General features: G+C 61.9%; 55 protein-coding genes, 3 tRNA genes and 1 pseudogene (1 of these 59 running past the window's edge). 30 read left to right on the forward strand and 29 right to left on the reverse strand.

Annotated features, from left to right (window positions below):
* Window positions 1-109 precede the first annotated feature (109 nt).
* Complete coding sequence (locus G8767_RS28205) at window positions 110-709, reverse strand: LysE family translocator (RefSeq protein WP_166813099.1); 600 nt, start codon at window positions 707-709, stop codon at window positions 110-112.
* A 399-nt stretch (window positions 710-1108) separates the two neighbouring features.
* On the opposite strand from G8767_RS28205, the gene G8767_RS28210 reads away from it, so the two are divergent.
* The gene (locus G8767_RS28210) at window positions 1109-2119 is read left to right on the forward strand and encodes an alpha/beta hydrolase family protein (RefSeq protein WP_206029860.1); all 1011 of its coding nucleotides are present in this window, start codon (window positions 1109-1111) and stop codon (window positions 2117-2119) included.
* A 20-nt stretch (window positions 2120-2139) separates the two neighbouring features.
* On the opposite strand, the gene G8767_RS28215 is transcribed toward G8767_RS28210, so the two are convergent.
* The 3 genes from G8767_RS28215 to hisC all read right to left on the reverse strand — a co-directional run bounded on the left by G8767_RS28215 (window position 2140) and on the right by hisC (window position 5918).
* Window positions 2140-3009: an MYG1 family protein gene (locus tag G8767_RS28215; RefSeq protein ID WP_124566654.1), complete on the reverse strand. Its 870-nt coding sequence runs from the start codon at window positions 3007-3009 to the stop codon at window positions 2140-2142.
* Between the two features lie 37 nt (window positions 3010-3046).
* A complete protein-coding gene (locus G8767_RS28220; protein ID WP_124566655.1) occupies window positions 3047-4741 on the reverse strand; it encodes a bifunctional UDP-sugar hydrolase/5'-nucleotidase in 1695 nt (564 codons plus the stop codon).
* A gap of 100 nt (window positions 4742-4841) precedes the next feature.
* Complete coding sequence (gene hisC / locus G8767_RS28225; RefSeq protein ID WP_124566656.1) at window positions 4842-5918, reverse strand: histidinol-phosphate transaminase; 1077 nt, start codon at window positions 5916-5918, stop codon at window positions 4842-4844.
* Between the two features lie 61 nt (window positions 5919-5979).
* On the opposite strand from hisC, the gene G8767_RS28230 reads away from it, so the two are divergent.
* The 10 genes from G8767_RS28230 (at window position 5980) to G8767_RS28275 (ending at window position 13936) form a co-directional block, all read left to right on the forward strand.
* On the forward strand, window positions 5980-6699 hold the full coding sequence (locus G8767_RS28230) for a dienelactone hydrolase family protein (RefSeq protein WP_073512862.1): 720 nt from the start codon (window positions 5980-5982) through the stop codon (window positions 6697-6699).
* Between the two features lie 96 nt (window positions 6700-6795).
* A tRNA-Ser gene (locus G8767_RS28235) sits at window positions 6796-6887 on the forward strand.
* 82 nt (window positions 6888-6969) lie between these two features.
* Window positions 6970-7042 (forward strand) — tRNA-Arg (locus tag G8767_RS28240).
* Window positions 7043-7229: 187 nt separating this feature from the next.
* Complete coding sequence (locus G8767_RS28245; protein ID WP_166813101.1) at window positions 7230-8006, forward strand: AraC family transcriptional regulator; 777 nt, start codon at window positions 7230-7232, stop codon at window positions 8004-8006.
* A gap of 155 nt (window positions 8007-8161) precedes the next feature.
* Complete coding sequence (locus tag G8767_RS28250; RefSeq protein ID WP_166813103.1) at window positions 8162-9196, forward strand: iron-siderophore ABC transporter substrate-binding protein; 1035 nt, start codon at window positions 8162-8164, stop codon at window positions 9194-9196.
* Window positions 9193-10236 (forward strand): iron ABC transporter permease, encoded by a 1044-nt coding sequence (locus G8767_RS28255; protein WP_166813107.1) that lies wholly within the window; start codon window positions 9193-9195, stop codon window positions 10234-10236. The genes G8767_RS28250 and G8767_RS28255 overlap by 4 nt, the downstream gene beginning before the upstream one ends.
* A complete protein-coding gene (locus G8767_RS28260) occupies window positions 10233-11285 on the forward strand; it encodes an iron chelate uptake ABC transporter family permease subunit (RefSeq protein WP_166813110.1) in 1053 nt (350 codons plus the stop codon). Before G8767_RS28255 ends, G8767_RS28260 begins: the two co-directional genes overlap by 4 nt.
* On the forward strand, window positions 11282-12097 hold the full coding sequence (locus G8767_RS28265) for an ABC transporter ATP-binding protein (RefSeq protein WP_166813114.1): 816 nt from the start codon (window positions 11282-11284) through the stop codon (window positions 12095-12097). Before G8767_RS28260 ends, G8767_RS28265 begins: the two co-directional genes overlap by 4 nt.
* Window positions 12094-12723, forward strand: a complete 630-nt coding sequence (locus G8767_RS28270) for a pyridoxamine 5'-phosphate oxidase family protein (RefSeq protein WP_166813117.1) — start codon at window positions 12094-12096, stop codon at window positions 12721-12723. The genes G8767_RS28265 and G8767_RS28270 overlap by 4 nt, the downstream gene beginning before the upstream one ends.
* Before the next feature lie 34 nt (window positions 12724-12757).
* Entirely contained in the window at window positions 12758-13936 is a 1179-nt protein-coding gene (locus G8767_RS28275; protein WP_166813119.1) for a cation:proton antiporter, read from the forward strand.
* Between the two features lie 66 nt (window positions 13937-14002).
* Here G8767_RS28275 and G8767_RS28280 read toward each other — a convergent pair whose 3' ends face one another.
* The 6 genes from G8767_RS28280 to dcm form a co-directional block, all read right to left on the reverse strand.
* Entirely contained in the window at window positions 14003-15205 is a 1203-nt protein-coding gene (locus G8767_RS28280; RefSeq protein WP_166813121.1) for a DUF6461 domain-containing protein, read from the reverse strand.
* Window positions 15206-15303: 98 nt separating this feature from the next.
* A complete protein-coding gene (locus G8767_RS28285; RefSeq protein ID WP_166813123.1) occupies window positions 15304-16548 on the reverse strand; it encodes a prolyl oligopeptidase family serine peptidase in 1245 nt (414 codons plus the stop codon).
* Between the two features lie 80 nt (window positions 16549-16628).
* Window positions 16629-17318 (reverse strand): DUF998 domain-containing protein, encoded by a 690-nt coding sequence (locus tag G8767_RS28290; protein ID WP_095969538.1) that lies wholly within the window; start codon window positions 17316-17318, stop codon window positions 16629-16631.
* Window positions 17319-17328: 10 nt separating this feature from the next.
* On the reverse strand, window positions 17329-17733 hold the full coding sequence (locus tag G8767_RS28295) for a very short patch repair endonuclease (RefSeq protein ID WP_019746481.1): 405 nt from the start codon (window positions 17731-17733) through the stop codon (window positions 17329-17331).
* A 10-nt stretch (window positions 17734-17743) separates the two neighbouring features.
* Window positions 17744-18604 carry a hypothetical protein gene (locus G8767_RS28300; RefSeq protein WP_095969539.1) on the reverse strand — a complete coding sequence of 287 codons (861 nt, stop codon included), beginning with the start codon at window positions 18602-18604 and terminating at the stop codon, window positions 17744-17746.
* On the reverse strand, window positions 18601-19746 hold the full coding sequence (gene dcm, locus G8767_RS28305) for a DNA (cytosine-5-)-methyltransferase (RefSeq protein WP_206029868.1): 1146 nt from the start codon (window positions 19744-19746) through the stop codon (window positions 18601-18603). Before dcm ends, G8767_RS28300 begins: the two co-directional genes overlap by 4 nt.
* A gap of 238 nt (window positions 19747-19984) precedes the next feature.
* Between dcm and G8767_RS28310 the strand changes: the two genes are divergently transcribed.
* A complete protein-coding gene (locus tag G8767_RS28310) occupies window positions 19985-20572 on the forward strand; it encodes a putative glycolipid-binding domain-containing protein (protein WP_095969540.1) in 588 nt (195 codons plus the stop codon).
* Here G8767_RS28310 and G8767_RS28315 read toward each other — a convergent pair.
* The gene (locus G8767_RS28315) at window positions 20569-21543 is read right to left on the reverse strand and encodes a prephenate dehydrogenase (protein WP_166813169.1); all 975 of its coding nucleotides are present in this window, start codon (window positions 21541-21543) and stop codon (window positions 20569-20571) included. The two genes, G8767_RS28310 and G8767_RS28315, sit on opposite strands and share 4 nt — an antisense overlap.
* 48 nt (window positions 21544-21591) lie before the next feature.
* Here G8767_RS28315 and G8767_RS28320 point away from each other — a divergent pair, with 48 nt between their 5' ends.
* From G8767_RS28320 to G8767_RS28335, 4 genes are all read left to right on the forward strand, one after another.
* Complete coding sequence (locus G8767_RS28320; protein WP_003943823.1) at window positions 21592-22131, forward strand: tRNA adenosine deaminase-associated protein; 540 nt, start codon at window positions 21592-21594, stop codon at window positions 22129-22131.
* Entirely contained in the window at window positions 22132-22593 is a 462-nt protein-coding gene (locus G8767_RS28325) for a nucleoside deaminase (protein ID WP_095969542.1), read from the forward strand.
* Window positions 22594-22731: 138 nt separating this feature from the next.
* The gene (locus tag G8767_RS28330) at window positions 22732-22923 is read left to right on the forward strand and encodes a CsbD family protein (RefSeq protein WP_003943869.1); all 192 of its coding nucleotides are present in this window, start codon (window positions 22732-22734) and stop codon (window positions 22921-22923) included.
* A 56-nt stretch (window positions 22924-22979) separates the two neighbouring features.
* Window positions 22980-23070, forward strand: a tRNA-Ser gene (locus tag G8767_RS28335).
* Between the two features lie 301 nt (window positions 23071-23371).
* Here G8767_RS28335 and G8767_RS28340 read toward each other — a convergent pair.
* From G8767_RS28340 to G8767_RS36620, 9 genes and pseudogenes are all read right to left on the reverse strand, one after another.
* The gene (locus tag G8767_RS28340; protein WP_166813127.1) at window positions 23372-24937 is read right to left on the reverse strand and encodes an AMP-binding protein; all 1566 of its coding nucleotides are present in this window, start codon (window positions 24935-24937) and stop codon (window positions 23372-23374) included.
* 102 nt (window positions 24938-25039) lie between these two features.
* On the reverse strand, window positions 25040-26473 hold the full coding sequence (locus tag G8767_RS28345) for an aldehyde dehydrogenase family protein (RefSeq protein WP_166813129.1): 1434 nt from the start codon (window positions 26471-26473) through the stop codon (window positions 25040-25042).
* A 19-nt stretch (window positions 26474-26492) separates the two neighbouring features.
* The gene (locus tag G8767_RS28350) at window positions 26493-27596 is read right to left on the reverse strand and encodes an NAD(P)-dependent alcohol dehydrogenase (protein ID WP_166813131.1); all 1104 of its coding nucleotides are present in this window, start codon (window positions 27594-27596) and stop codon (window positions 26493-26495) included.
* Window positions 27593-28831, reverse strand: coding sequence for an FAD-dependent oxidoreductase (locus tag G8767_RS28355; RefSeq protein WP_166813133.1), 1239 nt, complete (start codon window positions 28829-28831; stop codon window positions 27593-27595). The genes G8767_RS28350 and G8767_RS28355 overlap by 4 nt, the downstream gene beginning before the upstream one ends.
* A 2-nt stretch (window positions 28832-28833) precedes the next feature.
* Window positions 28834-29028: a ferredoxin gene (locus G8767_RS28360; protein WP_095969547.1), complete on the reverse strand. Its 195-nt coding sequence runs from the start codon at window positions 29026-29028 to the stop codon at window positions 28834-28836.
* A 39-nt stretch (window positions 29029-29067) separates the two neighbouring features.
* Window positions 29068-30351, reverse strand: a complete 1284-nt coding sequence (locus G8767_RS28365; RefSeq protein ID WP_166813135.1) for a cytochrome P450 — start codon at window positions 30349-30351, stop codon at window positions 29068-29070.
* 96 nt (window positions 30352-30447) lie between these two features.
* Complete coding sequence (locus G8767_RS28370) at window positions 30448-31605, reverse strand: thiolase (RefSeq protein WP_166813137.1); 1158 nt, start codon at window positions 31603-31605, stop codon at window positions 30448-30450.
* Window positions 31602-31865 (reverse strand): OB-fold domain-containing protein, encoded by a 264-nt coding sequence (locus G8767_RS36615; RefSeq protein ID WP_235171097.1) that lies wholly within the window; start codon window positions 31863-31865, stop codon window positions 31602-31604. The genes G8767_RS28370 and G8767_RS36615 overlap by 4 nt, the downstream gene beginning before the upstream one ends.
* A gap of 6 nt (window positions 31866-31871) precedes the next feature.
* A pseudogene (locus G8767_RS36620) lies at window positions 31872-32132 on the reverse strand (zinc ribbon domain-containing protein); the annotation flags it as partial.
* A gap of 270 nt (window positions 32133-32402) precedes the next feature.
* Here G8767_RS36620 and G8767_RS28380 point away from each other — a divergent pair.
* The 3 genes from G8767_RS28380 to G8767_RS28390 all read left to right on the forward strand — a co-directional run bounded on the left by G8767_RS28380 (window position 32403) and on the right by G8767_RS28390 (window position 35073).
* Window positions 32403-33293, forward strand: coding sequence for a MaoC family dehydratase (locus G8767_RS28380; RefSeq protein WP_240952884.1), 891 nt, complete (start codon window positions 32403-32405; stop codon window positions 33291-33293).
* Between the two features lie 82 nt (window positions 33294-33375).
* Window positions 33376-34287 (forward strand): SDR family NAD(P)-dependent oxidoreductase, encoded by a 912-nt coding sequence (locus G8767_RS28385; RefSeq protein ID WP_124566671.1) that lies wholly within the window; start codon window positions 33376-33378, stop codon window positions 34285-34287.
* A gap of 126 nt (window positions 34288-34413) precedes the next feature.
* Entirely contained in the window at window positions 34414-35073 is a 660-nt protein-coding gene (locus tag G8767_RS28390; protein WP_124566672.1) for a TetR/AcrR family transcriptional regulator, read from the forward strand.
* 27 nt (window positions 35074-35100) lie between these two features.
* On the opposite strand, the gene G8767_RS28395 is transcribed toward G8767_RS28390, so the two are convergent.
* Window positions 35101-35274, reverse strand: a complete 174-nt coding sequence (locus G8767_RS28395; protein WP_166813139.1) for a hypothetical protein — start codon at window positions 35272-35274, stop codon at window positions 35101-35103.
* Window positions 35275-35519: 245 nt separating this feature from the next.
* Between G8767_RS28395 and G8767_RS28400 the strand changes: the two genes are divergently transcribed.
* The 3 genes from G8767_RS28400 to G8767_RS28410 all read left to right on the forward strand — a co-directional run bounded on the left by G8767_RS28400 (window position 35520) and on the right by G8767_RS28410 (window position 37016).
* Complete coding sequence (locus tag G8767_RS28400; RefSeq protein ID WP_124566673.1) at window positions 35520-36203, forward strand: YceI family protein; 684 nt, start codon at window positions 35520-35522, stop codon at window positions 36201-36203.
* Window positions 36204-36326: 123 nt separating this feature from the next.
* Window positions 36327-36677 carry a DUF202 domain-containing protein gene (locus G8767_RS28405; RefSeq protein WP_095969554.1) on the forward strand — a complete coding sequence of 117 codons (351 nt, stop codon included), beginning with the start codon at window positions 36327-36329 and terminating at the stop codon, window positions 36675-36677.
* Window positions 36678-37016, forward strand: coding sequence for a DUF202 domain-containing protein (locus tag G8767_RS28410; protein WP_095969555.1), 339 nt, complete (start codon window positions 36678-36680; stop codon window positions 37014-37016).
* On the opposite strand, the gene G8767_RS28415 is transcribed toward G8767_RS28410, so the two are convergent.
* Window positions 36982-37923 (reverse strand): sterol desaturase family protein, encoded by a 942-nt coding sequence (locus G8767_RS28415; RefSeq protein ID WP_095969556.1) that lies wholly within the window; start codon window positions 37921-37923, stop codon window positions 36982-36984. The two genes, G8767_RS28410 and G8767_RS28415, sit on opposite strands and share 35 nt — an antisense overlap.
* Window positions 37924-38052: 129 nt before the next feature.
* Here G8767_RS28415 and G8767_RS28420 point away from each other — a divergent pair, with 129 nt between their 5' ends.
* Window positions 38053-38508 carry an Rrf2 family transcriptional regulator gene (locus G8767_RS28420; RefSeq protein WP_095969557.1) on the forward strand — a complete coding sequence of 152 codons (456 nt, stop codon included), beginning with the start codon at window positions 38053-38055 and terminating at the stop codon, window positions 38506-38508.
* Window positions 38509-38541: 33 nt separating this feature from the next.
* Here the strand turns inward: G8767_RS28420 and G8767_RS28425 are convergent, their stop codons facing one another.
* A complete protein-coding gene (locus tag G8767_RS28425; RefSeq protein ID WP_166813141.1) occupies window positions 38542-39654 on the reverse strand; it encodes a GGDEF domain-containing protein in 1113 nt (370 codons plus the stop codon).
* A gap of 249 nt (window positions 39655-39903) precedes the next feature.
* On the opposite strand from G8767_RS28425, the gene G8767_RS28430 reads away from it, so the two are divergent.
* The 4 genes from G8767_RS28430 to G8767_RS28445 all read left to right on the forward strand — a co-directional run bounded on the left by G8767_RS28430 (window position 39904) and on the right by G8767_RS28445 (window position 46704).
* A complete protein-coding gene (locus G8767_RS28430) occupies window positions 39904-40518 on the forward strand; it encodes a TetR/AcrR family transcriptional regulator (protein WP_095969559.1) in 615 nt (204 codons plus the stop codon).
* A 55-nt stretch (window positions 40519-40573) separates the two neighbouring features.
* Window positions 40574-42928, forward strand: a complete 2355-nt coding sequence (locus G8767_RS28435; RefSeq protein ID WP_124566676.1) for an MMPL family transporter — start codon at window positions 40574-40576, stop codon at window positions 42926-42928.
* 114 nt (window positions 42929-43042) lie between these two features.
* The gene (locus G8767_RS28440; protein ID WP_095969561.1) at window positions 43043-44776 is read left to right on the forward strand and encodes an ABC transporter ATP-binding protein; all 1734 of its coding nucleotides are present in this window, start codon (window positions 43043-43045) and stop codon (window positions 44774-44776) included.
* Complete coding sequence (locus G8767_RS28445) at window positions 44773-46704, forward strand: ABC transporter ATP-binding protein (RefSeq protein WP_166813143.1); 1932 nt, start codon at window positions 44773-44775, stop codon at window positions 46702-46704. Before G8767_RS28440 ends, G8767_RS28445 begins: the two co-directional genes overlap by 4 nt.
* 45 nt (window positions 46705-46749) lie before the next feature.
* Here the strand turns inward: G8767_RS28445 and G8767_RS28450 are convergent, their stop codons facing one another.
* From G8767_RS28450 to G8767_RS28460, 3 genes are all read right to left on the reverse strand, one after another.
* Window positions 46750-47922: a DUF1972 domain-containing protein gene (locus G8767_RS28450; protein ID WP_166813145.1), complete on the reverse strand. Its 1173-nt coding sequence runs from the start codon at window positions 47920-47922 to the stop codon at window positions 46750-46752.
* A 230-nt stretch (window positions 47923-48152) separates the two neighbouring features.
* Window positions 48153-48911, reverse strand: a complete 759-nt coding sequence (locus tag G8767_RS28455) for a CDP-alcohol phosphatidyltransferase family protein (RefSeq protein ID WP_166813147.1) — start codon at window positions 48909-48911, stop codon at window positions 48153-48155.
* On the reverse strand, window positions 48908-50074 hold the full coding sequence (locus G8767_RS28460) for a glycosyltransferase family 4 protein (RefSeq protein ID WP_206029862.1): 1167 nt from the start codon (window positions 50072-50074) through the stop codon (window positions 48908-48910). Before G8767_RS28460 ends, G8767_RS28455 begins: the two co-directional genes overlap by 4 nt.
* A gap of 160 nt (window positions 50075-50234) precedes the next feature.
* Between G8767_RS28460 and G8767_RS28465 the strand changes: the two genes are divergently transcribed.
* Window positions 50235-51578, forward strand: coding sequence for a hypothetical protein (locus G8767_RS28465; protein WP_166813151.1), 1344 nt, complete (start codon window positions 50235-50237; stop codon window positions 51576-51578).
* Here the strand turns inward: G8767_RS28465 and G8767_RS28470 are convergent.
* The gene (locus G8767_RS28470; protein WP_095969567.1) at window positions 51560-52618 is read right to left on the reverse strand and encodes a glycosyltransferase; all 1059 of its coding nucleotides are present in this window, start codon (window positions 52616-52618) and stop codon (window positions 51560-51562) included. The two genes, G8767_RS28465 and G8767_RS28470, sit on opposite strands and share 19 nt — an antisense overlap.
* 72 nt (window positions 52619-52690) lie before the next feature.
* Between G8767_RS28470 and G8767_RS36625 the strand changes: the two genes are divergently transcribed.
* A complete protein-coding gene (locus G8767_RS36625) occupies window positions 52691-53950 on the forward strand; it encodes an O-antigen ligase family protein (RefSeq protein ID WP_166813153.1) in 1260 nt (419 codons plus the stop codon).
* Here G8767_RS36625 and G8767_RS28480 read toward each other — a convergent pair.
* Complete coding sequence (locus G8767_RS28480) at window positions 53939-56119, reverse strand: oligosaccharide flippase family protein (RefSeq protein ID WP_166813155.1); 2181 nt, start codon at window positions 56117-56119, stop codon at window positions 53939-53941. The two genes, G8767_RS36625 and G8767_RS28480, sit on opposite strands and share 12 nt — an antisense overlap.
* A 6-nt stretch (window positions 56120-56125) precedes the next feature.
* Window positions 56126-57049, reverse strand: coding sequence for a glycosyltransferase family A protein (locus tag G8767_RS28485; protein WP_206029863.1), 924 nt, complete (start codon window positions 57047-57049; stop codon window positions 56126-56128).
* Between the two features lie 21 nt (window positions 57050-57070).
* Here G8767_RS28485 and G8767_RS28490 point away from each other — a divergent pair, with 21 nt between their 5' ends.
* Window positions 57071-57671 carry the 5' portion of a hypothetical protein gene (locus tag G8767_RS28490; RefSeq protein ID WP_124566681.1) on the forward strand. The gene runs 416 nt beyond the window's last position, so the window shows 601 of its 1017 coding nt (coding positions 1-601); it begins with the start codon at window positions 57071-57073; its stop codon lies off the right edge, out of view.

Genomic DNA, 57671 nt, shown 5'->3' on the forward strand with positions numbered 1-57671 from the left:
CACCGCCAAGATTCGGGACTTCATCAACGGGTGGAACCCACGAGCGCAGCCATTCATCTGGACGAAAACCGCCGAGCAGATACTCGCGAAAGCCGACCGTCGAAAAACTTCAAGAACACCGCACTAGAAGAACTGTTCCGGTTATGCGCTCGAGTGCCTGTCGTACTCGGGGCTTCTCGAAGGTGCTACGCGCCCGCGAGAGAAGGACCACGTAGCCACTGAGCCACACGATGGTGATGGCTGCATGGATGAGCACCAGCAGCGCAAGCGATGGTCCCGTCGGCCATCCGGCCGGAACCAACTGAGGCAGCAGTCCGGTGTAGAAGACGGCGATCTTGGGGTTGAGCAGGTTGGTGGTAAAGCCCGTCTTCCATGTCCCGGCCTTCGGCGCGCGCGGGGCGTCGGCATTGTGTTGCATCCGTGAGGTCCGGCTCTCCCACAGTGCTCGCACACCGAGATAGATCAAGTAGGCAGCACCGGCGAGCTTGACCACGGTGTACGCCTCGGCCGACGCGGCCAGGATCGCCGAAAGCCCGAGGACAGTCAGCAGACCCCACACCAGAAGGCCCGAGACGATGCCGGCCGCTACCCGGAAACCGGCGGATCTGCCCGCGCCGAGAGCTGCCTGCGTCACGACGGCCATGTCCGGCCCCGGGACCAGAGTCAGTAGGGCGAGCACGGCTGTGGCGGCGAGCAGAGCGGTCAGCATGCAACAAGTATGAAGTCGGGGTGGGGAGCGAAGTCGGGCGGTGGTGTCGTGCCTGTGAACAAAGAGTGGCGCCGCGGTGTGAACTGCATGGACACGCCCGGAAACCGGCGTCTCGTGAGCACAGTTCGACAAAGTTATGCACACTGTGGGGAAACGGAACGATGCAGGTAGAAGGAATACCTCTGTTGTAATTCATCCTTTTGTCCACAGGTTATGCACAACTGGGAAGTGGATGTGAATGAAGTTATCCACACCTGTGTGTGCATCGGTGGAGAACTGTCCAACTCCATTGGATACCCGCGAGTAATAAATCCCAACCAGTGGGTTGACCCCGGGACGTTCGTCCTGTCCAATCGAGGGTTAGCGGTAGTCGTGCGATGCTCAGGGGGCGCTTGACGGATGCGGAGATTTGGGTTTGTCGGGATTGTGTTGGTCGTGCTCGCGCTTGTCGTGGGCGCAGTTGCGTATGCCGATCCGGCGCCTGAAAACCCACCCGGAGATTTGGCCGGTCAGACCGGTGCTCACATCAATCGCATCGAGCAATTGTCGCCCACTCGCAGTGCCGTGTTCGTCGAGTCGCCGGCCATGCGACGCGAGGTGCAAGTGCAAGTTCTGCATCCAGCGACCAGTGCAGGTTCGCGTCCGTCCTTCTACCTACTCGACGGAGTAAGTGCCGGTTCGGAATCCGGGTACTCCGAGAGCACCTGGACCCAGAAGACCGACATCGAAACGTTTTTCGCCGACAAAAACGTCAACGTCGTTCTCCCCGTTGGCGGTACCGGCAGTTTCTACACCAACTGGAAGAACGACGATCCGAACCTCGGTGTGAACAAGTGGGAATCGTTTCTCGCTGAAGAGCTTCCGGCGTTGATCGATTCTGCGTTCTCCGGAAACGGGACGAATGTGGTCGGTGGGGTGTCCATGGGTGCGCTCGGCGCGGCCAACCTCATCACGCATCACCCGAAGCTCTACACCGGATTAGCCTCGTACAGCGGCTGTCTCGACAACTCCGAGTCGTCTTCGCAGGATTCCGTGCGGCTGACCGTGGCCAGTAAGGCAGGCGACGCCACCAACATGTGGGGCCCGGCATCGGACCCCGACTGGCAAAAGCATGACCCGTCCACCAACGCGGAAACGCTGCGTGGGAAGACGATCTACGTTTCTTCCGGCACGGGCGCGCCCGGAGAGTACGACAACGTCTTCACGCCGAGTGGACTGCAGACTGCCATCGAAGGCGGACCGCTCGAGGCGCTTGCCAACACGTGTACACAACTGTTCGAAGCGAGGTTGGGGGAGTTGTCGATTCCCGCAGTGTTCGCGTATCGAAACGACGGCACCCATTCATGGCCGTACTGGCAAGACGCGCTTCACGATTCCTGGCCGACAGTGAAGACCGCCCTGGGAATGTGAACTGGACTGCGAGCTGAGAACTACTCGGCCAGTGCCAGTTCGAGCAACTGGAGGGCGCCGTCACGGGTCTGCGCAGCCGCGATGAACCCCGCCTTGTGGCAGAACACCGAACCGTCGACGCCCGTCTCGGCAGCAAGGTCCGAGCCGTTCAGGCCGCGCCACGGCTCCGGCAACAGCTTTCGTGAACCGAACTTGGAGTCCGCAGGCTTGACCGTCTGAATCGACCAGCCGCCGTTGGTGTTCGGGAAGATGGTGAACAGAAGTTCCGGCTGGGCCGACGCGGCGCGGCCGTGGGGAACGAAGCGTTCCAGCACGACGAAGCGCGGATCCGACGCTTTCTCGTAGGTCTCGGTGAACTCGCGCTCGGCTGCCGCGTCGCCGGCGTACTTGGCGCGCAGGCGAATCAAGACCTGAGTTGCGAGAACCACGGCCAGCTCGAACTGGGTGTCGAACTCCTCGTCGGTGGACGAGATCGGGTTGAACAGGTCCAGTACCGAAGACAGATCAAAAGGCTTGGTGCCGTAATCGTTGAGGGTGTAGATCTCCTGGCCGTTGTCGACGGCGTCGATGCCCTCGACCAGACGACTGTCGATTCGGCGAAAAACGGAGGCGTCGCCTTCACAGAACTGCAGGCCGTATTCCTGCCAGAGCAGACCGAAGGCGGAGTACAGGATGCCGTTGCTGCGCTCGCCGGCATCGCGCTGATGATGGTCGAAGCGACCCTCGGCCGGGTTGTAGCGACCGCCGACGTCGAGCACGATGTCCGCACTGTCGAGGACGGACTCGTCACGGCTGCGAACGACGGTGGCGTCGGGGTACAGCTGCTTGAGCAGCGATACGCCGAAGACGTCGTCTGCATGGAACTTGCCGTTATGGGTCGCGATGATCACCCGTCGAGACTAGGCAATCGAGCGCGGGGATGCCTATTCAGCCGACGGTGCGGATGCGATCGGTGGCAGGTGGCGAGACCGGGGACCCGGCTGCGAACAGGGCAGTCAAGGCGTCGAGGTCGTTACCCGCACCGGTCATCTGAGTGGAGTTCTTCAGTGCGGTGAAGCCGTCCCCGCCCTCGGCGAGGAACTTGTTCACCACGACGCTGTAGACGCCGTCGGGGGCGATGTCCTGCCCGTTCAAGCGCATTTCCGAGATTCGCGAGCCCGGCGCTGCTCGCCGGTCCATGGCGTAGGTGAAGCCCGCGGACGGGGAGAGGATGCGCTCGGTAGCGGTGCCGTCGAGGTCGATCTGGAATTGCTGTTCGAGAGCGTCCTTCAACACCGCTCCTGTGACGGAGAGCACCTCGAGGCTGTTGCCGAAGGGTTGAACACCGTAGGCCTGGCGGTAGGTGACCTGGCCGGAAGTGCCGAAGTCCAAATCCTCGCGCATGCCGCCCGGGTTCGTCAACGCGAGTTGAGCGCCTCGTGTCGATCCGGCGGCGAGTTGAGCGTCGGCGACCAGGTTGCCGAGTGTCGATTCACCGCTGGGGACGCGGTCCCGTGTCAGATCGGCGGTGATGGTCCCCACCGGTCGCTGAGCGCTTTCCGACGCCTCCGACCAGGCTCGGTCCGCGAGAGCCTGAATATCGGGATCCGGCGAAATATCGTGTGTCACTATCTGATTGAAAGCGGACGTCTGATCGCGAACGACCTCGCGGGTGTTGCGATCGATGGTGACGTCTGCGACGGACACGATCCGGCCGTGCGAAGCGCCCTGCATGACGACTCTGGGATTGCCTGCGGGATCAGGGAATTCGCAGTTGTACTGCTGGTGGCTGTCGGCGGTGAAGATGACGTCGACTTTCGGTGAGGCACGCAACGCAATGTCGCGGGCCGGCCCGGACTCGACGTTGCAATCGTTGGGTCCACCTTCGACGGCCGGTTCGTCCCCACGGTGCAGGAGGACGGTGATGGCTTTGACGCCGAAGAAGTCGAGGACGTCGGCGGTGCGGTTGATCGCTTCGACCTCGTCGCCGAACTGCAGATCGGCGATCCCGCCGGGCGTGACGATCTGCGACGTGTTGGCGGGGGAAATCGCGATGACTCCGAGCGGAATGCCGTCGACCATGTTCACGGTGAAGGGCAGCGTGGCCGGAGTGCCGTTGGTGTACGTCATGTTCGCGGCCATCAGGGGGAAGTTGGCGCCGTCGAAGGACGGGCTGAACGTGCATGCATCGACGGCGGAGCAGCCGCCGGACTGCATGCGACGGAACTCGGCGAGTCCCTTGTCCAGCTCATGATTACCGATCGCGGAAGCGTCGATCTTCATCCGGTTCAGCAGTTCGACCGTCGGCTCGTCGTTGAACATCGCCGATTCCAATGCCGACGATCCCCAGTTGTCACCGACCGAGTACAGCAGCGAGTTGGTGGCCTGACTGCGAAGCTGTGTCACGTAGGCCGCGAGGTACGCCGCGCCACCGGCCGGGGTCAGTGAGCCGTCGGCCTGCCTGATCTCGCTGCGAACACCTTCCGGCGGGCGGAGACTGCCGTGCAGATCGTTGAACGCCAACAGACGTACCGACACCGTGTCCTGGGACTGGGCGGTGGCGACACCGCTCAGGGAGGTCGCGGTGGTGGCGAGAAGGGTTGTCGCGAGCACGGCACACGTTCGTGTCATGCGTCGCGTCATGCGTCGTGCTCCCTCACTCGGACCGGCTTCGAACCTCCCTGAGTGTGCCCGTCTGCCGAAACGAATTCCAGTCCTCGGCGTAACAGTTATGTATCGAGTGTCACGCGGTCACGCCGATGCCGGCTGCCCGCTTCGCGACGTCGGTGTTCGCGAAAGCGAGGAACGCATCGTTCTCGTGCGGATCGCCGATCGTCATCCGGACGCCCTCGGTGCCGTACTGGCGGATCAGAATGCCCGCTTCGGTACTCGCCTCGGCGAAACCGGGGGAGAGCTCTCCGAGAGGGAGGTAGACGAAGTTCGCCGACGACTCGGGGACGGTGTAGCCGGCTTCGATCAGCGCGGTTCGAACTCGCGTCCGCTCGGCGATGACGCCCTCGGTGCGGGCAAGCAGTTCGTCTGCTGCAGCCAGAGAAGCGATTGCGGCGGCCTGCGCGACAGCGCTCACGGTGAAGGGGGTGTGCACCTTGCCGAGGGCCACGATGATTTCCGGATCCGCGACCGCGTAACCCACGCGGATTCCTGCGAGGCCGTACGCCTTCGAGAAGGTGCGCAGAACAACCACGTTGGGGCGGCTGCGGAACAGTTCGATGCCGTCGGCGTCCGAGCGTGAGTATTCGAAGTACGCCTCGTCGAGCGCTACGACGACGTGTGCCGGGACAGCGTCGAGGAAGCTTTCGAGCTCCGCCTTCGACAGCGCATTGCCGGTCGGGTTGTTGGGGTTGCAGACGAAGATCAACCGCGTGCGATCGGTGATCGCGGCCAGCATCGCGTCGAGGTCGTGGCCGAAGTCCTCGGTCAGCGGAACCTTCACCGAGACGGCGTGGCCGACCTGGGTCACCACGGGGTACGCCTCGAACGACCGCCACGCGTAGATGACCTCGTCCCCCTGATCGCACGTGATCTGCACGAGTTCCTGGCACAGCGTCACGGAGCCGCAACCAGCGGCGACGTTGGCCGGCTCGACCTTCAGGAACGCGGCCAGCGCCTCGATGAGTGCGACAGCGGCATTGTCCGGGTAACGGTTGGCATTGGCGACTGCGTCGGCGACGGCGTCACGCACACCGGGCAACGGCCCCACGGTCGTTTCGTTGCTCGCCAGTTTGATCGCACCCGGGAAATTGCGTCCGGGAACGTAGGCGGGGATAGAGGCGAGGTCGGGGCGAATGTGTGCGGTCACGAGTCGATTATGCGCGCACTGATGTGGTGCGTTGCGGCCGTCTGCGTGTCAGAGTTAGAAGATGTCGGAAATCTTCCGGGCCACGGCGTATCTGCGCGGAGCCGAAGGGGAGGTCGCCACGGCTGTTCCACTGACGGTGGTGGAGCCGGACGGCCCGACGCGAGGCGGAATCGTCGTCTTGCACGAAGCCCGGCAGTTCAGCCCGGCTCTGCTCAATCTGATGTGCTCACTGGCCGGCGAAGGGTGGGTGAGCGTCGCACCTCACCTGTTCCATCGCGAACCCGAACACATGCAGGGCGAGGTGTTCGGTGACAACCTCTTCGCCGACTTCGACGCGACCCTCGATTGGCTCGTCGGCCGTGAAGTTCTCGCAGACACCATCGGGGTGCTCGGATTCGACGACGCCGGAACCGCTGCGATGCTCGTGGCCACCAGCCGTCCCGTCGGCGCCGCGGTGAGTGTCGCCGCCCGGGGAATCGTCGAAGCGCTGTCGGTGGATGCTCAGGCGCTCGTCGACGCGGCCACTTCCTTGCAGGCACCGTGGTTGGCGCTGTACGGCGAGGACGATCCCAGCACGCCTCGCGAACACGTGACTCTGCTCCGGGAAGCGACCGCGAAGGCCGACGTCGCGACGCTGGTAGTCAGTTACGCCGGACTGGCTCACCGGGCCGACGAGCCGCCACAGCTGTCCGAGGACGCCGACCTCGACGACCCGGATTCGGCCTCGATCATCGAAGCGCAGACCCGGATCTTCGACTGGTTCGACAGTCACCTGCGGTAAGTCTGCAAAACAAGGCGCTGACCACACGTTTTGCCTTTGGTGGCGAAGGGTGTGTAATCTTTCGATCCGGCGGTCCGAAAGGATCGGAACCCCCAGGGAGGCGTGCCAGAGCGGCCGAATGGGACTCACTGCTAATGAGTTGTCCCTTTTACGAGGGACCGGAGGTTCAAATCCTCTCGCCTCCGCCAAGCCGGTGATTTTGACCGGCGGGTTAGAAATGATAGAAATTACGACGGCAGGATACGCAAGACCTGCTGGACAACAGAACATGCGCCCGTAGCTCAACGGATAGAGCACTTGACTACGGATCAAGAGGTTAGGGGTTCGAATCCCTTCGGGCGCACAAGAAAGAAGGTCACAGACTTCCGGTCTGTGGCCTTCTTTTGTTGTAGCACATTCGCAGTTTCTGAATGTGTGTGACGTCACCTCGACAAATTTCGGGCGGTGATCCTCGCGATCGTAGGAACCGACAACCGATCCCCGCGACCTATGCTTTCTCCGGAGCAGCCGCGCGAACCGAGGAGAACCCGTTGGAGACCGTCGACAGTCGGACGCTCCCGGTCTACTCGGCCGGGGCGGTCGAGGTGCCCTTTGTCATCGCGGGCATGGACGAGCTCGTTTCCCGCGAGACCCGGTGGGAGGCGCACTCGCACCCGACCCACGAGTTGTTGTGGAACGAGCGGGGAGCGTCGAGCGCCACGGTGGGGGCACGAACCTGGACGATCACACCGACGGTCGGTCTGTGGATGCCTGCCGGTGTCCTGCACTCGGCGATCGCACCCGCCGGTACCTGGTATCGGGCCGCTCAGCTCGACATCGCGTCAGTTCCTTCTCTGTCCGACGTGCCGGTGGCGATCGAGGTCACCCCACTGCTGCGGAATCTCCTCGAGCGACTGGCAGACGATTCACTCGGAACCTCCTCCCGCTCGCTCACGGAGCAGATGGTGATCGACGTGCTGGCACCGTCGCCGAACGAGTTGCTGGTTCTGGTGCCGGACTCGGCGCTTCTGAAACCCATCGTCGACGCGATCGGTGACGATCCGAGTGACATGCGCACGCTGTCCGACTGGGCAAGGCTGCTCGGCGTCAGCCCGCGAACCATCACCCGGGTATTTCGGTCGGAGACCGGGATGAGTTTCGGACAGTGGGTCTCGGCGGTGCGGGCCCAACGGGCCGTGACCCTTCTTGCGCACGGCTTGGATCTGCAAGAGGTTGCCGAGCGGGTGGGATACCACTCGACCAGTGCGTTCGGGGCTGCTTTTCGACGCACCACAGGGGCTACGCCAGGGATGTTCCGGGCCAGCTGATGGCCATCTCAGCCTGACTCGATCGCTACACAGGGTGTCCCAAACACGCGATTGCGCCACAATGCTCTCCCGTATACGGTTTAGGCAAACCTCACCTAAGTGCCTTTTCGAGCCGGGTTGAGGGCCGTACCCCTACTCGAGAGAGTTCTGTTTTCATGCGTTCAAAACGCTTCTTGGCGGTGGCCGCAGCAGCGGTCGCAGTTGCACTCGGTATGACAGCCTGCAGTTCCGACTCCTCGGACACCGCCGACGGCGGCAGCACCGGAAGCGGATCCAGTTCCTTCCCGGTCACGATCGAGCACGCTTTCGGAACGACGACGATCGACGCCAAGCCGGAGCGAGTCGCCACCGTCGCCTGGGCCAATCATGAAGTGCCCCTTGCTCTCGGCGTGGTTCCCGTTGGAATGGCGGCGGCGACGTTCGGCGACGACAACGGCAACGGCATGCTGCCGTGGGTCGAGGAAAAGCTCGACGAACTCGGCGCGAAGCCGCCGGTGCTCTTCGACGAGACCGACGGCATCGACTTCGAAGCCGTCTCCGATACAAACCCTGACGTCATTCTTGCCGCGTATTCCGGTCTGACGCAAGAGGATTACGACACTCTCAGTGAGATCGCCCCGGTCGTGGCATATCCGGAGGGCCCGTGGGCAACCTCGTGGCGTGACGTCATCAAGTTCAACAGCATGGGCCTCGGCATGGAAACCGAAGGGCAGAAACTGATCTCGACCATCGAGAAGGAGATCGCCGACGAGGTTGCCTCGCATCCGCAGCTTGCCGGCAAGGCAACCATGTTCCTGACTCACGTCGACACCGCTGATCTGAGTCAGGTCAGCTTCTACACCGCGAACGACACGCGCGCCGCGTTCTTCGAAGACCTCGGACTCTCGACGCCGAAGAGCGTTGCCGACGCCTCGACGGGTGGTGAGTTCTCGAAGAAGGTCAGTGCCGAGCGTGTGGACGTCTTCGACGACGTCGAACTGATCGTCACCTACGGTGACCAGGCGCTTGTCGACGCACTCAAGGCTGACCCGCTGCTCTCGCAGATGCCTGCCGTCGCCAACAACTCGATCGTGTTCCTCAATGGAACCGGGCCGATGGGAACGGCGGCCAATCCGACTCCACTCGCAATTTCGTGGGTACTCGGCGACTACGTCGATCTGCTCGCCGGGGCTGCTGGAAAGTCGGAGTGACTGTAACCTCGCAGGATTCGACGTCGGGCGCTCGCGATACGCGACGCCCGACGTTCGGCAATTCGTTGTGGCTGATCGCCCTTCTCGTTGTCCTCGCGGTGCTCATGTGTACATCTATTGTCGTCGGCTCGCGTGAAGTCGACTGGTCCGACATCGTCGCCGCGCTGGGCGGTTCCACCGACAACATCGGCCAGGGTGCGATCGCGAAGCGCATTCCGCGGACGGTGCTCGCGATAATCGTGGGAGCTGCGCTCGGGCTTGCCGGCGCAGTGATGCAGGGCATCACCCGAAACCCGTTGGCAGATCCCGGAATCCTGGGCGTAAACATGGGCGCTTCACTCGCGGTGGTGATCGGAATGGCGTGGTTCGGGCTGTGGACTCAGACCAGCATGATCTGGGTGGCGATACTCGGCGCAGCCGCCGCGGCATTGTTCGTCTACGTAGTCGGCTCACTCGGGCGAGGTGGAGCCACGCCACTCAAGTTGGCTCTCGCCGGGGCCGCAACATCGGCTGCGTTTGCTTCGTTCATCACTGCGATCATGCTGCCGCGAAACGATATTGCCGGCAACATTCGTTCGTGGCAGATCGGCGGCGTCGGTGGTGCGAGTTTCGAGGTGATCCGGCAGGGTCTGCCTTTCCTCATTGTCGGCTTCGTGATCTGTCTGCTGTCAGCGCGCAGTCTCAACTCCCTTGCGCTCGGCGACGAGGTTGCATCAGGGCTCGGTGAACGTGTTGCGGTGGTCCGGGCAGTGTCAGCGCTCGGTGCAGTGCTGCTCTGCGGTGCAGCCACTGCGATTGCCGGACCGATCGGCTTCGTCGGTTTGGTTGTCCCGCACCTGTGCCGATTGTTGATCGGCATCGACAACCGTTGGCTACTACCGTTTTCTGCGCTGACAGGGGCCGGCCTTCTCGTCGCCGCCGACATTCTCGGACGAATTGTCGCGCGGCCGAGCGAAATCGACGTCGGCATCATCACCGCGCTCATCGGAGCGCCCTTTTTCATCTACATCGTCCGCCGTCAGAAAATGCGTGAGCTGTGACCACCACATTCGTTACTCCCGAAGTCGAGGTCGACGCAGTCGGAGCAAGCCGTATCCGGCGAGGTAGACGACGCCGCATCGTGATTGCAGTGCTGGCGGTCCTCGTTATCGTCTCGTTCGCGGTCACTCTGATGGTGGGAAAAACCTTCTACCCGCCGTCTGCAGTGCTTCGTGTCGTTCTGGGGGAGAACGTGCCCGGCGCCTCGTTCACCGTCGGCCGCCTCCGTCTGCCTCGGGCTGTCCTCGCTGTGGTCGCCGGAATCTGTTTCGGCTTGGGCGGCATCACGTTCCAGACGATGTTGCGTAACCCGCTCGCGAGCCCCGACATCATCGGAATCAGCTCCGGGGCAAGCGCTGCAGCAGCTTTCGCGATCATCTCGCTTTCACTCGGCGGCTCGCAGGTCTCGATCTTCGCCATCGCGGTCGGTCTGGGCGTCGCAGTGTTGATCTACGTTCTCTCCTTCCGGGACGGTGTAGCAGGCACTCGGCTGATTCTGATCGGTATCGGCATCGCCGCAATGCTCGACAGCGTCACCGCCTACCTGCTCAGTACTGCCGCCGCGTGGGATCTGCAGGAGACGATGCGTTGGCTCACCGGCAGTCTCAACGGTGCCAACTGGGGTTCGACGGTTCCCGTGCTCCTGGCGTTGGTTGTCCTCGGACCGGTGCTCTTGAGTCAATCGCGCAATCTTTCGACCATCCAGCTCGGTGACGACGCAGCGCAAGCACTCGGCGTCAGAGTGGAACGCACGCGCATTCTGGCGATCGTTGCGGCCGTCGGACTCATCGCCTTTGCCACTGCCGCTGCGGGTCCCATCGCCTTCGTGGCATTTCTCTCCGGCCCCATCGCCGCCCGCGTCGTTGGTCCAGGAGCATCGCTGTTGATCCCGTCGGCGCTGGTCGGAGCGCTGCTGGTGCTCGTTGCCGATTTCTGCGGGCAGTACGCCTTCGGCACCCGCTACCCCGTTGGTGTGGTGACCGGTGCGCTGGGAGCGCCGTATCTCGTCTACCTCATCATTCGCTCCAACCGAACGGGAGGTTCGCTGTGACCGAATCCCATACTCTGACTGTCGAAAACCTCGAACTCGGTTACGGAGGGCGGACCGTAGTCGAATCGCTCGACCTCGCTGTGCCGCCGGGAAAGATCACGACCATCGTGGGCGCCAACGCGTGCGGCAAATCGACGCTGCTGCGGTCGATGTCGCGGCTACTCAGTCCCCGAAGCGGTCATGTTCTGTTGGACGGCAAGGATGTTCATCGCCTGCCCGCGAAGAAGCTCGCTCGCACGCTCGGTCTGCTGCCGCAGTCACCGATCGCACCGGAAGGGATAGTCGTCGCCGATCTCGTCGGGCGAGGTCGGCATCCACATCAGCGGGTGCTGTCGAGGTGGAGTCGCGAGGATGACGCAGCTGTCGCCGAAGCGCTTGCGGCAACGGACACAACTGGATTGGCCGAACGATCGGTGGACGAGCTTTCCGGTGGTCAGCGCCAACGTGTGTGGATTGCGATGGCGCTCGCCCAGCAAACCGATCTGCTTCTACTCGACGAACCGACCACCTTCTTGGACGTGAGCCACCAGGTGGAGGTCTTGGACCTGCTCACCGACCTGAACCGGACCCGGGGTACAACGATTGTCATGGTTCTGCACGATCTCAACCTCGCTGCCCGCTACGCCGATTACCTCGTCGCCATGGCCGATCGCCGGGTCTATGCTGCGGGCGATCCTGCCGAGGTGCTCACCAGCGACAACGTCCGCACCGTGTTCGGTCTCGACAGTCGAATCATCCCCGATCCCATCTCGGGTAAGCCGTTGGTGTTGCCGCTGGGGCGCCACCACGTCCTCGACGACGTGTTGACGTGACGGCGTCGAGTGTCCCGAGCGGGCGGATCGAATCCGTGGAACAACTCAATGCGCTTCTCGGACAGCCCCATCCGACGATCATGGATAAGCACACCGCCTACACGACTCCGTTGATCCGTGAATTCATCGAGCAGGCACGGTTTTTTGTGCTCGCGACGTCCGATGCGGCCGGAAATTGCGATTGCTCGCCGCGTGGAGACTTGGTCAGTCAGGTTCTGTTTCCCGACGAGAAGACGCTGGTGCTTCCGGATCGTCCGGGCAACCGGCGCGCTGACTCGTACCGGAACATGATCGAGAATCCTCACGTGGGGATCCTCTTTCTCGCGCCCGGCCACGACGAGATCGTGCGCGTCAACGGCACGGCGACCCTCTCGACAGATGCTGATCTGTTGGAGTCGATGGCGATGAACGGCAAGCCGGCGCAGCTTGCGGTGATCGTGAAGATCGACGAGGCGTATCTCCATTGCGCGAGAGCGATTCTGCGGGCCAAGCTGTGGGATCCGTCGACGTGGCCTACTCCCGAGGACGTACCGAGTCTGCGCGACATGATGGCCGAGCAGCACACCCTCCAGGTCGAGGATCTGGAGCCAGCTCGGCAGGAGGCGTATCGCAAGTACCTGTACTGAACGCGGATTTGTCACCTATGTCCGATAATGATCCGTGCCTTCAATTGCCTCATCGCTGTTCTGGATTGCGCTGATCGCGGCCGTCGCGCCGATAGTCGCGGGCTTGATCCCACGTCGGCTCGTTCCCGAAGTGGTGTTGCTGCTTGTCGCGGGCGCAATGGTCGGGCCGTTCGCCCTCAACATCGCAGCTGACAGCGAAGCGATCGGGATCTTGCGCGAACTCGGCCTCGGCATGCTGTTCCTCCTCGCCGGTTACGAGATCGACCGACAGGAACTCAGTGGCCGGGGTGGCCGTCGTGCGCTTTACACGTGGCTGTTCTGCCTCGCGCTGGCGTTCACGGTGGTCGCGCTGCTGGGCATGAGGAACGTGATTTCCGCCGAAGCCGCTGTTGCCATCGCGATGACGTCGACCGCTCTGGGCACGCTGCTGCCGATCCTCAAGGACAACAAACTCCTCGACACACGCTTGGGCAAGACCGTCCTCAACCACGGGGCCGTCGGCGAACTCGGTCCGGTCGTCGCGATGGCGGTGCTGCTGAGCGCCCGTGGTGCCGTCCTGTCGCTGATCGTCCTTGCCGTCTTCGCCTTGATCGCTGTCATCGTGGCGGTGCTGCCCGGCAAGCTGATTCACGAAGGCTCGTGGACACATCGACTGGTGCGGGCAGGGGCGGACACCACTGCGCAGACGACGGTCCGCCTCACCGTTCTGTTGTTGGTCAGCCTCGGAGTGTTGTCGGCCGTGTTCTCACTCGACGTCATTCTCGGTGCGTTTGCCGCCGGCTTCATCCTGCGGCGACTGATGCCAGAGGGCGACGAGCGCCTCGAGATCAAGCTCGACGGGATCGCCTTCGGGTTCCTCATCCCGATCTTCTTCATCACGTCGGGGATGGCGATCGACGTCTCGGCGGTCGCAGCCAGCCCCGGCATACTGATCGCGTTTCTGATCCTGATCGTTGTCGTCCGCGGCGTGCCGGTGTTCTTCGTGACCAAGTTCGAGAAGGTCGAGCCGCCCTTCACCACGCGCGAAAGTGCGCAGGTCGCGTTGTACGGAGCGACCGGCCTACCGATGATCGTGGCGGTCACGGGCGCTGCCGTCGACGCGCATCAGATGTCTTCGGACAATGCGTCGATTCTTGTGGCGGCGGGCGCGATCACGGTTCTGCTGCTGCCGATGATTGCCACGCTGTTGACGAAAAAAGAGAAAGTGGCCTGATTCAGAGATCCAACTGCTCGTCGAGCCAGTCGAACATCCGCTGATCCGCCTTGCTTGCTTCGATTGTCACGGGCCAGAGAAAAAGAGATCGTCCACGTCGATACCGGTCTCCAACGCCGATATCTCGTGGGTTCCCGTCCTGTTTTCCCACCGCAAGGGAACCCCGGTTTCCGCATCGAAGGCAACCGTGGAGTCACGGCCGGCCCAATCCGGTGGCATCTCGAATTCCCAGGCAGGGCGCCCGTCGACCTCTACTCCCTGCCCTGTCGTGTCGGGTGGGAGTAGGTCGGCAAAAGGTGTGTACGGCCAGGTCCGGTGTATCTGGAAGAGTTGTTCGATGTAGATGTCGAGACTGTAGCCACCGCTCCGTCGTTCGAGTACACCGTCAGTGCGGAACCACGTCTGCTTCTGCCGGTTCTGCAGAAACAACACCCCCTGCTCGTCTGCGAGACGGATGCAGGTGCGGGGCTTGAACCAGAATTCGAGTCTCGCCGAGGGAACACCGCCGGGAGGTCGCCCGCGGAACATCATCCCGTGTAGCGGTATCCGTTCCGCTGCTTTGTAACGGCGAGCCACCTCGCTCCACTCGGCGGGCGATTTCTGTGGAGAAGGCTCGGGTGGCACATCTGCCGGGGGCGACTGCCTTCTCGTGGGGACAACGACCACCGTAAAGTTACCTGTCTCGAACAGCGAGGCGGGGACTGCGACGCCGGTGATCTGCTCGGCGAGAGCAAAGGCACCCTCCAGTGCATGCTCGCCTGGATAGCCTTGGGCGTCATCGTCGATTCCGATTCCGCCGACATCAAGAATCAGATCCACCATCCGATCGTCCCCGACCACCGGGCTTGATCCGAAGAGTTCGAATTCAGCCACACGTGTCCCGGTCGACCACCAGATGAACTGACTGTCGGCATTGACGCCGAGATAGTGCGAAGCCACCTCGCGATCGGATAGAAGTGGCCGCATCGATTCTTCGGTGACGGCGAAGGAACCGCCGTCGATCTGCATCAACAGTGTGCTGTCGTCACTCACCGCTGCGAGGGCAACTACCGGCCCAGCCCAGGCTGTCTCGGGCTGTTCAGTGAGATCCGACATCACCTCTCCGAGTTCGGCAATCCCGATCGCCTCGGATTGTGTGTTCTCGTCCGCGCCGAGGGCGCTCAACACCTGTGTGGGGGTGGAGTCAGGGATGAGTGCGGCGCAGTATCCGAGAGACAGGCTCGTGTTGAAATACTGCTGAATCCATCCATAGTCGTGATAGGTAGGCACACTCACAAGCTTCCACAGATCGATACCTGACCACTGCCGAATGCCAACGAACGCATGGCAAAACACGCTTCAGTCGATCGTTGGTTCGCGGACCTGAATCAGAGATCCAACTGCTCGTCGAGCCAGTCGAACATCCGCTGATCCGTCAGACGCCTCGCCATGGGCTGACAGTGGAAGTTCGCACCCTCGGCCGCGGTGAAGGGAACCACCGTCGTCGGTCCGCCGGAGAGGGCGGCAAGCCGCTTGGATTGTCCAGGCCAGAACTGCTCGCCTTCCGGATCGGTGATGAGCAGGGGAGTGGAGATCGAACCGGCGACGTGTTCGAGGTGATACTTCCGAACGGTGGTGAGAGTGTCGTAGTAGCCACCGGCGAGGTACGGACGCGCCCGGAAACGCCAGATCCGGGCGGTGTCCTTGGAGAACTTCATTCCAAGCCCAATCGCCATGTCGCGATCGAACGCCTCCGACTTCTCCTCGTCGAGTAGCTTCTGCATGTTCTTGGGGATATGGGCGAGCCATGACGCGGCCACATCCACAACTCCCGGATCGGCGATCGCCGCCGCGATCCGATGCTCGAATGCCAAAGACTGCGGCACCCAGTAACCGCCCTGGCTGATCCCGTACATCGCCAGCTTCGACGCATCGACGTCCGGCCGGTCCACGAGATAGTCGACGACAGGCGTGATGACGGCTTCCCAGTCGTGACGGAACGGGATGTTGCGCTCGAAGAGCATCGACTGCTGGCCGGGACCGTCGAACATCAACACGTTGTAGCCCCGCTCGAGTGCCCCGGCACCGCCGCTGCCCCACAGCCCGCTGATCGGGCCGTCGCTACCGTTCACCATGATCAACGTCGGCCGTCGCACGTCGCCGGGTGGTCGGAAGAAGTACCCGGGCAGGTAGGTGTCCTCGTAAGGGATTCGGACGCGTTCGACGGGTTGGGCGGTGGTGTCGACGAAGCGGTCCCACGCCTGTCGGTGACGTTTGAAGGTGGGGACCAGCACGGAGTCGTCACTTAGACCGTCGACGGCGTTGATCGCCACACCGAAGTACGACGCCGCCCGCAGGTACGCGTTGGACGCGCTTCGCGAATGTCCGGCCTCGGCGGACTGTTCGGCCTGCCCGAATACCCGTGTGCCGAGGTCGAACCAGGCCTCGTACCAGCCCTCGAGGTCCTTCTCACCGACATGTGCGATGGCCGAGAGCACTTCGCCGGTGTCTGCCGCGCCGTAGGTGGCTTGTCCGAGGACGACTCGAAGCTCGAAGTCGAAGGATTCGTTTCGATAGAAACCAGCGGTGAACGCCTGGTGTGGGTGGGCGAAGAACGACGACGCGAGAGACATGGGCACACCTTCGCTAGTTCGGGGCAGCCATTTTCAGTTGTACTTCCAGGATCGCCCGAATCGCTTGCCGGAAAACCTTGTCAGCGTGGTGACGCTGTACCCCACGTGGACACCGGCTTCGACATCGCAAATGCCAGGGTGCACAACCACAACGACATTCCCAACACCTGCGCACGTTGCGCGATACCCAGTCCGAGATTACCGCCGCCGGAGACTTCGATGCTGTTGGTCGTCAACATCCACACCGTCGCAAGGGAAGTCAGGATCAGAATGGTCAGACCCGTCGTCCGCAAAGAAGGGTGCTCGCGATACCTGAACGCTCCCACGGTGAATGCGATCATCGCGGTGAAGATAGCGAAGACCGCCACGCTGCTCGTCAACGCGTGAACATGGTGGAGTTGCGGAAGCAGACCGTCGGGTGCGCTCGACGGGCAGCCCTCACCCGAGCATTCGAGGGGGAACGACGCGTCGGCGATGGTCGCGATGCCGAACACCGCCAGCGCAATCCAGCCGGTGACGTAGAGCCTCCGCCGGGGCGTGATCAGCAGGCCCAGCGCTCCGGAGATCAACATCAAGATCGCGGACAGTACGTCGGCATTGCCGAAGACATCGCGGTATTTCTGGTTCTCGGCATCGAGTTCGCTGAGGAACGATGTCACCGGATCGAGGCCGGTGTCCAGGAAGAATTCGAGAATCCACGACGAGTAGACGATTCCGCCCAGAGCCAGCGCAGCCACCAAACCCCACCGCGCAACGTTGCGTTCCTTCACGAAATCGAGCTTACGGACCGAGCAGGGCTTTCTGGACGCGTTCGGCTGCTACCAGCGGATCTTCGTGCTCCCAGATGCGGATGACGGTCCAACCCTGCTCTGCCAGACGTGCATCGGTGTCGCGGTCACGAACCACGTTGGCGGCCAACTTGTCCGTCCACCACTGCGCGTTGTTCTTGGGAAACGTCGCATGCTGCGGGCAACTGTGCCAGAAGCATCCGTCCACGAACACCGCGACTTTGCGGCGCGGAAACACCAGATCAGCACGTCGGCGAACACCTTTGACAGGCGCTCGGTCCACGAAGTACCGGAGTCCGCGCCGATGAAGCTCGCGTCGAAGTGCGATCTCGGGTTTGGTGTCGCGCCGACGCTGAGCGCTCATCCGGGCGCTGGTGGCAGGATCCGTCGCAGGCACCGTGGTTCCCTCAGCCGTCGGAATCGTCGCTGTCTTCGGGATCGGACCAGGTGGGCGCAAACCTGTTGCGACGCTCTACTTCACCGTGCACGACGGTCACGAAGTCGGTGAACGAGAGCGTCTGACTCTCGGTGGGGCGTCCGTTGCGCGGCGGCGGTTCGTCGACGTCGAAGAACCGGACTGCGCCATCGGGTTCGTAGAGACCGATGTAGACCTTCTCGAAGAGGTCGTAGCGGGTGTCCTCGGCGCCGAGATCCACCCAGGCTTTTCCTGGAACGCCGACCACCGCGCGCTTGCCCCGGCCCGAACGCTTCGAGAGCGTCGTGACGTGGTGTGCAAAAGAGGATTTGCCGGTGTCGCTGGTCTTGGTCGGGTCGCCGTCGTCGCATGTGGCGTACGGCTCGAACATGACGGCGACCAACACGCTGTACGGCTGACGCTGATGCAGAACCATTGCCTCGCCACGCAATTCGTGGTCGTTGCGGACGATGTTCTTGGTCCAGCGTCCCAGCTTGCCGCTGCGGGGACTGTAGTCCTGGAAGTTGTACGTCTTGATGGAGACGCAGAGGATCAGGCCGAGAGTGGGGTCGAGTGCCTTGACGTCCAGGCGCTTTCGGCCCTTGGCGACATCAACGGTTGCCTCCTGGCCTTCGCCGGACGCTGTGGGGGTGATGTTGGGATACAGCGGACGCAGAGCGTCGGCCACCGTCTGTGCCAGTTGATTGGACAGTCGCTGGGCGTAGTTCTTCTTCTCGCCGCGATCGGCGTCGGCCGGGGGCTTGTCGCCCGCGAGTTGCAGTGCGCTCCAAAGAGGTTCGTGTTCCGGCTCGGAAAACAGTGTTTCAGGTTCGGGGAACAGCGATTCCGTCATGCTGCGGCCTCGGGGTAGCCGCCCATCCGCTCGAGGTGGCTTTCGACGTCCTCGATGAAACCGGGGATGAACCGAAGATTGCCCATGCGTGCGCGCTTGAGGAAACCGGCCGTGGCCCGCGCCGACAGCAACCGAGTGTCTTCGAGGAAACCGCTCAGATCTTCGTAGTCGTACTGGACCGGCCAAGTCGAGGTATGGACGCGGAAGGCCTGGCGGTTACGACCCCAGGCCGCGCTCGGCCATGCGTCGCCTGGTTCGAGCGGAGTCTCGCCGGCGGCGTCGTATGCGATGGGATCGTTCAACCGGCCACCGACCCACGACGCCATCCGCACGCTCACGGCATTGCCGACGAGCTTCCACCGGTGGCTGTGGCGAAGGCCGGGAACCTCGACGGACGGCAGCGTCCAGTCCGGATCGAAACCCTGCAAGCGCTCGGCGTCGACGAGACCGGGAGTGACGATCTCACCGGACGGCAACCGGACCGCCGGTTGGCTGGGGATGCCGACGGACGAGCCGCCCTTGAGCGTCGGCACGGCGTTGACGGCCCATCCGAGTCCGCGGGTGCCTTCGGTCCAGTAGAAGCCGCAGGGGTAGTCCGCGGGATCGCCGCCCAAGCGCTCGCCGGCGTCCTGGCCGAACAGGATTTCGCGAGGATCGTCCGTGCGCGAGGCGAGCATGATGACGCGCTGGCGACGCTGGGGGAGTCCGAAGGCACGGGCGTCGACCACCCGGTATGCCCAGGTGTATCCGAGGTCTTCGAGGGCGTCGGTGATGTGCCGCATGGCAGCGCCCTTGCCGAGTTGCAGCATGAACGGGACGTTCTCGATCAATAGCCAGCGCGGGCCCTTCTTGCGCTTGACCAGACGGAACACCTCGTCCACCAGGCCTGAGCGCGCGCCGGTGATGCCTGCCGTCTTGCCTGCTTGAGAGAGGTCCTGGCAGGGGAAACCGGCGGCCACCAATTCGATGTCACTGGGCAGCGCGCGCAGTTTGGTGACGTCACCGTGCAGCGGCACGTCGGCGAATCGCGCACGGAGAACTGCCTGGGCGCCCGGATCGATTTCACACAGCAGTTCGGTGTTCCACCCATGTTCCGATAGCCCCAACTCGAGCCCACCGATACCGGCAAACAAACCCACCATGCTCCGCGACGACGTCACAGCACCCTTCCTCACGAACCGACCTAGAAGCACGGTACTCGAGAACTCCGACACCGTTTGCCAACTATTCGGTCCGCGGCGTGCTCCTTGCGGGAGAACCGTTGTGAAACGGCTAACACCGGACTCCACGGAAGCCGATCGAGTCCCGAAAAGGTCCCTGATCCGAGCAATAACCCGAACCAGCGGTGCTCCACGCCCGTCCGTCCATTACCGTGGTCGGGTGAGCATCCAACCTTCCGGTGACGCGTCCTGGCCCGCGGTATTGACCTGGCAGGCCCACAACGCTCCTCGAATGGAGTCTGTTCGTGTGCAGCTGAACGGAAATCGCATCAAGGCTTCGGGCCGGATCATCGGTGGAGCCTGCAGCGAGCACCCGGCATTCAGCGCGTCATACGACCTGGTCACCGACGAGGCCGGCATCACCCGCCGGTTGTCCGTGCGGACCGCCCTGGCTGCCGGTGAGCGTCAGATGTCGATCAGCCGGGACGAAGAAGGCACCTGGATGGTAGAGAACGGCGCGAGTCATCAGCGCTCGGCGTTCGATGGCGCACTCGACGTCGACGTGATCCTCAGCCCGTTCTTCAACACGCTGCCCATCCGCCGCGTCGGGTTGCAGAACGACATCGAAGACGTCGAAGTTCCGGTCGTCTACGTCAACCTTCTGGACCTGCGCGTCGAGGGTGCGACCATCACGTACAGCAGCGGTACCGACGGAATCAGTGTGTTGTCCCCGGTCTCCAGTTCGACGCTGTCCGTCGACACCGAGGGCTTCGTCCTCGACTACCCCGGACTGGCCACCCGCATCTAGGTTTCGGATCGGCGGATGACGCCGCCGCGTCGACCGGCGTCCCGCATCCGCTGGGGCCAGTCGGGTTCTCCGACCTGGACATCCTCGATGTCCCAACGCTCGTGCGACTCGTACGCGCTACGCGCAGCGAACCCTGCGTCCACCAATCGTGCCGTCGAGCCGTTGTCCAGCAAGTCGGTACGTGCACCCTGCAAAAGGTCGAGCGCTTCGTCCAGCGCGATCAGCAGGGCGTCGCGGTTGCCCTCGCACATCGCCCGCACCAGGCCGGGTGCGCTTCCGGCTACGCGAGTGCCGTCGCGAAATGATCCGGCAGCCAGCCCGAGTGCCAGTTCGCCGCCGGCAGCTCCCGTGATCGCGAGTGTTTCCGCCAGCAGGTGAGGCAGGTGCGAGATACGTGCGACTGCTCGATCGTGCTCGAGAGATTCGGCCGGCACGACCACCGAGCCGCAATCGAGCGCGAGGTCGGCGACCTGCGACCACACCTGCGCGTCGACGCCGTCGTCGGTGGCCACTACCCACACCGCGTCGACGAACAGATCGGCATCCCCGACCGCCCAACCCGAAGCAGACGTCCCGGTCATCGGATGACCGCCCACGAACTTGGCGCTCAGACCAGCCCGTTCGACGGCGGCCTTCACCTCGCCCTTGACGCTGACGACATCGGTGATCGGGTTGTTCGGCGCGTGCGCGGCGATGGCCTCCAACGTGGCGTCGACGGCCGGCATGGGCACGGCGATCACGATGACGGCACCGCTCTCGTTCGCCCTGCGCAGTGTGGCAACCAGGTCGGTGTCGGCGTCGAAACCGTCGGCTCGGGCCGCGTCGGCGGACTCGCTGGAACGGTTGTACCCCCACGCCTGACGGCCGGATCGGACGGCCGCTCGAAGGAGCGAACCGCCGATCAATCCGAGGCCGAGAACGCAGACTGGTGGGGCGGAATCGATCGCAGACACGAGTTCAGGTTGGCACATCGATGCTCGGACTTCACTCACTGGCACCAGGCGGGCTACCGTTGCGCCATGGGTGCACAGCGCGCGGGTAACAAGAGCGCCTCTTCGAACCAGTCGGAGGAGCTTGAAGGCTTCGGTGTCGCGGTGGTCCGTGAAGAGGGGCGTTGGACGGTCAAGGCACTGACGCCCGACGCGTTGACCTCGCTCTCGGCCGCCGAAACGCAGCTGCGTGAGCTGCGAAGTTCGGGTGCCGTGTTCGGCCTTCTCGACGTCGACGACGAGTTCTTCATCGTGCTTCGTCCGGCGCCGTCGGGCACGCAGTTGCTGATTTCCGACGCCACCGCCGCCATCGACTACGACATCGCCGCAGACGTCCTCGACGCCTTGCACATCGAGATCCCCGACATCGACCCGGACGACCTCGACGATGTCGAGCCCTGGGAAGAGGGCGATCTGTCCGTGCTGGCCGATCTGGGCCTGCCGGAACCCGTGCTCGCTGTCATCGCGGCCGAGACCGATCTCTATCCCGACGAGCAGTTGGGGATGATCGCGCAGCGACTCGGGTTCGCGTCCGAGTTCGGCGCAGCGCTCGACAAGCTCCCGCGCTAGATGACTCTCGCTGACGATCAGCGCATGATCCGTGCGGCCATCGTGGCCGCACGCTCCGCCTCCGACGCGGACGTTCCGGTCGGTGCCGTGCTGTTCGACGCGGACGGCGTCGAAGTGGCTCGTGCCGCGAACGCCCGGGAAGCGTCGTCCGATCCGACCGCGCACGCCGAAATCCTCGCGTTGCGTGCTGCCGCGAAAATCTACGGCGACGGCTGGCGTCTGGAAGGCGCGACGCTGGCCGTGACCCTCGAGCCATGCACGATGTGTGCGGGCGCTCTGGTCCTCGCCCGGGTTTCGCGGGTCGTTTTCGGGGCGTGGGAGCCGAAAACCGGAGCCGTCGGATCATTATGGGACGTAGTTCGAGATAAAAGATTGACCTATCGGCCGCAGGTGCGCGGCGGGGTCCTGGAGGACGAATGCGCTGGGCTTTTGGAAGATTTCTTCCGCGAGCAGCGAGCCTGAAATCGGTATTCCCCAGCGAGAGTGATCGCACACTCGGGTAGCCGGATCCGGCAATCGAGGGCATGGTGGAGGCAGATGCCGTCAGGGCATCGGCGGATCGTCGGAAGGCGATTCGTTCGCGTTCACAGAGGAGTACTCATGGGAATCGCAGACAAGGCTCAGAACAAGGCCGAAGACCTCGGGGGCAAGGCCAAGGAAGCTGCTGGCAGCGCTACCGGTGACCGGGACCTCGAAAACGAAGGCAAGGGCGACCAGGTGAAATCGGCCGTCAAGGATGCAGGCGAGAAGGTCAAGGACGCCGCGTCCAGCATCAAGGACAAGCTCACGTAATACCGCTCCACCTGGCGATTTCAGCCACGGGCACTCCATCCGGTAAAGTCACCAACGGTGGCGTGTCCGAGCGGCCTAAGGAGCACGCCTCGAAAGCGTGTGACGGGTAACCCCCGTCCGAGGGTTCAAATCCCTCCGCCACCGCCAAAGCTCCCCACCTGTTCACGCAGGTGGGGAGCTTTTTTGTGCCTGGACCTGGACTGGATCAAGAAACAATTGAGCAGAAATCTGCCATTCGGACGAAAGTGGCCCCCGGCCTCGGCGGAGGTCGGGGGCCGCAACTCAGTCTTACAGGGGAGTAGTCGCCCCAGTCGCGGTGTAAAACCCGTTCATCGACCAACCCACTCGCTCCACGATTGGATCGTTGTCGTTCTCCTGGGACCTGTTTCTGATGGGCGACCGACTTGTCCCTGCGTGATGTTTGCGATCACCAGTAAGAATTCACGTACTACTGATCGTCAGCGAGTTCTCTCAGGCTCTTGCGAGACACTTTGCCGGCGGCCGATCGCGGAAACTCATCGACGAAGATGTATTCGCGCGGTCGTTTGAACCCGGCGATCTGCTCACGTACGTGCTGGTCCAGCGCAACGCGAAGGCCGTCGTCGTCGCTGAATCCTGGCGCCAACTGGACGACTGCCACCACTTTCTGGCCCCACTCCGGATCGGACACCCCGATGACACCGACATCTGCGACGCCGGGATGTCCGAGCAGTGCACCCTCGACCTCCGCCGGGTAGACGTTCACACCGCCGGTGAGAATAAGATCCGCGCGGCGATCCAGGACGTACAGGTAGCCGTCGTCGTCGATGCGTCCGACGTCTCCCGACGTGGCGAAGTCACCCCAATGCGCGGCAGCGGATTTCTCCGGGTCACCCAAGTACTCGAACGGGCCGGACTTGAAATAGATGGTGCCCTCTTCGCCTGGAGCCGCCTGTTCTCCGTCCAGCGCTCGAAGCACGACTGCGTCGGGATTCGGCCGTCCGACAGTTCCAGGATGTTCGAGCCACTCTGCCGAGGAGCACGTGCACACTTGCCCCTCCGTGGAGCCGAGATATTCCCACAGAATCGGTCCGACCCAATCGATCATGGCGTACTTGGTCGCTGGGGGACACGGAGCACCGGCATGGAGGATGGCCTGTAAACTCGAGACGTCGGCGCTGTCTCGAAGATCGGCCGGCAGATCGAGAAGCCGTTGGAAATGGGTTGGAACCATGTGCGAGGACGTGATGGCGCTTTCGCCGATTGTTCGAAGCACAGCCTCGGCATTGAAACCCGGCAAGATGTACAGCGTATGCCCGGCATGCAACAGGAAAAGTGAATTACCGCCTGGCGCAGCGTGATACGCGGGAGAGCACACCAGATGACGCCCAGGCTTTCCCGGCGGGATTCCCACCTTCGACAGATGCTGAACGCCCGATTCGAGCGAACTTTCGGGCGTTGCATCCGACAGCGGGCGACGTACACCCTTCGGTCGTCCCGTAGTGCCGGACGTGTACATCATGAGCGAACCGAGCGACCGTGCGGCAGGAGTGTCGTCCGAGACGTCGGTGAAGGACTCGTAACTGGACCAGTTGGCCGGGGCGCTGCCGATAACCGCGCGGTGCTGCACGGCGTCCTCCACGCGGCCGACGACCTTGTCTGCGAGTTCTGCGTGCACGACCAGAACGGCCGCCTGGGAATCGCGAACGATGTACTCGACTTCAGGCCCGGCCAGATGCGTGTTGATCGGAACGAAATACAGACCACTCTGCGTGCAGGCCAGGGCAATTTCGTAGTACTCCGCGCCGTTCAACAGCAAGCCCGCGACAACGTCGCCCTTGCGTAAACCCAGACTGGCGAACTTGTTGCTGAGCTGGTTGACCTTGCTGATGAGCTCGCCGAAAGTTTTTGTCTTGCCGTCTATTACGATCGCGGGCCGGGTCGGATCGTGCTGGCCCAGAAGCCAGGCACCGAGCGTCGAGGGATTAGGTGGTTGTTGGTGATCCCCGCGTTCGCTGTTGACCACGGTAGACATGAGTGTCCTCTTTCTGAAGAGATTTCGGGGACTGGGTCGGCTGGCCGCCTCGCTGTATCCCGCTGTCGAGGGATCGTCGCTGACGATCGGAAGGGGAGACCGCTACTGACGCGAAGGTCCGGCGATCACCTGTAGCTCGGTGAAACCGTGTAGGCCCCACGGGCCGTTTTCCACTCCGATGCCGCTGTGCTTGTGTCCGCCGAACGGGAGGTGGGGCAGGACACCTCCGCCGTGCATGTTGATCGAGACCTGTCCGGCTTCGAATTGTGGTGCGAGCTGCGCGGCGTGGTCGGCATCCCCCGACCACACCGATGCGGTGAGGCCGTACTCACTTCGGTTGGCGCGGACGATGGCGTCAGCTTCGTCTCGGAACGAGATGATGGGAAGCACGGGGCCGAATTGCTCTTCGTCGACGATCCGCATTCCGTCGTTGACCTGGTCGAGAATGGTCGGCTGATGAAAGTAACCGTCCCTGTCGATGGGTTTACCGCCGGCGGTCGCTCGCGCCCCGTTGCTCACAGCGTCCGCAATCAATTCCTTGACTCGATCGAACTGTGGCTTGTTGTTGATGGGCCCGAGATCTGTTCCTTCGACGGTGCCTTCGTCGACCTTGACGGATCTGGCGATTTCACTGAGAGCCTCGACCAGTTGGGGCTGGATACTTTCGTGTGCGTACACGCGCTTGACGGCGAGGCAGATCTGTCCGTTGTTGGTGAACGCGCTTCGGAAGAGGCTGGGCGCGATCTTCTCCACGTCCACGTCGCCGAGAATGACGGCGGGATCGTTTCCGCCGAGTTCCAGAGTGACGCGCTTGAGGTCGTCGGCAGCCCCGAGCGCGACCTTTCGCCCGACCGCGGTTGACCCGGTAAAGCTGACTTTCCGCGGAATGGGGTGTGAAACCATTGTTGCGCCAAGAGGATCAGGCCCGGTAACCACGTTCAGTACACCGTCGGGGAAGGTGCCACGGAGAATTCGGGCGAGCGCAAGTGTTGCCAGCGGTGTGTACGGCGAGGGTTTGACGACGATCGTGTTGCCCGCCCGCAGTGCCGGCGCAATCTTCCACATAGCGAGCGTGATCGGGAAATTCCACGGGGTGATGGCACTGACAACGCCCAACGGTCGACGGGTGACTTCCTCGAAGGCCTCGGCGTCGTTTCGGATGATTTCCCTCGGGATCTCCAGGTCGGCGTAGTAGCGCAGCCACGTCGCCGCAATATGGAATTCCAGCGTAGAGTCGGCGAGCGACTTGCCCTGCTCGAAGGTCAGGATCGGGGCAAGTTCGCTGATCCGACTTTCGATGACGTCTGCTGCCAGGCGCAATGCGTCACGACGGAACTGCTCGTCGATCCGCCATGACAGGTATGCATTCTGAGCCGCGGCGAACACCCCGTCGAGTTGATCCGGTGTGACGGACGGAGCCTGTGCGAATACCTCGCCTGTTGCGGGGTTGATCACGCCGAAGGTGCCGGCGGTGAGAAGATCGCGTCCATTCGACGTTGCTGCCGTCGATAAAGTTAGCGAATCCGTTGAGGTCATTCTCGATCCCATTTCGTGGTCAGTGTTGTGCCGGCGTCAGCACCGGCTTGATGGTCTTGCCCGAGAGCGAATCCTCCACGGCCTGGTTGATCTGTTCGAGCGGGTAGGTCTGGACGAGCTTGTCGAAGGGGAACCAACCGCGCTGCCACAGATCCAGGAGTTGGGGAAGGAAAATCTGTGGGGTCGAACTTCCGTCAAGTGCGAACGTCACGGTCCGGCCCGTCAGCAACGTCGGGTCTATTTCGAATTTCGCCTGGCCTCCGCCCACCAACACGGCTTTGCCCGGGATGTCGAGGATGCTGACCGCCGTCGTGATGACCGAGGCCACAGCGGTTGTCTCGAAGGAGAAGTCGAAACCGCGTCCGCCGTTCTTGATCGCTTCGACGAGGTCAGGTGTGTCGCCGCGAACGGTACGAGTGGCGCCGACTTCCAACGCTGTTTCGAGCCTGGCATCGACCAGGTCGACGACGACGATGTCGCGGGCACCTGCAGCCTTGGCAGCCATTACGGCCGCGAGGCCGACACCCCCCGCCCCGAACACCGCAATGCTCTGTCCAGCAGCCAGTTTCATCTCGTTCATAACCGAACCGGCGCCGGTCTGCAGGCCGCAGCCCAGTGGGCCGAGAAGCTCGAGTGGGAGCGATTTGTCCACCACGACCAGATTGCGCTCGGTTGCGATGGCGTGCGTGGCGAAGGAGGACTGCCCGAACCATCGGTTCGCCAGCGGGAGGCCGTTCCGATCGATCGCGCTCGTGCTGAGGTCCGCGCGGCGGCCTGTCGTATTGCGAGCAAAGAACTCGTCGCAGTAGGACGGTATTCCGGCTCGGCAGTTACGGCAGCGGCCACAGGAATCGAAGCTGATCAGTACATGGTCGCCAACCTCGATACCTCTGACCGAGCTACCGACTTCCTCGACGATGCCAGAACCTTCGTGGCCGAGAATCAGCGGCCCCATCTGCGCAATGTATTCGGGATTGCGCATCAGAAGGTCGGTGTGGCACATCCCCGCACCGATTACCTTCACGAGAAGTTCGTCCGATGCCAACGGTCCGAGCTTCACCTCCTCGAGTTCGAACTTGCCGTCGCCGTCGCGCAGAACGGCGGCAATTGCGTTGGTGGTCATGATTTCTTCTCCGTTGGGTCGAGGAGCTCGAGCGCATCTGCATACGTGCCCTTGTTGGCGATGATGCGGCGCAGCTTCATGATCTTGCGTTGTTCATTCAAGGTGGCGGCGCCGACCAGACGGTCACCCGAGCGGTACAGTGCCACGAATTTGTCAGCCTCTGGATCGCCAGAGGCGAAGACAACTTCGTCGGCGACTGCGGTGCCTACGAACTGGATACGGCTCTCGTACCAGTCGCTCCAGAAGTAGGGGACGGTCTCGTAAGGCTTGGCATCCTCTGGCGCGACAGCATTGACAGCTGCCCGGTTCGCTTGATCAGCAGCATTCGTCCAGTTCTCCAGACGGACCGAGAGTCCACCGAATGCGGGGTTGGGCCAGTGGACCACATCGCCTGCTGCATAGACGTCTTCAAGCGAGGTTCGAAGAAACTCGTTTGCTATCACCCCGCCGTCTACTGGATGGAGCTCGATGCCGGACTTCGCCAGCCACCCGGTTGCGGGTGTCGCTCCCACACCGACGACGACCAGTTCAGCGGGCAGTGAAGTGCCGGTACTGAGCCGGACGGCCTCGACGTGGATGGTGCCGATCAGCTCTTCGACCTGGACGTCACACAAGAGCGGAATTCCGTTGCGTTCGTGCAGCTTTGCGAGTGCCTGGCCGACGGTCGCACCGACTGCGCGGACGAGTGGAATTGGAGCAGCTTCGACGATCGTCACGTCTGCGCCTCGGTCTCGGGCGGACGACGCGAGCTCGGACCCGATGAATCCAGCGCCAACTATCACGAGCTTCGTTCCGGGGCGAAGTCTTTCGCGGAGCGCGAGCGCATCATCGATCGTGCGAAGCGCGATAACGCCGTCCAAATCCGGAGTGTTGGGCAACGAGCGTGGTGACGCGCCTGTCGCAATGATCAGCTTCTCGTAGGGAATCCAATCGCTGTCTCCGACTCGCACACGGTGTGATGTCGGATCGAGTTGTGTCGCCGGCGCCCCGAGTAGAAGTTTCACATCGAGGGCGGCGAGTTCCTCGGTGGTCGTGTGAAAGTCGACCTCAGCGCCGTCCTTCAGGAATTGCTTACTCAGGGGCGGTCGGTCGTAGGGAAGATGGAATTCGTCGCCGACCAGAGTGATCGGTCCTTCGTACCCCGCCTGCCGGGCAGACTCCGCGGCCCGCAGACCGGCCAGAGACGCTCCGACGACAACGAGTCCCGCACCGTGATCGATATCTGTTGCGCTCACGATCAGGTCTCGTCGAGGGTGAGCGCTTTGGCGGGGCACGATCGAACAGCCTCCCGGACAAGGTTTTTGTCGTCGTCATCGACCAACTCCTTGTGCAGAATCAGCGATCCGTCGTCGGCTACCTCGAAATAGTCCTCGGATACGGATTCGCAGATTCCGATTCCTGTGCACCGACCGCGATCGACAATGATCTTCATAGCGTCGTTCCTGTTCTCTACTGTCTTTACTGGGGCTTGTTACACGCGGACCGGGAGGCGCTTGATCCCGTTGATGAACTCGCTGTAGAGGTACACCGGCTCCCCGACCTCCATGCGCGGTAGTTTGGTCAGAATCTGTGAGTACAGCGCTCGCAGTTGAGCTTTGGCGACCATATGGCCGAGGCAGTAGTGGATTCCGCCACCGCCGAAGGCAACATGGTTGTTGTTGGGGCTGCGCTGTAGGTCGAACCGGTGCGGATCGTCGAAGGTGTCCTCGTCACGGTTTCCCGAGCAGTAGAACAAGACGACCTTGTCGCCTCTGTTGACCAGGGTTCCGCTCAACTCGATGTCCGAGGTGGCCGTGCGTGCAAATTCCTGGACGGGAGAGGTGTGGCGAATGAACTCCTCGATCGACTGGGCGATACGTCCGTCGAAGTCCTCCGTCAGCCATCGCTTCTGGTCCGGGTTCCGATCCAGTGACATGGCAGTGTGGCTGGTGGTCTGTTTCGTTGTGTCGTTACCGGCAACACTGAGTAGGAGCATCATCGAACCGATTTCGAGCTCGGAGAGCGGTTTGCCGTCGAATTCAGTGTTGGCCAGTGCAGTGGCGATGTCGTCGGCCGGATTTTTGCGACGGAAATTGACCAGACCGTTGCCGATCTCCGACAACGCCGCGACCTGTTGCATCGTGAACTCGATCGGGGTCAACCCCTCGGGGAGCATATCGGGGTCGGCGGCACCGACCAGGTTGTCGCCGGCCGTTGCGAAGTCCTGAACCAGGCTCTCCGGGACGCCGACAAGATCGGCGATCGTGAGCATCGGCAACTTCGAGGCGACTTCGGAGACGAAGTCGAATTCGCCTGCGCCGACTACCCGGCCGACGATTTGCTCGGCGCGTTCTTCGATCTTGTCACGCAGACGCTTGACGGCCTTGGGTGTGAAACCAGAGCTGATGATTTGGCGATACCTGGTGTGATCGGGCGGATCCATCATCACGAAGTTCGGGGCGCCGGAGAGTTCTGGATCGTTCGGCGCGAACCCCACTCCCCGCCACTTGAGCTGATCCGAGCTGAATAGTTCGTGGTTCTGGCTGACGAACGCGATGTCCGCGCTTTTCACGATGGCCCAGAATCCGGTCTCACCGTGGTCGGGTTTGAAATGGGGGCGGTCCATCGGCTTGTGCCAACTCACCGTCGCATTCTCGCGCAGCCACGCGAATGTCTTGTCCCGCTCGACAAATGGTTTGCTCCAGAACTCGACGCTGGTGAGGTCGATGTGCGGTGCTGTCAGTGGGTGCTCGGTGGATGGAAGTGAGGTGGTCATGCAGGTACCTTTCTGTCGCTCCCCCCTGGGATGGGCTGTTCGGTCGAGGAACTACTCCTCGTTGGGTGTTGCGTTCGGCGAGAAGAAGATTCCCGCTCACGGACGCCGGTTCGAGAGCACCAAACTGCCTGCGGCACCGAAGTAGAACCCGACTCCCTGGACAAAACTGATTTCGACTCCGGGAACTTGCTCGCACGCCTCACCGCGTAGTTGGCGCACCGCCTCCTGTATGGCGAACATCCCGTACATGCCGGTATGGGTGTACGACATGCCGCCGCCGTTGGTGTTCATCGGAAGCCGGCCGCCTTTGGATGTATTTCCCTCGGCGACAAAGTCTCCCGATTCGCCGTGGCCGACAAAACCGAGATCCTCGAGCATGAAGAGCGGGACGTGCGCGAAGGCGTCGTATGCCATCAGATGGTCGACGTCGTCGTGGGTGATCCCAGCGGTGGCGAACGCTTCGGCGCCGGCGAGTCGGAATGCTTTGAAGGATGCAGGATCCTGCATCTGAGAAACCATCGGGGCTTCTGCGGATTCACCGGACCCGAGTAGGTACACGTGTCGGTCGGATCCCGGCATGTCTGCTGCTCGTTCGGCACTGGTCAGGATCACGGCGCCGCCGCCGTCGGTCAGGACACAACACATGTCCCGGGTAAACGGGTACGCCACGCGAGGACCGGCCAGAACTTCGTCTACTGTCGTGGGTTTGCGACGGAAAGCTCGTGGATTGTCCAGAGCCCAGTTGCGCTGAGCAACCACGAGTCCAGCCATGTGTTCGATGGTCATTCCGCGCTCGTGCAGAAAGCGCAGTGCCGGAACAGTGAAGGTCGAGTACGGCGTGTTCGCGCCGTACACGGTCTCGAATTGACCGCTCATGGAATTCAAAGTCAGCGGGTACGGCGGGGCGCCGATTCTCGACCGGCCGGATTCTCCGTGGGTCACGAGAACAACGTCGGCGGCACCCGAAGCAATGGCGGCCGCGGCGTGACGCACGTGCAGCATGAAACTGCATCCGCCGACGCCGGTTCCGTCCAGCCAGCGTGGGGTTATACCCAGGTGGTGAGAGACCTCGAGGGAAAGCAGTCCGGTGGTGGCGACGCCGTCGATGTCCGCGGGTGTGAGGCCGGCGTCGGCCATTGCATTGCGGGCAGCGTCGGCATGTAGATCCAGGACGGACGTGTTGGGCAGTACGCCGATTTCCGTGGTCTCTGCCGCGCCGACGATCGCGATGTCTCCGTTGTGCATCGATGTCATCGAGCAGACTCCTGTACCGGCGTGAACACGGGGAGCTTCATGTCCCCTCGTGCGATGAACGTGACTTCGAGTTGTTGGTCGAGCTCGAGGTACTCGGGGTCGGCCTCCACTCCGACCACATTGCTCATCAGGTGCGGGCCCTCCTCGAGTTCGACCAGTGCGACGACGATGGGTGTCGCGGGGTCGAAGGGTGGAGTCGGTCGATAGTTGATCACGTAGGACAACAGTCGGCCTCGGCCACTGACGGGTGTCCACTCCACGTTGTCGGAGTTGCAGTTCGGGCAGAAAGGTCGCGGATAAAAGTAGTGCTGTGTGCACTCCAGGCAATGTTGAATGGTGAGTTCCTCCCGCTGCGCGCCCTCCCAATAGGGGGCGGTGGCAGGGGTCGGCACCGGTACAGGCCCTGTCAAGGGACAGTCCTCTCGTCGTGTGAATCTGTGATGGATCATCAAGTCTCTCAACGGAATACGACCGTCGAGTCGAGTGAATGAAACACGTTCCGCGAGTGCGCTTCTGCGGAATACCATCCGTTCCGCTTCTTCGAAGCGGATTCAGTTCAGGACCCTTTGCTTAAACGGAACGCGTTTCGTAACGATCAGAGTGATCCAGTTCATCGTGTATGTCAAGGTCTGTCGAGAAATTCCGTTAGTTCGGCTGACTGCTTCGAATCGAAGGGCTTGCCAATCACATACGTAACGTGTTCTCTTTAGGTGGAGTGGGTTGTCGGACAACGTTTTCGGATACCGTTTCGCGATACGCGACACTTACCGTCCGGTAACCCCGCTCCACTCCTGCACATGCCTATTCGGATGAAATCGAGGTTCTACATGCCGATCGACAGCTCACTCGTCGGACTCACCGGCAAGCCTGTCTGGAAGAGTTGGACGTCGAAAGACGCGTTGCTGTACGCCCTGGGTGTCGGCGCGGGTCAGCCTGACCCGCTCGACGAGCTGGAGTTCACCACCGAGAACAGTGAGGACATCCAGCAGAAGGTTCTTCCGACGTTTGCGAACGTGGCGTTCTACGGCGACGGCGACGGCGAAGACGACGGCTTCGCGCTGCCCGACGATGTGGACTACAGCAAGCTGCTGCATGCATATCAAGCGTTCAGTTTGTCCGGCCCGCTCCCGACAGACGGCCGCGTTGAAACCACCCGCAGAATCACCGGCGTGTACGACAAGGGTTCAGGGGCCTTGCTCACGACGGAAACCGTCGCCCGCGACGCTGTCGGTCAGATCGTGGGAACCATCGAGTCCGGGTCGTTCTTCCGCGGTTATGGAGGTTTCGGCGGCGAGCGCGGGCCTTCAACTTCCTGGGAACTGCCGGCCTACAAGCCGGATCACGTTGTCACGTACACAACTCGAGCGGACCAGGCGCTGCTGTACCGACTGAGCGGTGACCGGAATCCCCTCCACTCGGACCCGACATTCAGCGCACGCGGCGGGTTTTCCACTCCCATCCTGCACGGTATGTGCACCTACGGTTACGTCGGTCGGGCTCTCCTGCACGCTGTGGCCGATTCGGATCCGACGCGCTTCACCGGGATGTCGGGACGGTTCACCAAGCCACTGTTGCCCGGACAGACAATCACTACCTCGATCTGGGTTGCCGGTGGAGCTGTTCGATTCCGCACGGTCGACGACATCGGCGATGTGGTCATCGACCACGGCACCGCCGAAATTCACTGACGGCGCCGCCGAAATCCACTGACACTCAACCCGTTACATACTCGCCACGATGGTGTTCGTGGCATGAACAAAGGAAAGATTCATGGGTTCACTCGAAGGTCGCGTAGCGATCGTGACCGGAGGCGGCCGAGGCATCGGTGCGTCGATCAGCAGAATGTTCGCTGCCGAAGGTGCAAAACTGGTCATCAACGATCTCGGTTCGTCGCCGGACGGTCAGGGCGGAGATCAGGGCCCGGCGCGTGACGTCGCGGCCGAGATCGTGGCCAATGGCGGTCAGGCCGTTGCCGACGGCGGCGACATCGCAGACGTCGCGACCGGTCAACGCCTTGTCGATCTCGCGCTGGAGCACTACGGCAAGCTGGATGTTCTCGTCAACGTGGCAGGCATTCTCCGAGACAAGATGATTTTCAATCTTCCGGAAGAAGACTGGGACGCAGTCATTCGAGTGCATCTGCGTGGCCACTTCAGCACCATCAAGCCGGCCGCGGCGTACTGGCGTGCGCAGAAAAACCCCGAAGGCCACTACCGCATCATCAACTTCACCTCCGATTCCGCGTTGCAGGGTTCGCCCGGGCAGCCGAACTACGCCGCTGCCAAGATGGGAATCGTCGGCTTGACTGCATCCACGGCCAATGCGCTCGGGCGATACGGCGTGACGGCAAATGCGATCGCTCCGGGTGCCGTCACCCGTCTGACTCAAACTGTGCCTGACGAGAAGCGGATGGGAGACGGCATCGACGAATCCGTCTCGCCGGACAACATCGCGCCCATCGTCACCTACCTTGCCGGTACGAGTTCCGATTGGTTGTCGGGCCGCACGATCGGCGCGATGGGCTACGAGGTGAAACTGTGGAATAACCCGGAAGTAGTTTCCACGGTCGCCTCGGATGGACCGTGGAATCTCGACGACCTGACCGCCAAGGTCGAGAAGGAATTCCGTCCGTTGGCTGACGGTCTTCACCCGTCCATCTTCATGGCTCAGCTTCCGTCCTGATTCGTAAATACCTGATGAAGGGTGGGACTGATCCGAGTGCCTGAGTTGGTGCTGGTGCAGGGGCGTTATCGTGGAGGCAGATGGCGCGTCGGCGTCAGTCTCGGAACATGATGGGGGACAGACTGGATGTCCGCAGTGAAGGTGAACGGCCGCACCGCTGAGGCAAAGGCGTTCCGTGTCGAGCGAGTCGTGAAAGCCACCCGCGAGTTGGCGTCCGCGGGCGGTTACGAAGCTGTGCAGATGCGGGAGGTCGCTCGAGTTGCCCAGACTGCCCTGTCGACCCTTTACAAGTACTACGCGTCCAAAGACGATCTCATCACGGTAGCCGTTCGGTCGGAACTGGACTCCCTGGCTGAGGACTTTCTCCGCCGTCCGTCGAGACAGCGGACGGCGGAGGGGCGCGCAGGAGAAGTCTTCGTCCGGGCGTTCCAGGGGATGGTCCGAGATCCTGGGTTCGCACACGCTGCGATGTGCGCGCACCAAACGCTACGCGAGTACACCCCCGACCGGGATGAGCTCGATGTAAGGAACAACGAGATGACGCGTTGGGCCACCCCCTTCGGCTATATTGCCGTCACTCAAGCGTGGGGGGCGGATCACCGATGCACTCCGATGCAGTCCCGCACACTCGGCATGTTGGAGACCTTGTGGAGTGCCAGCGTTGTCGGGTGGCTGAACGGGGACACGTCGGTCGACGAGGTGAAACGGCGCCTTCGACTGGCGGCGAAGCTCTTGCTCGGCGCGAATTCTGTCGGCTCGAAAGTCAATGCGGAAGAAGAAGACTGAGGCGATCGTGCTCGAACCCGACGGTCTTCACGAGCGTCGCCCTATCCACTCCGCAGCCGCAGCGTCGATGTCCTGCTGCAACTTCTCGAAGAAGGACGGCGTCGGGGTAGGTACCAAGTCTGCGGCCGTTGTCAGTGATCGGCCGAGGGCGATTCGCCGCTCGAGCAATTCCTCGTCCGTCAGGAGCGTCAGATCCGGCATCGCGGTCCCCCTTGTCCGGTGCGATTTCTGTCGGGGCAGACCGTGCGCATCGGGATCGATGCATGATTCGATGCGCACGGCCGAGGCATTCCAGGCTGGGGGCCGGAATGCAAAATCTACTTTACCAAATGATTACCAATTGCTGTGGATAGCATGTCGCGCTCGGTTACCGCGGAGTGCTTTCACAGCGTTCTCCCAGGTGTTAAGTCCTGACAATCGTTGAAGCTGCAACTATCGTCGAAAGCATGAAAAAGATCTGGTGGATAGGCGGAGCAGTAGTTGTGGTCGTACTAGCCCTGCTTGTGGGGCCGTGGGCGTACGGGAAATTCATCGCCGAAGACGATGCGCCGGCGGCCGTGGTGTCCACACAGGGGGCCGAGGCGGCGTCCGGATCGATCGACGGGCAGTGGACCGTCGTCCCCGGGCAAGGGGACAACCAGACCGCAGCCGGGTACACCGTCCACGAGATTCTCAACGGATCGAGTGTGACCGTCGTCGGAACCACCGGCGAGGTGAGCGGAAGCGCGGTCGTCGAGGGTGAGAAGCTCACGGCCGGTGAAGTGACTGTGCAGGTGGCGAGTATCAAGACCGACTCGGACCGGCGCGACGGCCAGTTCACGGGCAACGTGATGGACACCAGTACCTACCCGACGGCGACGTTCACGATCGACTCCCCAGTGGATCTGTCGGCCGTGCCGACCGATGGAACAACGGCAACGGTCACGGTGTCAGGAACCTTGACTCTCAAAGGGCAGTCCAAGCCGGTATCGGTCGACATGACCGTGCTGCATTCGGGCGATTCGTTGATCGCCTCGGGCTCGATCCCGGTCACCTGGACCGATTTCGGCGTCGAACCCCCGTCTCTCGGCTTTGTCACCGTCGACGGCAGCGGGTCGGTGGACTTCCTGGTCTCGCTCGCCTCGAGCTGAATTACGTCCACCCGATTCGCACGGCTTCGGGACGGGCAGGGAAGATTAAGGACATGACCTTCCCTTCTTGTTGTCCGTCCCGAAGGCAGCGCGCGAATCGTGCCCGGACGGAATGAACGAGTGATGCCCAGGTGGAGGCCCTTCCGGGCTGGTGAAGACCCCGACCCACGTTTCACTCTCGCCAACGAACGGACATATCTGGCCTGGATTCGCACCGCGACGGCCTTTGTCGCGTCAGGGGTCGGACTCGAGGCCTTCGGCGGCGACATCCTCAACCCGACGGTTCGCGCCGGCTTGGCCGCATTGCTGCTCGTCGGCGGCGCTCTGATCGCCATCACTTCTTTCATCCACTGGATCAGTGCCGAGCGCGCGCTGCGTGCCGAGCGCTCGTTGCCGGTGCCGCTGATGGCGCCGGTGGTCGGCATCGTGCTGGTGATCTGCGCGACCGTCCTGGTGGTCGAGGTCGTGAACTGATTGACCGCGCTGGAACCTTCGGAAGGACTCACGCCGCCGGACCGGGGCCTGCAGTCCGAGCGCACATCCCTCTCGTGGGTGCGGACGAGTCTGTCGATACTCGGCTTGTCGGCGGCCTGCTTGAGATGGTTGCCGCCGTTCGGCTCGGTGGCCTTGATCGGTCCGTCCGTCGCGGCGGTGCTCGTTGTTGTAGTGACGGTCTACGAACGTCGGGCGCGACCCAGGCGGTTGGCTCAGTTTTCAGTCGAAAAGGCAACGCCTGCTCTGGGTATGGGCGCAGCTCTCGCGCTGGGCCTTCTGCTGCTCAGTGCGACGGGGCTGTGGATTCTGTTGAAGTGACCTCGGCTTTCGGTGCCCAGCCGGGCGGGCCGAACACGTAGCCGGCTCGCTGCCGCCACGAGGTCGACGCCTTCCAGTCGCGAGCGATGGCAGCGTACTCCCGCGTTTGGAGCTTCCAGATGTTGTACGTTCCGACCGGCGTCGTGAGTCCGTAGGTGGGCCTGTGGGTTTCGGCCGCGAACGTGCCGAACATCCGGTCCCAGACGATGAGGATCCCGGCGTAGTTGCGGTCGAGGTACTCGGCGTCGGAACCGTGATGGACTCGGTGATGCGAAGGCGTGTTGAAGACGAATTCGACAGGACGCCAGAGTTTTCCGACTCGCTCGGTATGGACGAAGAATTGGTAGACGAGGCTGACGGAGAAGCCGACGAACACCATCCACGGCGGGATGCCGAGGAACGGCAGCGGCAGCCACATGATGATCTCGCCGCTGTTGTTCCACTTCTGCCGCAGCGCGGTACTGAAATTGAAGTACTCACTCGAATGATGAGCTTGATGTGTCGCCCAGATGACTCGAACCCGGTGTGCGATGCGGTGATACGCGTAGTAGAGGACGTCGATTCCGAGAAGCAGGATCACCCAGGTGTACCAGGCCGTCGGCGACAGATGCCACGGTGCGAGATACACCCAGATTGCCGAATAGCCGATCAGTGCCAGTACTTTCCAAAATGTGCTCGTGGCGATGGACACCAAGCCGAGGAGGACGCTGGTCCGGGCGTCGGCGCTACGGTATCCGCCCTGAGCCGGCCGCGCACGTCCGTCGGCGTCGTTCGGATGATCTTCGAGTGCTCGGGCGGCGAACCACTCGATGCCGAGGAAGATGACAAACGCAGGGATTGCGAGAGTGACCGGGTCATGGAGTGGTTCGAGAAGTGACCGCCATGACTCGAGAAGCGTTTCCCACATGCGATTTGTCCTGTCCTTTTGCTTCGTTCGTTACATCATGCACCAATATGTAACGTCAAGGAACCCCTTTGGGACAAGAATCTGGCGGGTTTGTTGCGACTTTTCATAGAACAATGGTAGGAATTGCCGGTGCATATCACCGCGAAGGTGGACTACGCCGTGCGGACTCTGGTCGAGCTTGCGGCAGTCGGTCCAGACCCGGCCAAAGCCGAGTTTCTCGCCAAATCCCAGGTCATACCTCACAAGTTCCTGGAAGCGGTGCTCTCGGACTTACGGCGCGGCGGCCTGGTCAACAGTCGTCGAGGCCCGGACGGTGGATACTGGCTCGCCCGATCCGCAGACGAGATCACGATTGCTGACGTCATCCGCGCCGTCGAAGGACCGCTTGCGTCGATACGGGGTCAGCGCCCCGAGGACGTCGACTACGGGGGGCCGGCAACGCCACTCAAAGAGGTGTGGATCGCAGTGCGCGTCAACCTTCGCGCCGTGCTCGAAAACGTCACGCTCACCGACGTCGCGGGTGGCGAGTTACCCGAGTTCGTTCACGAACTGACTGCAGACCCCGGGGCGTGGAATCGTCGCTGAAACGGCGCGGTTTCACGCTGTTCGTCGTGGCGTTCACACTGTCCGTCGGGGGCGTGAAACAGTTGTCGGCGCAGTGTTCGCGGCGTTGCCGCCCGCAGATTTCGCGTCGTACATCAGATGATCGGCCGCGATTATTGCCCGGGAGAACTCGTTGTAGTCGAACTCCTCTTGATGTGGGACGAACGGTAGCGTCGCTGCTCCGACGCTGACCGTGGCCAGTGGGCGGTCGGAGGCGTTCACCACTGCTTTGGGCAGTGTTGCGATTCGCTTGCGCAATCCGTACGGGGTGCCGATCATCACGACGGTGAACTCCTCGCCGCCCGTGCGTGCGGCGTAACCGAAACCGTTCACATGCTCCTGCAGGCGAGTTCCGGTCCGGCTGATGACGGCGTCTCCGACTTCGTGGCCGAACGTGTCGTTCACCGCCTTGAACTTGTCGATGTCCACGACGGCAACAGCGATGTCGGCACGATTTGCCGACGCGACCGACCAGATGTGTTCCGACATGTCCCACAGACCCCGTCGGTTCAGCAGGCCGGTGAGCGCGTCCACTTTGGATCCCGTTGCACGCGAGAGTAACTGGCGCCAGGTGAACTGAATCGTCGCCGGAATGAAGATCACGGCGCACAGTACGACGTCGGTACGCGCAAGCACGCTGGTCGCCGAGTACTCGCCGTTCGTCAGGCCGAGCACGGTCAGGGCGATGACAAACGTCGTGGCGAAGGCGAGGTGGAAGGCCAGCCAGCGATAGTCGAGGAAATAGGTGAAGTAGGCGCCGGTGGCGACGAAGAGCACCGCGCCGAACAGTGCGGCGTTATGGCTGGTGAACGTGATGAGTATCGAGGCGGTTCCGAGATCTGCCCACAGTCCGTAGAGCTCGAGTGTGCGTGCCCCTCTGATTCGGCCCACGAACCAGAGAAAGGTGGGAATCAAGTTGATCGTCGCGATGCCGATGACCCACGCTCGTGCAAACGGTCCGTCGGGGCCCTCGGTGCTGAAGAGAAACAGGTAGGCCACGAGCGAGAAATTGAGTGAGCAGAATCCGATGGTGAGATGAACGAGACGTAGGACCGTGCCTCTTCCGGTCTTCGATCCCCACAGCATGACCGAGGACGAAACCGGCCAGGTGTGCAGGAGCGGATCCATCAGATTCCTTCGCCGAACTCGTTTGGTTAATGAAGAGCAAAGTATGTCAGCCTCTGTTGCTTTACGCGTCAACTCGGGTTGGAGTTTCATGCGGGGCGTCACCGGCAACAACTACTGACGTGTTCGTTGGGTCGTAGGGCGAGCAAAGGTGTGAGCCAGGCCTCGAGAATTCGAGCGGTGTGTTCGAACGCACAATTTTGCAGAGCTCTGCAAAGTTGCAGAGGTCTGCAAGTTCGGTACGGTGGTGGAGTGATAACCGAGCCAAGCCTTCGCGACCGCAAGAAGGCAGCAACCCGTACCGCACTCAGTGACGCGGCGGCACGACTGGCTCGCGCTCTCGGGATCGAATGCGTCACCGCTGATGCGATCGCCTCCGAGGCGGGGGTGTCGACGAGGACATTCCACAACTACTTCTCCAGCAAGGAGGAGGCGGTTCTGGCGAGTTTCGAGGAAACAGTGGCTCTGTGGATCGAGGCGCTTGCAGCCCGGCCCGCGGATGAGCCCATCCTCGACGTGCTCGAGGATCTCGTGGTCGAAATCGTGAGCGATTCCGGCTCGAGCGTGAAGGAAAAAGTAAACATCTGGATGTTGTCGGATTCGAGTCCTGCTCTCTATCGGGATGCGGCCGACATGCATCAGCGGATCAACCGTGCAGTCACTCGGGCATTGGCCGAACGCACCGGCACGGACGCCGAACGGGACCTGTATCCGACCCTCCTCCTGGGGGTGGTGGCCGGGGCTTGTAAGTCGGTGATCGACATCTGGTCTGGTGGAAAGTCGGAGGCTTCCAGTCCGGAAGAGTTGGTCCACGACGCTTTTCGGCAAATTCGTGCGGGATTGCCTGCGCCGCCACCTCGCCCCTGAGACCCACTCGTAATACCTGTCCACGTACACGCACCGAAACAGCAAGGAGCCCGTCGTGGCCACCTATCTCTATCGGATCGGCAAGTTCGCCTATCGGCGAAAAGGCGCGGTCCTCAGCGTTTGGCTGATAATCCTGGTCCTGATGGGCGTCGGGGCAGCCACCCTGTCCGGCCCCACCAAGGATTCGTTCTCCATTCCGGGTACGCCGGCGCAGCAGGCGCAGGACCTGATGGCTGAGCGTTTTCCCGATGCTCCCAATCCGATGGATTCGCTGAGCGCCCGATACGTCGTACAGGCACCGGCAGGCACGACGCTGGCGGACCCGGCGAACGTCAAGGCCATGGACGACATGCTCGCGAGTATTCGCGGCATCGACAAGGTCGCCGACTCCGCCAAGGTGGACCCGGCAACTGCCACTCCGGAACAGGCCGCGAAGGCGTTGGTCAATCCGGTTGCCGGCAACGACTCCATGGTTGCGATGTTCAAGGAGAAGGCCGCTGCAGCGGGAACTTCCGAGGCGCAGGCTGTTGACGACGCGCGGGCGTTGTCGCCGCTCAGTGCCGACGGCACAGTCGGGTATGTCGAGGTTCCGTTCAGCGGAGACTTCGCCGATCTCGATCAGGCGTTGCGTGATTCGATCAACTCCGCAGCCGATGTCGGACGGTCCGAAGGGCTCAACGTCCAGGTCAGTGGTTCGGCCGCCCAGGAAGCAGAAATGCCCGGTGGTGTCACCGAGCTGATCGGTATCGCCGTCGCCGCTGTCGTTCTGGCCATCACGTTCGGTTCGCTTGTGGCCGCAGGGCTTCCGCTTCTCACGGCGATCATCGGTATCGCGATCGGCAGCCTCGGAATCACAGTCGCCACCGGATTCATGGATCTGAGTTCCATGACTCCGACGCTGGCGATCATGATCGGTCTGGCAGTGGCGATCGACTACTCGCTGTTCATCATGTCCAGATTCAGGCATGAGCTCACGCTCACCGACAATCGTGCCGAAGCGGCGGGCCGCGCTGTCGGAACTGCCGGTTCCGCAGTGGTATTCGCTGGATTGACGGTCATCATCGCGCTGGTCGCGTTGCGCGTCGTCGGCATCCCGTTCCTTTCGGATATGGGTGCGGCAGCAGCCTTCACGGTTCTGATCGCGGTTCTGATCGCCCTGACCTTGCTGCCCGCGATTCTGGGTATGTTCGGGCGCAAGGCTTTTGCCGGCAAGATTCCCTTCCTCAGCAAGCGTGCAGAGGAGTCCGAGGACGAGGATTCGGGCAAGCCGAAGTTGGCTCTGCGCTTCATCAGCGCCGTCGTCCGTCGTCCGCTCGTACCGCTGATCGGTGGTGTAGTCCTTCTGGGCGCATTGGCCCTGCCCGCAACGGGATTGAGCCTGGCATTGCCGTCGGAGGCCACCGGTGACCCGGCGACGAGTGCGCGTCAGGCATACGACCTGATCGACGAGGGCTTCGGTGACGGTCGAAACGGGCCGCTCATTGCGGTCGTCGACGCCAAGGGTGCCAGCGTCCCGGCAGGGGAGGCCTTCGCGGAGGTCGTCTCGACCATCTCGAGCTTCAGCGACGTCCAGAACGCACAGGTCGTCGGGGTCAACACGGCCGGCGACACCGCGCAGGTGCTGATCACTCCGAAGAGTGGTCCGACCGATCCGGCGACCATGGATCTGGTGTCCAGCCTTCGTGGAGCCGAAGGTGGACTCAACGATTCGATCGGCGTCAGCTACGGCATCACCGGCCAGACCGCACTCGAAGGTGACGTCTCGGACACGCTGAAGGATGCATTGGTGCCCTACCTTGCGGTAGTGGTGGGCCTCGCATTCATCTTGTTGCTCTTGGTGTTCCGCTCGATCCTGGTCCCGCTGACGGCGACGCTCGGCTTCCTGCTCAGCGTGCTCGCGACATTCGGTGCGACGGTGGCGATCTTCCAGCACGGTTGGTTGGGCATCATCTCGAACCCGCAACCGCTCGTGAGTTTCATGCCGATCTTCCTGATCGGTGTGGTGTTCGGACTGGCGATGGACTACCAGGTGTTCCTCGTGACGCGTATGCGTGAGGAGTACGTCCACGGCGCGACGGCGAAGGAGGCCGTGACCATCGGCTTCAACCACGGTGCCCGGGTGGTCAGTGCGGCCGCGGTCATCATGATCTCCGTGTTCGGTGCCTTCATCGCAGAACCGAACTCGTTCATCAAGTCGATCGGATTCGCGCTCGCGGCGGCGGTGTTCTTCGACGCCTTCATCGTGCGCATGGTCATCATCCCGTCCGTCATGGCGCTGCTCGGGGACAAGGCGTGGTGGTTGCCGAAGTGGCTGGACAAGATCCTGCCGAACGTCGACATCGAGGGTGAGAAGCTCAGCAAGGCCCTCCGTGACGAGAAGGAAGCGGAACTGCAGTCCGCATCTGCTTGATCTCTGCTGTGCGCCTTTATTAACCCCCCGCGGTTAATAAAGGCGCACAGCTGTTTTTGCGTATCGAAATATCCAGCGGCACATGTCGGCCAGGATTGGTAACCTTCGCTCACTATGCTGATCAGGCTGCTGCGCACTTATCTGACGCCGTACCGGGGTGAACTCACGGGCGTTGTCGTCCTGCAGTTTATTTCGACTATGGCGGCCCTTTACCTTCCGAGTCTCAATGCCGACATCATCGACAATGGTGTGACCAAAGGCGACACCGGCTACATCCTCTCCACCGGCGGGATGATGCTCATGGTCACGCTGACGCAGATCCTCTGCTCGGTGGGTGCCGTCTTCTTCGGTGCGCGAGTCGCCATGGGCGTCGGACGCGACCTGCGAGCGTCGGTGCTGCATCAGGTCGGGACGTTCTCGGCCAGGGAAGTCGGCCACTTCGGTGCGCCTTCGCTGATCACCCGAAACACCAACGACGTCCAGCAAGTTCAGATGATGGTCGTGATGAGTTGCACCATCCTCGTCATGGCGCCGATCATGTGCGTCGGCGGCATCATCATGGCTCTGCGCCAGGACCTGAATCTGTCCTGGATCCTCGGCGTCAGCGTCCCTCTCCTCGTCATCTCGATGGGTTTCCTGATCGCCCGGATGGTGCCCGGTTTCCGGGTCATGCAAGGCCGTCTCGACGCCGTCAACCGTGTTCTTCGCGAACAGATCACGGGCATCCGGGTTGTCCGAGCATTCGTGCGGGAACCGTACGAGGTCGAGCGTTTCGGCGACGCCAACCGCGAACTGACGGAGACGGCCCTCGGCGTCGGCCGCCTTATGGCACTGATGTTCCCGCTCGTGATGCTGATCAGCAACGTCACCAGCGTCGCGGTCATCTGGTTCGGTGGCCATCAGATCAACGAGGGCTCGATGCAGATCGGCTCGCTCACCGCCATGCTCAGCTACATCATGCAGATCCTGATGGCCGTCATGATGGCCACCTTCATGGCGGTGATGCTGCCGCGTGCGTCGGTGTGCGCCGAACGTATCTCCGAGGTGCTCGACACGGATTCGTCGGTGATCCCGCCCGAGAATCCGATCCGAGAGCTGAAGGATCCGGGCGTCGTCGAACTTCGTGGCGCTCAGTTCCAGTTCCCCGGAGCCGAGGAACCCGTGTTGCGCGACATCACCTTTCGTGCCGAGCCCGGAAAGACGACCGCGATCATCGGCGGCACCGGATCGGGAAAGACCACTCTGCTCAACCTGATTCCACGATTGATCGATTCCACCTCCGGATCGGTATCGGTGGGAGGAGTCGACGTCCGCGACATCGACACCGAGTTGCTCTGCTCGGTGATCGGTCTGGTTCCGCAGAAGCCCTATCTGTTCTCCGGCACCGTCGCCACCAATCTTCGCTACGGAAACCCAGAAGCTACCGACGAATGGCTGTGGGAGTGCCTCGAAATCGCCCAAGCTGCCGACTTCGTCCGTGCCATGCCCGAAGGCCTGGACACACCGGTGGCACAAGGCGGTACGACGGTATCGGGTGGTCAGCGTCAGAGACTCGCCATCGCCCGAGCGTTGGTACGTAAGCCGCAGATCTATCTGTTCGACGATTCCTTCTCGGCACTCGACCTCACTACTGATGCGAGGCTGCGTGCGGCGCTGCGGCCGGTCACGCAAGACGCCTGCATCGTCGTTGTCGCGCAGCGTATCTCCACCATCGTCGAGGCCGATCAAATCATCGTGCTCGACGACGGCGCCATCGTGGGGATCGGCACGCACGACGAACTCGTGGTCAGTTGTCCCACCTACGGCGAAATCGTCGCCTCTCAGCTAGCCGTACAGGACGCATCATGAGCAATCGACCGACTTCCTCGCCTCCCATCGGCCCGCCCGGCGGCGGCGATCCCACCAAGAAGGCCATGAACTTCGGCCCTTCGCTCAAGCGTCTCCTCGGTCGCTTGAGTCCGGACAAGCCGATCGTCGTCCTGATCTTCGCTTTGGTGACGGCAAGCGTCGTACTTTCATCGATCGCTCCGAAGATCTTGGGAAACGCCACCAACCTGATCTTCGACGGCATCGTCAGCAAACAACTCCAGCCGGGGACGACCAAGGAACAGGCTGTCGAAGGATTGCGCGCTTCGGGGCAGGGTCAGCTCGCCGACATGGTGTCCGGCATGGCCGTTGTGCCCGGAACCGGAATCGATTTCGACGCCGTCGGCAAGGTCTTGATGATCGTGCTGCTGTTGTTCGTCTGTGCGTCGCTGTTCAGTTGGCTGCAGGCGTATCTGCTCAACATCGTGGTGCAACGTACCGTTCGCCGTCTGCGCGAGGACGTCGAGCAGAAGATTCATCGACTTCCTTTGCGGTACTTCGATACCCACGCCCGCGGCGACGTTCTCTCGCGCGTGACCAATGACATCGACAACGTCGCGCAGAGCCTGCAGCAGACGCTCAGCCAGCTGGTCATGTCGGTGATGACCGTCCTCGGCATTCTGGTGATGATGCTGTGGATCTCGCCGTTGCTCGCCCTGATCGCGGTGGCAACCGTTCCGCTGTCGATCATGGTTACGGCGTTCATCGCGAAGCGTTCACAGAAGCACTTCGTGGCGCAGTGGAAGAGCACTGGCGGCATTAACGCACAGGTCGAAGAAGCGTTCAGCGGCCACGAGTTGGTCAAGGTGTTCGGCCGCCAGCAGGAGGTCGAGGAGCGCTTCCGCAAGCAGAACGAGGATCTGTACGAGTCGAGCTTCAAGGCACAGTTCATCTCCGGTCTGGTCATGCCGGCCGTGATGTTCCTCGGCAACCTCAACTACGTTGCCATCGCGGTGGTGGGCGGCATGCGCGTCGCATCCGGAACGATGACGCTCGGCGACGTGCAGGCGTTCATTCAGTACTCGCGGCAGTTCACCCAGCCGCTCACGCAGATCGCGTCGATGACCAACCTGCTGCAGTCCGGCGTCGCTTCGGCCGAGCGGGTCTTTGCGCTGCTCGATCAAGACGAGCAGTCGGAGGATCCGAGGGGCGCGAAGTCGCCCACGGTCGACCAGGGCCGCGTCAAGTTCGAGAACGTCACCTTCAGTTACAAACCGGAACAGCCGCTGATCGAGGACCTGTCCCTGACCGCCGAGCCGGGTCAGATGGTTGCGATCGTCGGACCCACCGGAGCAGGCAAGACCACCCTCGTCAATCTCATCCTGCGGTTCTACGAACTCAATTCCGGCCGAATCACTTTGGACGGCATCGATATAGCCGACATGACGCGAGACGATCTGCGCTCACGCATCGGCATGGTTCTGCAGGACGCGTGGCTGTTCGGTGGAACCATCCGTGAGAACATCGCGTACGGCAAGCCCGGTGCCACCGACGAGGAGATCCGTCGCGCGGCAGAGATGAGCTACGTCGACAAGTTCGTGCACTCCTTGCCCGAGGGCTACGACACGGTCATCGACGAGGAAGGCAGCAACGTCAGTGCCGGTGAGAAGCAGCTCATCACCATCGCCCGCGCCTTCATCTCGCAGCCGTCCATCCTGATCCTCGACGAGGCGACCAGTTCGGTGGATACACGTACCGAACTGTTGGTCCAAAGCGCCACCGCGGTTCTGCGCAGTGACCGCACCAGTTTTGTCATCGCGCACCGTCTTTCGACAATTCGTGATGCGAACCTGATCGTGGTGATGGAGGAAGGCCGGATCGTGGAGCAGGGGAGCCATGAGGCGCTGCTCGAATCCCGCGGCGCGTACTTCCGTCTGTACAACAGCCAATTCGTGGGCGCGGAGATCTAGTTTCCTCGTTGCAGTCCCTGGATTGAGCTTCAGGTGGAGAGAGACTTACCGAGTTTGTGGCACTCGGGCGGCGGAGCGAGGGAACTGTTGGGATCCGTGGGCCTGTTTGCGTAGCTTGCGGCTTCGGGTTCCGGCGCGCATCTCTTCGCAGAGCTGTTCGTAACCCTTGGTTACTTCGTCCCACCTGTAGGTGGCAGCCGCATGCGTCCGTGCCCGGAGACCGCGTTCTGCGGCGGCAGTTGGATCGGATTCAGTTTCCTCGAGTGCTGCGCTGAGTTGGGTCAGTCCGTTGAAGAAGACTCCGTTGTCTCCCAGCACCTCACGGTTGAAGTTGACGTCCCAGGCGATGACATTTGCACCGGCCCCCATCGCACGCAGTAATGACGGATTGGTACCGCCGACCGTGTGCCCGTGCAGGTAACTTGCCCCTCCCGCGTACAGCGTGTCGAGGAGGTTCTGATCCCAGACGCCGCCCAGTTGGCGTATGCGGGAATCCGACGCGGCGAGCTCGTTGACTCGTTTCTCGTGTTCACTTTCGTACGGAACGGAGCCGACAACGATCAAGGGCAACTGTGCGTCGCTTTGTAGATAACCCTCGATGATCCTGTCCACTTGATTCTCGGGCTCGAGGCGGGCAACGACCAGATGGTAGCCGTGCTCGGTCAAATCGAGCTCCGACAGACGACTCAGATCGGTGGCGTCACGGATTGGTGCTCCGTAAGGCAGGAACATGCTCGAGGTGTTGTATCGCTCGCGATAATAGTCCGCAATTCCCTCGGCATCGGAGATCAATTCGTCTGCAAGCCAGACGGATACGCGCTCATTTACCAGGTAGTACCGGCGGCCGACAGGGCCCCACTTTCCGCGCTTCCATTCCAACCCGTCGACGTGCACGGCTACCGGGATGCGAGCTGCGCGGATTGCGGGCAGCAGTGGTGCATTAGCAGCGTTGAAAACGATCGCCGCATCGCACCGGTGACGAAGGAGATGCCCGACTGATAGTGCTGTGTGGCTCAAGGTCTCCAGGATGGGGTGTTTCAAAGCGGGTAGCGGTACCCTTTCCATCCCGCGGTAGCTCGGTGATCTGTTTTTGCCGCGGCAGTAGACCACTACTTCGTGGCCACCTTCGACCAGTCGTGAGCCGATTTCCTCGACAGCCGTTTCGAATCCGCCGTAGCGTGCGGGCACTCCCCGTGTCCCGATCATTGCGATTCGCATGAGCGAACCCCCCCTTGTTGTTTTGTGCTCGGGAATTGTCGGATGCGGCGTCCGATGCACGTGTCATGTCGTGCGCTGAATAGTCCGAGGATCCCGAGATTTGGAAAAGGCTATCAAAAATCGAAACCTTATCCAAGTAATAGACAACCTTCAGCAAATAATTTAGTGCAGTTAAAACGTACTATTCATAAGAATTGAGACAAATGGTTATTCATAGGCGAATCGTCTGTTTAATCTCGAAAATGCTGAATCTCCCGGTACCACTTGGGCAACGCGGCGCACAGAAACAGGGCCGTGCCGATCAGGAGTAAGGCGTACGAAATGGCGAAGATCGACTGCCAGGCGAAGAGAACGAAGATCCCGCACAGGACGCCGTAGTCGGTGGGGATGACGAGAATTGATCGGAGGGTGGCACTGGCGCTGGTATCTGCCGGTGCAGGTGCGCGATCCGGGTGTGCGCGTCGCAACTGGTCGGTCAGGATCTGGACAAAGAAAAAGACGGATGCCACCAGTGTGAAACCGATGGGAATCAACAACAATCTGACATCTGTGACGTCGTAGTGGCGATACCAACCGATCAACACCGCGAGATGCAGTGCGGTGGTCTTGATGCTGTCGACCACATGATCGAGCCACTCACCAGCAGGCGTGCCACCCCCGCGCAGGCGTGCGAGTTGACCGTCTGCCGAATCGAATGCGTAACCGGCCAGCAGTCCAATGGCGATGAGGATGCCGACCCACCAATGTGGCTGTGCCAGTGCGATAGCCGCGATAGCGGCGGCACTGAAACCGGCGCTGATGAATGTTACTTTGTTAGGTGTCAGGCCGACTTGGTACGCGGCTGCTGCGATGACGCGTCCGATCTTTCTGTTGACGAACCGGGAATATGCGGGCGACCCCTTGGCTGGTGGCTTCTGCGCTCCTGCCAGTCGTCGCACGGTATCGGTGAACGACTCCTCCGGTAGTGAACTATTTTGGTGGACGGTCATTTTCGAATGCTCCTGATTGTCGCAGTAAAGGCCTCGGCGATGTCGGCGCGGTACCGTTCCGGCGAGAATCTGGTCAAGGCCTCGGTGCGCGCACCGATTGCCTGTTCGCGCGTGGTGCCCCAACTCTCGATCGTCGATTGGATTGCGTCCGCCAACGCAACAGCGTTTCCTGGCTCGACAAGGCGACCATTTCTGCCGTCTTCGATGATCTCGGTGAGGCCCTGAACTGCAGAGGCCACTACAGGTCTGGCAAAGAGCTGAGCTTCGACCGCAACATTGCCGAACGGTTCGGCTCTCGACGGCACCAGGGCAATATCTGCGGAATCCATTGTTTCCCATACCTGTTCGACCACGCCGAGGTATCGGATGCGGTCGCTGACATCCGAGGCAGCAGCGATACGACTGAGATCGTCTTCGAACCACTCGTAGCCGGCAAAGACGCCGCCGACCAGATCGAGTGTCACATCCACCCCGCGTCGAACGAGGATTGCGAGTGCTTCGACCGCAACGTCTGTGCCCTTGCGTGGGGCGATGCGCCCGACCAAAACGAGTCGAGTCTGCCCGGTCAGGCTCAGCCTGGGGGCAGTCGGCTCGGTACTCGGGCCGGCGACGCCGTTGTAGATCACGCGAATCCGGCGCCCCAGTGTCGGGATGTCACGCAGGATCAGTTCACGGCACGCATTGCTGTTCGCGATGACCCGCTGCGACAACAACAGTTGGGCGCTCAGACCCATTCGGATCGGCTTGGATGCAGTGTCTTCAGCTTCGTGCACATGGAAGATCACTGCGTAGCCGAGGAGCTTCGCGACCACGGCCAGCCAGGGGATGGTCACGGTGCTGACGTACACGACGTCGGGCGAGAAGCGTCGCAGCGTCCGCACGATGGACGGCGTCGAGCGGGCTGCCTCCACAGCAAGCGAGAGCAGGCCGGTCGGCGACATCTTCGACTTGCGCAGAACCGGTATCGGCATGATCACGGCGTCGGCGCCGGCTTCTTCCACAAGTGCTGCCAACGGTCCATGGGACCCCAGCATCACGGTCACGTCCCAGCCCGTAGTTGTCAGGGCAGTTACCGATTCCAGCACTATTCGGTCCGAGCCGTACAGCTCGGCACCCGGATGAGCTACGAGCGCGCGGTGGGCTGGCGCCCCGATGTAAGCCAAGTATTCCCCCCGGAATGTCCAACTCAGAGTCAACCGTCGGTGCCGTCTGCCGCGAAAGCGGGGCGCAGGCGGATGTAACCATATAGTTGCGGAAAGGCTAGTCTTCATCGTGGGGCAATGTCCACTTGGTCTCCGAAACTCGGAAGAAAGAGAAGAATGAGTGGAAAGTGTATGGAATCTCGCTCGTGCGAGATGGCTGCTGCTGATTGCGGGTGTATTGCTCGGGGCGGTCGGTGGTGCGGTCTACTCGGGAACAATCACGGTTGATCACCGCTCGACTGCGGTCGTCTATTTCGCTGTCGACCGTGCCAAGACGGCGAGCGACTACACGGCGGGAAGCTCGTTCGCGCAGAGCGTCATGCCTTCGTTTGCTCAGATCGTGAAGTCACCGATCGTTCTCGATCCGGTGATCGAGGAACTTGACCTCCAGACAACGGCCCGGAATCTCGCCGGTCGGATCCAGGTAGACGTGCCGTCGAATACCACGGTGATGAACGTGACAGTCACAGACACGTCCAGTCTGCGCGCGGCGATGACGGCCAATGCGGTGATCCGACGCCTTGACGAAGCGGTCCGCACACTCTCGCCCCGCGGTGAAGAGGACAACCCCGCAATGAGAATGTCGTCGGTATCTCCCGCGGTTGCCTCAGAGAAGCAGTCGACCGTAAATCGGGCGACATTCGAATTGCTCGGCGCGCTGGGCGGTTTGCTTGTGGCAGTGGCGATCGTGGGAATCTGGGAATCGGTGACCAGACCTGTTCGGTCGGTGTCCGACGTCGAAAACGTGTCGTCGACTCCGGTACTTGCAGCCATCACATTCGACGGTAAACGGTCGGTGGCACCCGTCGAACCTCGTGGATCGGAGAGTGCTGCCGGGACCTTGGTGCTGCACACCAACATCGCAGCGGCGTGTGGGAAACGAGGGGGCGTGAAGTCAGTCGCCGTAGTTCCGGTGACTGCGAGCGACGACGCGCGGGCAGTCGCCGTCGACCTCGCGTTGGTCATGGCTCGGGCACGGGATCGAATTCTGTTGGTCGACGGTGATTTACGATCGGCCTCCGTAGCGGGCATGCTCGGCGCCGAATCGGCTCCTGGCCTCGCGGAGATCCTGGTGGGGTCAGCAGACTTCGGTCAGACGCTCCAGGTGAGGTCCGGGTTGGATTTTGTCGCCGCAGGCAGAGCTGAGGGAAATGCCGCGGAGTTGTTGGTGAGTACGCGACTGAAACCCTTTCTCAAGGTCGAGTCGACGCGCTACAAGATGCTCCTTGCGGTTGGTGGTGCAGCAACACCCGTAGCGGACGGTGCGACATTGGCCGCCGCTGCCGAGGTCACGGTTTTGGTGGCGCGGCGTGGGCAGACCACGCGTCGTGACCTCGCTGCGGCGGTCGACAGGCTGTCATCGGCGGGAGGAATTCTCGCCGGTGTTGTTCTTGTACAACGGCGCTCGGGACTCGCACGAGTTCTGATGCGCAGTAGGAAACGACTTCAGGACGGTAGACGTTGATCGCCGTACGGCGGAGGAGTTCTTCGGCCGGCGTCTCGGTAGGCGCGGATATGCGCGCGGCCGAGTTGCGGCCATTTCCTGGCGGACAGGTCAGGGGATTCGGCAGGCGACGGGGCGGCGAGCGCGGTATCAAGTGTCGCCGTGGTGAGGGGGCCCTGATAGAGGTGGATCCAGCCGGTCCCGACCTCGTCGGCCAGTGCCCGGGTTATTTCGGTATCCGGAACGAGCACGGGGCGTTCGAGTGAAAGCGCGAGCAGCAATGCGCCCGAGTTGTGCATGTTTTGATACGGGAGGACAACCAATTGCGCTGCTGTGATTTCCAGCGACAAGGTGCTTTCCTCTACATAGTCGAGGGCAGCAGTGATTCGGCTGCTTTTGTGCGCCGCAGATTCTACGACGGCGCGGAGTTCGTCGGTGCTCGGCTTGCCGACGATACGCAGGCTTGCGCCGGTAGTGGTGACGTGGGCGAAGGACTCGAGCAGCGCCTCGGTTCCTTTGTACGGTCGGATCAATCCGAACGAAATGACCCGGCCGGCAATGGGTTCAGATTTCGGGTATCCCGCAAACCAGTCGGCGTAGTCGCCGTGAGGAATGAGTACCCGTTCGGTTCCTGTTGGTACAGGGGACAATTCGTTGAGCACGATCCAAGTTCGAGTCTGTCGATCGCACCACCGCAAGAGTGCGGTCTCCGTGCGGCTACCGGTTTCGTGTGCTCGAACATTGTGTGCCGTACGGACGATAGGTGTACCGGTGAGCCGCAGGCGCAGCATCAACAGGATGAATCGGACTTGGGCGGCCGCCCGCGCGAGGGCGCCGTCACGGCGGATCATTACTTCGGGCCAATGGATGTGCAAGATGTCGTAACTGCCGAAAAGAGCTGTTTGCCAACTGAAGTACCGGACACTTGCGCCGCAGGTTCGAATCGAGTCGGCCAGTTGTACGACGTAGGGGTTGGTCGTCTTGAATGGCCCGCGAGTGGACAGCAAGACTCTCAACGCGTCTTCGCCGGACTGGCCGTCGTTGCCGATTCGAGGTGTCATGCGACCGTATCCTAAACCTAGTGAATCCCTGGGCGCACTGGTGGCTCGCTGCGAACAAATCCGGGAGTGCTCGTGACCTCCAGGCATTTTCGGCCGGACGTCACGGTCACGCTGATCGTTCTCGTGTGGGCGATGTACACGACGCCACGGCTGGTGCAGTCGCTGACAGGAGTGAAACGGCGGGCGACGGTGGGTGACGCGTTGCCGATGAACCCGTTGGCAGTCAAGCTGGAAGTGCTGCTACTGCTGCTCGTATTTGCCCTGTGTGCGTTCGTCATTCTCCGTGGCACAGCGGCGTTGCCTACCGATCGGCGCATGCCGTTGGTTCTCATGCTTGCCCCATGGGTGTACGTGGTGGTCAGAGATCTGTACATCGATCATGTCCCGACGCGCGGAGGAATGCTCTATCCGGTACTGGTGGTCGCGATCTGGATCCTGCGGCCACAATTGAGGAAGCTCGCCGTGCTCGGGTACCTCGTAGTCCTGACGGCAGTGATGTGCATTGCGTTGGGGGTCTTCCTGCCGGAAAGTGGAATTTTCATTTCGAGTGCAGGTACCGCAGTGGCACCAACGAAAGAGATTTTGCCGCTTGGTATTTTGATCGGAATTTTCACCGACGGTAACAATCTCGGGCAGTACCTGGTTCTCGGTCTGCCGTCAGTGATGCTGATTCCACGTCGCGTGGTGCGTGCGGCGGGCATCGCCGTCGTCCTGTTTGCGATCGTGTGGACGTCCTCGCGATCGTCGTTGGCCGCGGCTGTCCTCGCATGCGGCATGTGGGTGCTGATGACGGTCACACCGTCTGTGCTGCGCAGACCAATGTCCTGGGGGCTGGTGGGAGCGACCGGGGCGGTGATGATTTGGTGGCCGCTGTCCACTCCGGCAGACGATGCGTTGACCAACCGCGGTGCAATCTGGCGTCACAGTCTCGATGCCTGGGGGAACACGCCCTGGTTCGGTTCCGGATCGAATTGGTATTCAGTTCTGCCGCAACACGTCGGGAGCCTCGGCGGCTTTGCGTTCCACGGGCACAACCAGTTCGTACACACACTCGCAACGGGCGGATTGATCTTCCTGTTCCTCGTGGCGGCGATGTTCGTGACGATCGCATGGGCGGCATCGCAATGGAGTGCGCGTGGCATTTTCCAACCGGCAACGCTGTTGGTGGCTCTATTCGCTTCATCCACATTGGAAGTTTCGTTCGGGTTCGTCGACCGAGCATTTCTTCTTGCTGTGACCGTACTTCCGTTGATGTTCGCCGTGTTTGCCACTCTCCCCGAGCATGGTTCGCGGCGTGGGCACACGAAGCCGCGGGTGGAGTCAACCGCCTAGTTGTGCACGCCACTGGTCAGAGCCGGTGCGTCGGCGACTCAATTGCCAATCCCACGAAACGGCGGCGATCACCGCGAGCATCAGCCCGGTCGCGGCGCCGGTCAGCAGGATCAAGCCGCGGCGCGGCGTAGACGCGAATTCAGGTACGGGTGCCCGCGTGACGGTGAGCCCCAGCATGTCTGGCTGTTCTATTTGAATCATCCGACCGGTGAGATCGGCCAGCTGCTCGGCGACGGCGTCGGCGATCTGTGCCGAGCCGTCGGCCGTGTTTGCCCGGACTGTGAATTGCATGGTGACGGTATCGGTCGGGATGGTGACTTCGATGTCGCGGGCCAGGGATTCGGCGGAGGTGTCGAGCCCTAGGCGCCCGATCACCGGTTCGAGGACGGCGGTGGACGTGGCGAGTGCGGCAAAGGAACGGGTGAGCGACAGCGCTTGGGGATAGCGATCACTTATCTGGCGCGGAGTGCCGACGACGCCGAGTTGCAGGGCTGCCTCAGATCTGGCGATATAGGTGTGTGGCGTCAAGGCTATCGTGGAGAAGGCGACAGCCAGTGTCATCACCAATACCGTCATGAAAATGCGCCATCGGTTCTTGACGATAGTCAGGTAGTTCCACAGCGTCATAGTGCTCGCCGAATCTGTGGACGCGAGCCTGCGGTCGTCTCGTCCGCCAGAGCCGAGCGGTGAATTTCGGTCGACAGGTTCCTTCGGAGGACGAGGAGGACGGCCAACGGCTCTTCTCGCGAAGTCGAGCATAGTGGTCAAATCGCTTCGGACAGTGGGAAAGAGCGTTGCGGAGAGGGTAGCTCCGACCAGGGCGGAGAATATGCCGGCTGCCAAGGACGCGGATGGTGCGACAAACAGGTGAGATCCGACAAATGCGAGCAGTCCGGCCGGTGCGCCGAACAGGAGGATCGCGCGCAAGGAGTTCCGCAGCAACATCATGCTGTCGACACCGGCCACACGGTGCACGTGCCACAGAGTGACCAGCCAGTCCACGAGAAAGCCGATCGACGATGCTGCCGCGACTCCGACGGCGCCCCACGGGAGACCGGCAAGCGTGATCACGATGACCGCAGGTCGGAGAAACAGATACAGGCGCAACTGCGCGCCGGTCAGTCCATGAGACAGATAGACCCAGTAACAGATTTGGGCGACCGAGCGGAATACGCCACCGATTGCAAGGAGCGCGAAAATCGGGGCAACGGCAGGCCACTGTTCACCGAAGGCGACGGTGATCAGCGGCTCTGCGACGCCGGCGCTGACCGCGAGAACCGAAGCGGTGAAGTACCCGCCGATCAATTGTGCTCTGGCCAGGTACCGCCCGTAGATCACCGGGTTGTCCTGAACTTTGGACAGGATGGGGAGTGCGACGTTGGTGAGTGGGGCGTTGATCTGGTTGAGCGGAGTCATCAGCAGTTGGTATGCGCGGTTGTACAACCCGAGCGTGGTTGGCCCGTACATCGCGCCGATAGCAATGCTGTCGATGTTCTTGGTGGCATACCCGAGCAGTTGGGTTCCGAGTAGCCCGCCACCGAAACGGAAGAACCGTTTGATCGATACGCCTCGGCGTGGAAGCCCCGGGCGCCACCGACAGATCACGGCACTGAGAAACAGCGTGGCAACAGCAACCATGATCAACTGCGCGACAATCGCCCAGTATCCGGCGCCCGAAAGCGCAAGCACCACTGCTGTGCCGACTCCGATGGCATTTGCCAGAACATCGGTGGTGGACAGTGCTGTGAAGCGCAGACTGCGCATGAGATCAGCGCGGAACTGGGTGGCCGCACCGGTGACGATGAATACGCCGGCGACGGCAAAGACGATAGGTAGGAGTTCGGGCTTGTCGTAGATCCATACGATTAGTGGCGCCGCGGTCGAGACGACCACGCAACAGACGAAACCGATGCCGGTGTTAGCCCAGAACAGGTTTGTCCGTTCAGCGTCGCTCAACTGCTTGGCCTGCACGGCGGCGAGTGAGAGTCCGAAGTCGCGGATCAGATCTGCAGCGCCCGTAATGGCGACGACCATCGTGACAATGCCGAAGTCTTCCGGCGTCAGCAGTCGGGCCAACAGGATCAACGACGCGGTCTGAACGATGAATTTCACCGCTTGGAACGCAAGCGTGACGCCGCCGCCCCTTGCGGCCTTGTCCGCGAGGTTCATTGATACTCAGGCGCCGATCGGACGGCGGTACTCGAGGTAGGTCCGGCCGAAGGCGCCCGCGACGATTCCCGCGCCCCGAGCGGCGATTCGGATACCGTGTGCGCGATTACGCGGGCTGCGACCCAACACGCCGAGCGTCGCGCGAGCTGTTCCGCCCGCCACTCGGGTCACCCCGGCCAGTAGCAGGCCTCCGCGTAACCGAACGGTCTGCACATTGCCCGAAATGAGTGCCAATTCCGTACGAGCCCATGAGTTTCCGATTCGATAGCGTCGACGTATTACCCAGTCGCGAGTGGCCCGTTCTGCTGGAACGACATCGGTCACCACTGCCTCGTCACACCACACCAGCGTGAAACCGGCTCCGGTGTACCGGCGCGTGAACAAGCTGTCGGATCCGCCGCTTGCGCTGAAACTTTCGTCGAACTGCAACGAAATCGAGCGGACCAGACGCAGATCGAGGAGCAGGTTGTTGGTTGCGGCCACACGCACTTCGGTGCCTGTGGGTAGGCGTCGGCGATCGAAGAAACCACCGTCGGCGATCCAGGGGTCGAGTGGTGCCGCAAATGCCGACACGACCGGGCCGACAACTCCGCCGGCACCGGTGCGTATGCGGGTTTCGAGCAGTGCTGTCAGCCAGTCGGATGTGGGACGTTCGTCGTCGTCGATGAACACGAGGAGATCGACGTCGACTGATTCGGCGAGAGCGCGGTTGCGGGCGGCAGCGATACCGGGAGTCGGTTCGTGTACGTAGGTGACGCCTGTGCCGAACCGGTTTGCGGTCTCACACGCACCACCAGCAGGATCGTTGTCGACGACAAGCACGGTTGGTGGTCGAATACCGTACCCGACGGATGCCTGACGGCAATGGTGCAGCAATTCGGGAAGCAACTCCATCAGGTCATCGGGGCGTCGGTATGTCAAAACGGCCACAACAGCCGATAGGTTGGACGCGTGATTTCCGGAAACAGAATCAATGGTCGAATTGTTACGTTCACTGCTGATCACCAGGAATATGATAGCGCTACATGTTTGCTGAAACGCGTCAATGGCGCAATGCTGGGGGAGAATGGAAGTTCTTCAATGTTGTGGAGTACTCGCCCTAAACGGTCCCTTCGTGCAATCGGTCTTGCTTTTGCCGCGCTGCTTGCGGCCGGTGGTTTGAACGTAGGTATGCCGGCGGAAGTCGAGGCTGCGGTGCCGACGACATTCGGATTACCTGCAGGAACACCGCTACGAGTGCACAACGGGGACCTGACGATTCGGACGCCGGGCACGGTGATCGAAAATCTGGATATCCGTGGTTTTGTCCGGATCGAGGCCAGTAACGTGACGATCCGCCGGTCCATCATTCGCGGACGTAATCCGGGGCAAATCAATGAATCACTGGTCGCGGCTTACGGAGACCATCGAAATTTCAGGATCGAGGACACGACACTGCGGCCGTCGACGCTGTCACCGTACGTCGACGGAATCAAGGGTCGAAACTTTTACGCCAGGCGGCTCGACATTTCGGGCGTCGTCGACTCGGTGGTGATTTTCGGGGACAACGTCG

This window comes from Rhodococcus sp. IC4_135 (assembly GCF_011602025.1).
GTDB classification, from domain to species: Bacteria; Actinomycetota; Actinomycetes; order Mycobacteriales; family Mycobacteriaceae; genus Rhodococcus_F; species Rhodococcus_F baikonurensis.

Coding starts and splice junctions, on each gene's coding strand:
- G8767_RS28405 (WP_095969554.1), top strand. CDS start 36,327: ATGCCCAGGTGGAGGCCCTTCCGGGCTGGTGAAGACCCCGACCCACGT.
- G8767_RS28440 (WP_095969561.1), top strand. CDS start 43,043: ATGCTGATCAGGCTGCTGCGCACTTATCTGACGCCGTACCGGGGTGAA.
- G8767_RS28220 (WP_124566655.1), bottom strand. CDS start 4,741: ATGACGCGACGCATGACACGAACGTGTGCCGTGCTCGCGACAACCCTT.
- G8767_RS28360 (WP_095969547.1), bottom strand. CDS start 29,028: ATGAAGATCATTGTCGATCGCGGTCGGTGCACAGGAATCGGAATCTGC.
- G8767_RS28455 (WP_166813147.1), bottom strand. CDS start 48,911: ATGACCGTCCACCAAAATAGTTCACTACCGGAGGAGTCGTTCACCGAT.
- G8767_RS28400 (WP_124566673.1), top strand. CDS start 35,520: ATGAAAAAGATCTGGTGGATAGGCGGAGCAGTAGTTGTGGTCGTACTA.
- G8767_RS28390 (WP_124566672.1), top strand. CDS start 34,414: ATGTCCGCAGTGAAGGTGAACGGCCGCACCGCTGAGGCAAAGGCGTTC.
- G8767_RS28300 (WP_095969539.1), bottom strand. CDS start 18,604: ATGACGGAATCGCTGTTCCCCGAACCTGAAACACTGTTTTCCGAGCCG.
- G8767_RS28350 (WP_166813131.1), bottom strand. CDS start 27,596: ATGACCACCAACGCAATTGCCGCCGTTCTGCGCGACGGCGACGGCAAG.
- G8767_RS28325 (WP_095969542.1), top strand. CDS start 22,132: ATGACTCTCGCTGACGATCAGCGCATGATCCGTGCGGCCATCGTGGCC.
- G8767_RS28380 (WP_240952884.1), top strand. CDS start 32,403: ATGCCTATTCGGATGAAATCGAGGTTCTACATGCCGATCGACAGCTCA.
- G8767_RS28210 (WP_206029860.1), top strand. CDS start 1,109: ATGCGGAGATTTGGGTTTGTCGGGATTGTGTTGGTCGTGCTCGCGCTT.
- G8767_RS28330 (WP_003943869.1), top strand. CDS start 22,732: ATGGGAATCGCAGACAAGGCTCAGAACAAGGCCGAAGACCTCGGGGGC.
- G8767_RS28250 (WP_166813103.1), top strand. CDS start 8,162: ATGCGTTCAAAACGCTTCTTGGCGGTGGCCGCAGCAGCGGTCGCAGTT.
- G8767_RS28315 (WP_166813169.1), bottom strand. CDS start 21,543: ATGTGCCAACCTGAACTCGTGTCTGCGATCGATTCCGCCCCACCAGTC.
- G8767_RS28340 (WP_166813127.1), bottom strand. CDS start 24,937: ATGTCTACCGTGGTCAACAGCGAACGCGGGGATCACCAACAACCACCT.
- G8767_RS28385 (WP_124566671.1), top strand. CDS start 33,376: ATGGGTTCACTCGAAGGTCGCGTAGCGATCGTGACCGGAGGCGGCCGA.
- G8767_RS28285 (WP_166813123.1), bottom strand. CDS start 16,548: ATGTCTCTCGCGTCGTCGTTCTTCGCCCACCCACACCAGGCGTTCACC.
- G8767_RS28320 (WP_003943823.1), top strand. CDS start 21,592: ATGGGTGCACAGCGCGCGGGTAACAAGAGCGCCTCTTCGAACCAGTCG.
- G8767_RS28205 (WP_166813099.1), bottom strand. CDS start 709: ATGCTGACCGCTCTGCTCGCCGCCACAGCCGTGCTCGCCCTACTGACT.
- G8767_RS28365 (WP_166813135.1), bottom strand. CDS start 30,351: ATGACCACCTCACTTCCATCCACCGAGCACCCACTGACAGCACCGCAC.
- G8767_RS28480 (WP_166813155.1), bottom strand. CDS start 56,119: ATGAACCTCGCGGACAAGGCCGCAAGGGGCGGCGGCGTCACGCTTGCG.
- G8767_RS28470 (WP_095969567.1), bottom strand. CDS start 52,618: ATGACACCTCGAATCGGCAACGACGGCCAGTCCGGCGAAGACGCGTTG.
- G8767_RS28395 (WP_166813139.1), bottom strand. CDS start 35,274: ATGCCGGATCTGACGCTCCTGACGGACGAGGAATTGCTCGAGCGGCGA.
- G8767_RS28345 (WP_166813129.1), bottom strand. CDS start 26,473: ATGACCTCAACGGATTCGCTAACTTTATCGACGGCAGCAACGTCGAAT.
- G8767_RS28425 (WP_166813141.1), bottom strand. CDS start 39,654: ATGGATCCGCTCCTGCACACCTGGCCGGTTTCGTCCTCGGTCATGCTG.
- G8767_RS28370 (WP_166813137.1), bottom strand. CDS start 31,605: ATGACATCGATGCACAACGGAGACATCGCGATCGTCGGCGCGGCAGAG.
- G8767_RS28450 (WP_166813145.1), bottom strand. CDS start 47,922: ATGCGAATCGCAATGATCGGGACACGGGGAGTGCCCGCACGCTACGGC.
- G8767_RS28230 (WP_073512862.1), top strand. CDS start 5,980: ATGTCGGAAATCTTCCGGGCCACGGCGTATCTGCGCGGAGCCGAAGGG.
- G8767_RS28445 (WP_166813143.1), top strand. CDS start 44,773: ATGAGCAATCGACCGACTTCCTCGCCTCCCATCGGCCCGCCCGGCGGC.
- G8767_RS28415 (WP_095969556.1), bottom strand. CDS start 37,923: ATGTGGGAAACGCTTCTCGAGTCATGGCGGTCACTTCTCGAACCACTC.
- dcm (WP_206029868.1), bottom strand. CDS start 19,746: ATGGTGGGTTTGTTTGCCGGTATCGGTGGGCTCGAGTTGGGGCTATCG.